This is a genomic window from Levilactobacillus muriae (assembly GCF_045862015.1).
In the GTDB taxonomy this organism is placed as follows: Bacteria; Bacillota; Bacilli; order Lactobacillales; family Lactobacillaceae; genus Levilactobacillus; species Levilactobacillus muriae.
The window spans coordinates 1-57,671 of sequence record NZ_BAAFRU010000015.1; the positions used below are offsets into that span (position 1 = coordinate 1).

General features: G+C 49.8%; 49 protein-coding genes and 1 riboswitch. Of the genes, 19 read left to right on the top strand and 30 right to left on the bottom strand.

All coding sequences use genetic code 11. The features are described 5' to 3' along the window. Positions 1-174: 174 nt before the first annotated feature. Positions 175-768, bottom strand: a complete 594-nt coding sequence (locus tag ACKTSF_RS10585; protein WP_407889254.1) for a L,D-transpeptidase — start codon at positions 766-768, stop codon at positions 175-177. A gap of 91 nt (positions 769-859) precedes the next feature. Next, positions 860-2,413: an ABC-F family ATP-binding cassette domain-containing protein gene (locus ACKTSF_RS10590; protein ID WP_407889256.1), complete on the bottom strand. Its 1,554-nt coding sequence runs from the start codon at positions 2,411-2,413 to the stop codon at positions 860-862. Positions 2,414-2,598: 185 nt separating this feature from the next. On the opposite strand from ACKTSF_RS10590, the gene ACKTSF_RS10595 reads away from it, so the two are divergent. After that, on the top strand, positions 2,599-2,982 hold the full coding sequence (locus ACKTSF_RS10595) for a VOC family protein (RefSeq protein WP_407889258.1): 384 nt from the start codon (positions 2,599-2,601) through the stop codon (positions 2,980-2,982). 258 nt (positions 2,983-3,240) lie between these two features. Beyond that, positions 3,241-3,933, top strand: coding sequence for a CPBP family intramembrane glutamic endopeptidase (locus ACKTSF_RS10600; RefSeq protein ID WP_407889260.1), 693 nt, complete (start codon positions 3,241-3,243; stop codon positions 3,931-3,933). 498 nt (positions 3,934-4,431) lie between these two features. On the opposite strand, the gene ACKTSF_RS10605 is transcribed toward ACKTSF_RS10600, so the two are convergent. From ACKTSF_RS10605 to ACKTSF_RS10635, 7 genes are all read right to left on the bottom strand, one after another. Continuing rightward, on the bottom strand, positions 4,432-5,541 hold the full coding sequence (locus ACKTSF_RS10605) for a 5-methyltetrahydropteroyltriglutamate--homocysteine S-methyltransferase (RefSeq protein WP_407889261.1): 1,110 nt from the start codon (positions 5,539-5,541) through the stop codon (positions 4,432-4,434). A gap of 21 nt (positions 5,542-5,562) precedes the next feature. Further along, complete coding sequence (locus tag ACKTSF_RS10610; RefSeq protein WP_407889263.1) at positions 5,563-6,345, bottom strand: cyclase family protein; 783 nt, start codon at positions 6,343-6,345, stop codon at positions 5,563-5,565. 46 nt (positions 6,346-6,391) lie between these two features. Next, positions 6,392-7,729, bottom strand: coding sequence for an APC family permease (locus ACKTSF_RS10615; RefSeq protein WP_407889265.1), 1,338 nt, complete (start codon positions 7,727-7,729; stop codon positions 6,392-6,394). Between the two features lie 641 nt (positions 7,730-8,370). Beyond that, positions 8,371-9,141 carry an ABC transporter ATP-binding protein gene (locus ACKTSF_RS10620; RefSeq protein WP_407889267.1) on the bottom strand — a complete coding sequence of 257 codons (771 nt, stop codon included), beginning with the start codon at positions 9,139-9,141 and terminating at the stop codon, positions 8,371-8,373. After that, positions 9,071-10,039 carry an ABC transporter permease gene (locus ACKTSF_RS10625; protein WP_407889269.1) on the bottom strand — a complete coding sequence of 323 codons (969 nt, stop codon included), beginning with the start codon at positions 10,037-10,039 and terminating at the stop codon, positions 9,071-9,073. The genes ACKTSF_RS10620 and ACKTSF_RS10625 overlap by 71 nt, the downstream gene beginning before the upstream one ends. A gap of 19 nt (positions 10,040-10,058) precedes the next feature. Further along, positions 10,059-11,030, bottom strand: coding sequence for an ABC transporter substrate binding protein (locus ACKTSF_RS10630; RefSeq protein WP_407889271.1), 972 nt, complete (start codon positions 11,028-11,030; stop codon positions 10,059-10,061). A 598-nt stretch (positions 11,031-11,628) separates the two neighbouring features. Then, entirely contained in the window at positions 11,629-12,516 is an 888-nt protein-coding gene (locus tag ACKTSF_RS10635; protein ID WP_407889273.1) for a DegV family protein, read from the bottom strand. Positions 12,517-13,838: 1,322 nt separating this feature from the next. On the opposite strand from ACKTSF_RS10635, the gene trpX reads away from it, so the two are divergent. The 4 genes from trpX to ACKTSF_RS10655 are packed head-to-tail and all read left to right on the top strand — an operon-like array spanning position 13,839 to position 16,937. Beyond that, a complete protein-coding gene (trpX, locus tag ACKTSF_RS10640) occupies positions 13,839-14,834 on the top strand; it encodes a tryptophan ABC transporter substrate-binding protein (protein WP_407889275.1) in 996 nt (331 codons plus the stop codon). Next, positions 14,834-15,733: an ABC transporter permease gene (locus tag ACKTSF_RS10645; RefSeq protein ID WP_125700463.1), complete on the top strand. Its 900-nt coding sequence runs from the start codon at positions 14,834-14,836 to the stop codon at positions 15,731-15,733. Before trpX ends, ACKTSF_RS10645 begins: the two co-directional genes overlap by 1 nt. Further along, positions 15,726-16,496 carry an ABC transporter ATP-binding protein gene (locus tag ACKTSF_RS10650; protein WP_407889277.1) on the top strand — a complete coding sequence of 257 codons (771 nt, stop codon included), beginning with the start codon at positions 15,726-15,728 and terminating at the stop codon, positions 16,494-16,496. The genes ACKTSF_RS10645 and ACKTSF_RS10650 overlap by 8 nt, the downstream gene beginning before the upstream one ends. A gap of 9 nt (positions 16,497-16,505) precedes the next feature. Continuing rightward, positions 16,506-16,937 (top strand): GNAT family N-acetyltransferase, encoded by a 432-nt coding sequence (locus ACKTSF_RS10655; protein ID WP_407889279.1) that lies wholly within the window; start codon positions 16,506-16,508, stop codon positions 16,935-16,937. A 71-nt stretch (positions 16,938-17,008) separates the two neighbouring features. On the opposite strand, the gene ACKTSF_RS10660 is transcribed toward ACKTSF_RS10655, so the two are convergent. From ACKTSF_RS10660 to ACKTSF_RS10675, 4 genes are all read right to left on the bottom strand, one after another. Beyond that, entirely contained in the window at positions 17,009-17,434 is a 426-nt protein-coding gene (locus ACKTSF_RS10660; protein WP_407889281.1) for a hypothetical protein, read from the bottom strand. Positions 17,435-17,764: 330 nt separating this feature from the next. Next, positions 17,765-18,628: an NAD(P)-dependent oxidoreductase gene (locus ACKTSF_RS10665; protein ID WP_407889283.1), complete on the bottom strand. Its 864-nt coding sequence runs from the start codon at positions 18,626-18,628 to the stop codon at positions 17,765-17,767. A 433-nt stretch (positions 18,629-19,061) separates the two neighbouring features. Next, a complete protein-coding gene (locus ACKTSF_RS10670) occupies positions 19,062-19,889 on the bottom strand; it encodes a hypothetical protein (protein WP_407889285.1) in 828 nt (275 codons plus the stop codon). Positions 19,890-20,152: 263 nt separating this feature from the next. Then, on the bottom strand, positions 20,153-20,920 hold the full coding sequence (locus tag ACKTSF_RS10675; RefSeq protein ID WP_407889360.1) for a TerC family protein: 768 nt from the start codon (positions 20,918-20,920) through the stop codon (positions 20,153-20,155). A gap of 411 nt (positions 20,921-21,331) precedes the next feature. Between ACKTSF_RS10675 and ACKTSF_RS10680 the strand changes: the two genes are divergently transcribed. Next, positions 21,332-22,651 carry a serine hydrolase domain-containing protein gene (locus ACKTSF_RS10680; RefSeq protein ID WP_407889287.1) on the top strand — a complete coding sequence of 440 codons (1,320 nt, stop codon included), beginning with the start codon at positions 21,332-21,334 and terminating at the stop codon, positions 22,649-22,651. An 812-nt stretch (positions 22,652-23,463) separates the two neighbouring features. Here the strand turns inward: ACKTSF_RS10680 and ACKTSF_RS10685 are convergent. Continuing rightward, positions 23,464-24,087 carry a glycoside hydrolase family 73 protein gene (locus ACKTSF_RS10685; RefSeq protein WP_407889289.1) on the bottom strand — a complete coding sequence of 208 codons (624 nt, stop codon included), beginning with the start codon at positions 24,085-24,087 and terminating at the stop codon, positions 23,464-23,466. A 149-nt stretch (positions 24,088-24,236) separates the two neighbouring features. Between ACKTSF_RS10685 and ACKTSF_RS10690 the strand changes: the two genes are divergently transcribed. Then, positions 24,237-25,190, top strand: a complete 954-nt coding sequence (locus ACKTSF_RS10690; protein ID WP_407889290.1) for a YdcF family protein — start codon at positions 24,237-24,239, stop codon at positions 25,188-25,190. Positions 25,191-25,295: 105 nt separating this feature from the next. Here ACKTSF_RS10690 and ACKTSF_RS10695 read toward each other — a convergent pair whose 3' ends face one another. Next, positions 25,296-26,273 carry a linear amide C-N hydrolase gene (locus tag ACKTSF_RS10695; RefSeq protein WP_407889292.1) on the bottom strand — a complete coding sequence of 326 codons (978 nt, stop codon included), beginning with the start codon at positions 26,271-26,273 and terminating at the stop codon, positions 25,296-25,298. 968 nt (positions 26,274-27,241) lie between these two features. Beyond that, complete coding sequence (locus ACKTSF_RS10700; RefSeq protein ID WP_407889294.1) at positions 27,242-27,478, bottom strand: hypothetical protein; 237 nt, start codon at positions 27,476-27,478, stop codon at positions 27,242-27,244. A 204-nt stretch (positions 27,479-27,682) separates the two neighbouring features. Here ACKTSF_RS10700 and ACKTSF_RS10705 point away from each other — a divergent pair, with 204 nt between their 5' ends. Beyond that, on the top strand, positions 27,683-30,475 hold the full coding sequence (locus ACKTSF_RS10705; RefSeq protein WP_407889296.1) for an MMPL family transporter: 2,793 nt from the start codon (positions 27,683-27,685) through the stop codon (positions 30,473-30,475). A gap of 409 nt (positions 30,476-30,884) precedes the next feature. Next, on the top strand, positions 30,885-32,993 hold the full coding sequence (locus tag ACKTSF_RS10710) for a KxYKxGKxW signal peptide domain-containing protein (protein WP_407889298.1): 2,109 nt from the start codon (positions 30,885-30,887) through the stop codon (positions 32,991-32,993). 705 nt (positions 32,994-33,698) lie between these two features. Here ACKTSF_RS10710 and ACKTSF_RS10715 read toward each other — a convergent pair. The 3 genes from ACKTSF_RS10715 to ACKTSF_RS10725 form a co-directional block, all read right to left on the bottom strand. Continuing rightward, positions 33,699-35,135 (bottom strand): MFS transporter, encoded by a 1,437-nt coding sequence (locus ACKTSF_RS10715; RefSeq protein WP_407889300.1) that lies wholly within the window; start codon positions 35,133-35,135, stop codon positions 33,699-33,701. Between the two features lie 12 nt (positions 35,136-35,147). Further along, the gene (locus ACKTSF_RS10720; RefSeq protein WP_407889302.1) at positions 35,148-35,597 is read right to left on the bottom strand and encodes a PadR family transcriptional regulator; all 450 of its coding nucleotides are present in this window, start codon (positions 35,595-35,597) and stop codon (positions 35,148-35,150) included. A 209-nt stretch (positions 35,598-35,806) separates the two neighbouring features. Then, entirely contained in the window at positions 35,807-36,277 is a 471-nt protein-coding gene (locus ACKTSF_RS10725; RefSeq protein WP_407889304.1) for a MerR family transcriptional regulator, read from the bottom strand. 203 nt (positions 36,278-36,480) lie between these two features. Here ACKTSF_RS10725 and ACKTSF_RS10730 point away from each other — a divergent pair, with 203 nt between their 5' ends. Further along, positions 36,481-36,960, top strand: a complete 480-nt coding sequence (locus tag ACKTSF_RS10730) for a C40 family peptidase (RefSeq protein WP_407889306.1) — start codon at positions 36,481-36,483, stop codon at positions 36,958-36,960. A gap of 555 nt (positions 36,961-37,515) precedes the next feature. Here ACKTSF_RS10730 and ACKTSF_RS10735 read toward each other — a convergent pair. After that, complete coding sequence (locus tag ACKTSF_RS10735) at positions 37,516-37,950, bottom strand: GNAT family N-acetyltransferase (protein ID WP_407889308.1); 435 nt, start codon at positions 37,948-37,950, stop codon at positions 37,516-37,518. 15 nt (positions 37,951-37,965) lie between these two features. Beyond that, entirely contained in the window at positions 37,966-38,631 is a 666-nt protein-coding gene (locus tag ACKTSF_RS10740; protein WP_407889310.1) for a histidine phosphatase family protein, read from the bottom strand. Between the two features lie 335 nt (positions 38,632-38,966). On the opposite strand from ACKTSF_RS10740, the gene ACKTSF_RS10745 reads away from it, so the two are divergent. Then, the gene (locus tag ACKTSF_RS10745) at positions 38,967-41,117 is read left to right on the top strand and encodes an LTA synthase family protein (protein WP_407889312.1); all 2,151 of its coding nucleotides are present in this window, start codon (positions 38,967-38,969) and stop codon (positions 41,115-41,117) included. An 86-nt stretch (positions 41,118-41,203) separates the two neighbouring features. Here the strand turns inward: ACKTSF_RS10745 and ACKTSF_RS10750 are convergent, their stop codons facing one another. Then, positions 41,204-42,199: an NAD(P)/FAD-dependent oxidoreductase gene (locus tag ACKTSF_RS10750; protein ID WP_407889314.1), complete on the bottom strand. Its 996-nt coding sequence runs from the start codon at positions 42,197-42,199 to the stop codon at positions 41,204-41,206. A 51-nt stretch (positions 42,200-42,250) separates the two neighbouring features. Here ACKTSF_RS10750 and ACKTSF_RS10755 point away from each other — a divergent pair, with 51 nt between their 5' ends. Beyond that, the gene (locus ACKTSF_RS10755; protein WP_407889316.1) at positions 42,251-43,006 is read left to right on the top strand and encodes an alpha/beta fold hydrolase; all 756 of its coding nucleotides are present in this window, start codon (positions 42,251-42,253) and stop codon (positions 43,004-43,006) included. Here ACKTSF_RS10755 and ACKTSF_RS10760 read toward each other — a convergent pair. Then, entirely contained in the window at positions 42,994-44,034 is a 1,041-nt protein-coding gene (locus ACKTSF_RS10760; RefSeq protein WP_407889318.1) for a PrsW family intramembrane metalloprotease, read from the bottom strand. The two genes, ACKTSF_RS10755 and ACKTSF_RS10760, sit on opposite strands and share 13 nt — an antisense overlap. Positions 44,035-44,211: 177 nt before the next feature. On the opposite strand from ACKTSF_RS10760, the gene ACKTSF_RS10765 reads away from it, so the two are divergent. Next, entirely contained in the window at positions 44,212-45,168 is a 957-nt protein-coding gene (locus ACKTSF_RS10765) for a nucleoside hydrolase (protein ID WP_407889320.1), read from the top strand. A 214-nt stretch (positions 45,169-45,382) separates the two neighbouring features. Here the strand turns inward: ACKTSF_RS10765 and ACKTSF_RS10770 are convergent, their stop codons facing one another. The 7 genes from ACKTSF_RS10770 to ACKTSF_RS10800 form a co-directional block, all read right to left on the bottom strand. Further along, positions 45,383-46,036, bottom strand: coding sequence for a hypothetical protein (locus ACKTSF_RS10770; RefSeq protein WP_407889321.1), 654 nt, complete (start codon positions 46,034-46,036; stop codon positions 45,383-45,385). An 81-nt stretch (positions 46,037-46,117) separates the two neighbouring features. Then, entirely contained in the window at positions 46,118-46,933 is an 816-nt protein-coding gene (locus tag ACKTSF_RS10775; RefSeq protein ID WP_407889323.1) for a Cof-type HAD-IIB family hydrolase, read from the bottom strand. A gap of 61 nt (positions 46,934-46,994) precedes the next feature. Next, positions 46,995-47,804 (bottom strand): alpha/beta hydrolase, encoded by an 810-nt coding sequence (locus tag ACKTSF_RS10780; RefSeq protein WP_407889325.1) that lies wholly within the window; start codon positions 47,802-47,804, stop codon positions 46,995-46,997. Beyond that, on the bottom strand, positions 47,785-49,077 hold the full coding sequence (locus ACKTSF_RS10785) for a PTS transporter subunit EIIC (RefSeq protein ID WP_407889327.1): 1,293 nt from the start codon (positions 49,075-49,077) through the stop codon (positions 47,785-47,787). Before ACKTSF_RS10785 ends, ACKTSF_RS10780 begins: the two co-directional genes overlap by 20 nt. Before the next feature lie 85 nt (positions 49,078-49,162). Further along, the gene (locus ACKTSF_RS10790; RefSeq protein WP_407889329.1) at positions 49,163-49,978 is read right to left on the bottom strand and encodes an HAD-IIB family hydrolase; all 816 of its coding nucleotides are present in this window, start codon (positions 49,976-49,978) and stop codon (positions 49,163-49,165) included. Between the two features lie 665 nt (positions 49,979-50,643). Next, positions 50,644-51,810: a serine hydrolase gene (locus tag ACKTSF_RS10795; protein WP_407889331.1), complete on the bottom strand. Its 1,167-nt coding sequence runs from the start codon at positions 51,808-51,810 to the stop codon at positions 50,644-50,646. Between the two features lie 311 nt (positions 51,811-52,121). Further along, entirely contained in the window at positions 52,122-53,294 is a 1,173-nt protein-coding gene (locus ACKTSF_RS10800; RefSeq protein ID WP_407889333.1) for a D-alanyl-D-alanine carboxypeptidase family protein, read from the bottom strand. A gap of 210 nt (positions 53,295-53,504) precedes the next feature. Next, a riboswitch (TPP riboswitch) is annotated at positions 53,505-53,596 on the top strand. An 84-nt stretch (positions 53,597-53,680) separates the two neighbouring features. Between ACKTSF_RS10800 and ACKTSF_RS10805 the strand changes: the two genes are divergently transcribed. The 5 genes from ACKTSF_RS10805 to ACKTSF_RS10825 all read left to right on the top strand — a co-directional run bounded on the left by ACKTSF_RS10805 (position 53,681) and on the right by ACKTSF_RS10825 (position 57,644). After that, positions 53,681-54,235: an ECF transporter S component gene (locus ACKTSF_RS10805; RefSeq protein WP_407889335.1), complete on the top strand. Its 555-nt coding sequence runs from the start codon at positions 53,681-53,683 to the stop codon at positions 54,233-54,235. 199 nt (positions 54,236-54,434) lie between these two features. After that, positions 54,435-55,871 (top strand): ABC transporter ATP-binding protein, encoded by a 1,437-nt coding sequence (locus tag ACKTSF_RS10810; RefSeq protein WP_407889337.1) that lies wholly within the window; start codon positions 54,435-54,437, stop codon positions 55,869-55,871. Next, positions 55,868-56,521 carry an energy-coupling factor transporter transmembrane component T family protein gene (locus tag ACKTSF_RS10815; protein WP_407889339.1) on the top strand — a complete coding sequence of 218 codons (654 nt, stop codon included), beginning with the start codon at positions 55,868-55,870 and terminating at the stop codon, positions 56,519-56,521. Before ACKTSF_RS10810 ends, ACKTSF_RS10815 begins: the two co-directional genes overlap by 4 nt. A 25-nt stretch (positions 56,522-56,546) precedes the next feature. Continuing rightward, positions 56,547-57,236: a thiaminase II gene (gene tenA / locus ACKTSF_RS10820; protein ID WP_407889341.1), complete on the top strand. Its 690-nt coding sequence runs from the start codon at positions 56,547-56,549 to the stop codon at positions 57,234-57,236. Between the two features lie 45 nt (positions 57,237-57,281). Continuing rightward, positions 57,282-57,644: a hypothetical protein gene (locus ACKTSF_RS10825; protein ID WP_407889343.1), complete on the top strand. Its 363-nt coding sequence runs from the start codon at positions 57,282-57,284 to the stop codon at positions 57,642-57,644. Positions 57,645-57,671 lie beyond the last annotated feature (27 nt).

The following is a 57,671-nucleotide window of genomic DNA, read 5'->3' on the forward strand; positions in this document are numbered from 1 at the left end:
AGCCAATGAGGTTGACCCATTACCGCTCAAATATTCGGTGACGACCTTAATTCTAAAATCCAAATCAAACTTAACCATAGTAAAACCCCCAAGGTTGGAATTTCTGTCCAACCTTGGGGGTTCACTTATCCCTAAAGGAAACGCAACCACATTTTTATTTGCTTAACAACTCACTTAGTGAATCACAACCTTCATCCCATAAGGTACGTTGTTGTAGACCCACTTGGCATCGGACACCGATAACCGGACACAACCGTGTGACGCGGCCGTCTTGCCCAGTTCCTTGGCTTCACTTTCAATGAAGTTGCCGTCCTTATCCGTTGGCACACTGTGGAAGAGATAAATCCCATGATCCTTCCAAGAAACCCAATATTTTGCCCCTTCACCAGAGCTCTGGTTATAGAAGAACTTGCCACGCTCGGCCTGAATGTAATACGTTCCGTGTGGGGTGCCATTTTCCTTGCCCGTTCCTGTTGAACAGTACATGGTATAGAGCACCTTATTGCCGTTTTTCACGTAGACCCGCTGCTTACTGGTATTCACATCCAGCCACGCATTCGGGTAACTCTTTAAGTTTGGATAGGCCTTATCTTCGGAAGGTGCACGCCAATCAATCGTCTTGGCTTTCGCCTTTGGTTTCACTATTGATTTGGCCGTCTGTGTGATCGCGGCTTTATCCGCCGATGTGTGTTGCATGACGCGGTTAATCCCCACCGCCGCAACAACGACCAACACGACAATAACAACTAATTGTCTGAATCGTCTCATGCTTTTCCATCCTTTTTCGCTGAATTTCAACCCACCGTTAACTGTAACGGATTTCGTGGCAAAAGGGAACGCTTTTTACCGAAACGTAATCTTAGTTTTGTGTCTTCTTCAGACTCAGCTTTTCCACGTTCAAGATCTTGTCGACCAATCCCGTGTAGAAGCTTTCCTCATGGCTGACGATGATGGCATTCCCAGGGAAGCTATTGATGGCCTCCTTCAAGGCTTGCTTGGTCTCGTCATCCAAATGGTTCGTCGGTTCATCCATGATCAGGAAGTTAGCAGGTTCAAATTCCATCATAGCCAGTTTAACCTTGGTCTGTTCGCCCCCGGAGAGCTCACCGATTGGTTTCATAGCATTGGCGGAATCCAAACCACACTTAGACAACTTGGTCCGAATGGCTTTTTGCGGTAACTTTTCATACTTCGCCTGGATAATCTGCAGGGGTGTCTGCCGATTGTTATCCCAAACGAGATCCTGGCTAAAGTAGCTGACACGTGCGGATGGTGAGAAGGACGCCTCCCCACCCTTGGCCTTGATCAGGCCCAAGATGGATTTGATCAGCGTCGACTTCCCGACCCCGTTGAACCCGGTCAGGCCAACTTTTTGGTCGGTCGTCACGGAGAAGGTCACCGGCTTTAACAGCGGCCGGTCATAACCAACGGACAGTTGATCCACGACCAAAGCATTCTGCGAACCCGTTTCCTGGTAGGGAAAATCAAAGTGCGCTTGAATATTCGTGGAAGGTGGATCAACCCGATCCAAACGGTTCAACATCTTTTCCCGTGACTTGGCCATAGTCGACTTGGACCCAGCCTTGTTCTTGCGGATAAAGCGCTCGGCCTTTTCAATCACAACCTGTTGCTTATCGAATTCACGTTGTTGGGCCTTTTCCTTCTCGGCCCGTTGCCGCATAGCCTGCTTGAAGTTTCCTCGGTACTTCGTGATCCGACCGAACGCGACATTAATGATACAGTTGGTGACGTCTTGTAAGAAGTCGTAATCATGGGAAACGATCAGTGCGGCACCCTCGAAGCCGTTCAAGTAGTCTTCCAACCAGTCGATGTGCGCCGTATCCAGGTAGTTGGTCGGTTCATCCAGTAAAATTACATCTGGCGTTTCCAACAACAATTTCGCTAGAATGATCTTTGACCGTTGGCCCCCAGACATATTGGCAACTTCGTGGTCGCGTCCCATGTCGTCCAGACCTAATCCGGAAATGACCCGTTCGATCTCTGTCTCAACGTCGTAAAAGTTTCGTGCGTCAAGCTCTTCTTGAATGCGCCCGGCCCGCTCTAAGAGCTTGTCGTCCATACTCTCGGCGTATTCCGTATACATGGTCGTCATCCGGTCGTTCATCGCATAGAGATCGGCATAAGCCGTGTGGAGAAAGTCGATCAGCGTCATGCCTTCTGGAATATCGGCGTACTGGTCCAAATAACCCACGTGGGTATTCTTCTGCCATTTGACTTCCCCAGTAAGCGGGAGTTCTTGCTCTGTAATAATCTTGATTAAGGTTGACTTACCAACCCCGTTTTGCCCGACGACACCCATGTGTTCGCCCTTCTCTAGGGTAAAACTGGCCCCTTCGTAGAGCTTCTTATCAGCGAAACTCATGCTCAGGTCGTCAACTTGTAATAATGGCACGTGTATCCTTCCCTTCTTCTCTCACGCAGAAAAAGCCCCGACAACGTCAAGGCTCCATCCTAAACCTAATATATAAGTAGTAACTTACCACGAAACGCCCGGGTTCGTCAACTTCTCCGCCTAGGGTCTTTCTTGAAAACTATGCTATAATAGTGAAAATTTACTTGCTAAGGACTGAAACTTTCATGAATATTCGTAATATTGACCATTTAACCCTGACCGTTAGTGACATTGAGCGCTCTGTCCGTTGGTACCACGAGGTTTTCGACCTGCCAGTCATTGAATTTGACGATGGTCGTCGCGGCGTTAAGCTCGGCAAACAAAAGATCAATTTCCAACAGACCGATGCCCCCCATTTGCCAGTCGCCAAACACCCCACGATTGGTGGCGCCGACTTCGCCATCATCGCGACCGACCCACTGGCAAATATCTTATCTCACCTGACTAACTACGCGGTGGAAATCGTGGATGGGCCGCTACCTAAGCAGGGCGCACTGGGCCCAATGACCTCCGTCTACGTCCGCGACCCCGACGAAAACCTCATCGAAATCGGGAAGTATGATAAATAACCTTTTATATTTTCTTAGTGCTGGGATTGTTGTAGAGCGCCGCCTCCGGCTCTTGATAGTCGCTGACCACTAAAACTGTCGGTTAATTATCAAGCTGCCGCGATGATGTGGTTTTCAGCGGTTCAACTCCCCGCCTAAAGACCGCTCTTTAACTTTAGGCGGTTTCAGGCTATTTGTGCCGCTCCACAAGACGCTGACATGGATCAATTTAGATGCACCAAACAACATTGAAATACCTAACATTGGAGGATTGCCTGAATGAATTCTTGGAATAAGGGAATCAACTGGCTACTCGACTGGGTCCTGCGTGACCTCAAGTGGCTGGGTTTCCTACTGCTCTATCTCATTGACAGTATCTTTCTCACTCTGGCAACCCAACAAGCCAGCCACGGGAATGCCACCAACCGAACGATTGGCATGATGCTGATCTATTCTGGGCTGTTGCTGGCCTTTATCACCTGGCGTTATCAGAAACAGCTGCAACAAAATAATCCGCGCCAATTTGGCCGGACCCCCTTTACTGGGAAGACCGTAAGCCAACTGATTGGTTTCTTCATCTTGATGCTGGCGATTCAGTACTCGTGGTCGCTCTTGATTGCCACGCACATTCTGCCCAGTCCCGCCAACCAGACGGCAATTAATTCTCAGGTCTCGCAACTCCCCTTCTGGAACTTGGCCTACGCAATCCTGTTGGCCCCGGTGATTGAGGAACTCATCTTCCGCGGCATCTTTCTGAATTACTTCTTCAGTAAAAATACCCGACTGATGAATTTTCTCGGCATCTTTATCTCGGGAATCATCTTTGGCTTCATGCACGTGTCCAGCTTTACCCCAACGCTGATCATGTATTCCGCGCTAGGCTGGGTGCTGGGCTATAGCTACTTGCACTTCCGCGATATTCGTTACGACATGACTCTCCACTTTTTAAATAACGCGTTATCTTTAATTTGACACAAATAAAGGACTGAGGCCAATCGCCTCAGTCCTTTATGCTCTCTAAAACTATATTGCTAAAACGTGGGACAGAAGGCAGCTCTCTGCGCTTAACCCCATAAGGAGAATCATCCAAACCCAGGATTTTTCTCCTTATGACGTTAATGCTCAGGATCTAAACGCCTTCTGTCCCACTCTGTTAATCTATGTACGGCCGCTTCCCCACGATTTCCTAGTAGTCGTGGTTCCCGCGTCCTTGACGTTTTTCTTGCACCCAGTGATGACCGTCTCGCGGGATCGGCCACCTCACGGGGTTACAAACGCTTCGCTCAACTTTACATGCGGATTCCGTCAAGCTCCCTAAAAATAGGTTACCTTAGAATCTGGCCACAGTATAGAACATTATCAGCGTGATAGAAAGCAAACTCCCACATATCGGGAAAGATGCCGTACACGGGCTAAGACAAAAGTGCCGCTTTGGTCACACCATGTCCCAAACCCTGGGACGCCGCATTATTACGACCATACCTGGTTTGCCACCGCAATGACGTGCTGTAGCTTCTGCCACTCCTCCTCTTGTGTAAGGAGATTGCCCACCGTGGAAGACGCGAAGCCACATTGCGTTGACAGGCCGAGATTGGCTAATGGCACGTGCTGGGCGGCCTCATTTAGTCGTTCCTCCAGTGATGCCGTTGGTTCCAGCTCAGGAGTCTTTGAGGTCACCAAGCCTAGAATCAAGCGTTTATCATGATCTTTTTGCCAAATGGCGTCGAGCGGTTCAAATCCACCAGCACGCTGGCTGTCATACTCCAGGAATAAGCCATCATAGTTCAACTGGCCGAGGTATTCCGCAACTACATCGTAACTGCCGGAGAAGACATAGGTTGACTTGAAATTCCCCCGACAAATATGGGTAGTCGTCGTCAAATCATCTGGTAAGTCTTTGAGGACGGCATTCACCAAGGCGACCGCATCCTTTGCTTGGCTCTCAAAGTTGGCGTGAGCCTCCGGATTATCCTCAGTCGCATTCAGCTCACTAATGAGGTACGCCCAATTAGTGTCGTCCAACTGGAGGTAGCGATTGCCCAACGCGTAGAAGTGCAAAATGGTTTCGTGATACGCCTGAGCCAAGTCGCTTAAGTAGCTGTCCCAATCCGCATAGACATCGTGCCAGTTCGCACCAAACAACAGGGTCGGCGACGGAATGGTCTGCTTGACCCTGACGCCCGCTGGCACCAACGACTGCGTATACTGAAAGTCATCGAAGAACGGATGTGCTGGGTTAAAGGCCACGCGGTCGACCAACTGCGCGGTGTGGAGTTTGTTTCCCCCACCCGCAAAGGAGATGGATTCCTTGAAGTGTTCGCTGATACCGGTCAGATGTTTCCAGAAATCCAAATGCCACCAATTCCGATTGAACTCACCATCTGTGATAGACCGTAGTCCCAAAGCTACCTGCTTAGCCACAACCTTCTGTGTCTCGGCACGCTGCACGTTCTTTAACGCGGCCGCAGTGAGTTCACCACGGTCAAATTTAGCCAACGCATCCTTTAATTCCGGTGTCCGTAACAGGCTACCCACAACATCGTAATGGGTCGGAAATTTTTCTGTTGTTATCTCAGTCATGTTGCATCCCTCACTTTCAGCCTATTTAACGTCTGGTACAACTGCGAATGCCCGCACAGGGAATCCGGGAGCCTTCTCCGCCTTAGGCACGGAGATAAAGATGTAGGCACCAGTAGCTGGAACCAAATCCAAGTTGTCCAACAATTCCACCTGATAGTGGCCGTGCGACAATACGTAGTATTCGCCGACTAGCCCACCTTCTTGGTTGACTGCCGTGTCGGTATCGAAGGTCTCGTGACCGTTGGCCGTCACGTGGCGTTGCTCATAAATGAATTTCAGCGCGTCGAGGTCCCAGCCGGGATAGTGCGCTTGGCCCTTGGCGTCGAGATTCTCAAACTTTTCCTGGCTCGGCCAGCGCTTGCCCCAATCGGTTCGCAAGGCAACGAAGGAATTGGCCGGGATCTTACCGTGCTTAGCCTCCCATGCTTTGATGTCGGCCACACTTAAGGACGCGTCGGCACTCTTCGCGACGGCGGTCGAACGATCAATCACAACCAGTGGCAAGACCAGCTCCTTTAGGTCGAAGTCTTCCACGTACTTGTCCTGATGGGCATCGAAGTGAATGGGCGGATCGATGTGGGTCCCGAATTGTCCAGGGAACGTGTATGATTTGACGAAGAAGCCATCCGCGTGGGTAAAAATTGTCTTGAATTCCGGCTTGGCAAATGATGGAAAACGCGGACTGTCTGGACCAAAGGTATGGGTCAGATCCACCCACTTAAAGTCTTTCAGAGCCGTCACCACTTGCGTAACGGGTGAGGTTGCGGGTTCAACTGTCGCACTAGCATCATTAATTCTGGTCATATAGCATTCCTCCAATGTTTTTTTCTAGTCGTTATTCACGGCTACGCTAATCCTTACTCGTAAAGTCTAATTTTGGCGTCCGGATGGTGAAAAATCTCGTCTTGACTAAGAGAATGACAATTCCCACAGCCAACCATGACGCACCCACTAATTTGGCATCAATCGATAGGTTCAGGAAGATCCAGGCACTCACACTAAAACCAATCAACGGAGACAGGCAGTGCTTCAGAAAGTCACCGACCGTGCTGTGTTTCCCGGTGATATAGAACTTCCAGATCACCGATAGATTCAGGACCATGAAGCCAAACAGAGCGCCGAAACTCACCAAATTAGATACCATATCTTGTGACAGTGCTAGCGATAATACCAGGGAAACCAGACCAACCAAGACGATGGCCACGACTGGCGTCTGATAACGCTTGTGCAGCTTGGCTAACGAACCCGGTAACACGCCGTCACGCCCCATGGCGTAGAGGATCCGGGAAACGGCGGTCTGCCCCTCCTGTCCACTGGCAAAACCGAAGGACAGGATAATCGTGATGTCGGCTAATTTGACGAGCCAAGCACCACCGACTCTGTCGAGAATGCCTAAGAAAGCCGTGTTGGGATTTAGGTTTTGATAATCTGGCGCGACGAACCCGGCCAGCGCGGTGATGAAGACGAAGAGCAGACCAATGCTGACGATGGAAAGAATAATGGCACGGCCCACGGAATGGTAGGGATTCTCGGCCTCTTCGGACAACGTGCTAACCGCATCGAACCCTAAGTAACTGACGATGACGATCCCAGTGGCTTGAAGCACCCCCTGGAAGTTAAAGTGAGCCGGATTGTAGAAGGCCACCACGTTGGGGTGAATGCTTCCCTGAATCAAGGCGGTCACCGTCCCCACCACGAATGCCAGCAAGACGAATGCCTGTAAAGCAATCAATACCCAGCTAATCTTCGTCACGATATTGACCCCTAAGATATTAATCACGGTATTAAACAACACTAACGCCACGATCCACGCCCAACCGGGAATCCCAGGAATAAGTGACTTGCCAAACGACTGCGTAATCAGGTATGTAATCGTGGGGATCAACAGGTAATCCAGGACGATGCCCCAGCCACTGATGAATCCCAAACCGGCAGTCGTTCCCTGCTGAACGTAAGTGTATACGGAACCAGAGAACGGATAGCTTCCGGCCATTGTCGCATAGCTGAATCCGGTGAAGAGCATGGCAATCATCCCCACCAGGTAGGCCAGTGAGACCATCCCATTCGCTGGGGTCAGAAACGACCCGTAGAAAGCCAATGGTGCGACGGGGATCATGAAGGTCACCCCATAAATGACTAAATCTTTCGTGGATAAACTAACTTTTAATTCTGAAGTGGTACTTTCCATAACGTCATCTTCTTATGCAATTTTTTTGTTTCGGTTAAATAATTTCTCCGTGCCGCCGGGCTAGTGGCCATGCTCAGGGGAACTCATTACTCACAAGCCGGCACGAATGCTTTGGCACAAAATCAATTCTCTCTAGAGCAGACCGTGAAGCCTCACCGATGATTGATCACTGCAGTTGGTCATCACCCGTGATTTTTCACAAGTATGACGGTACCTTGTAACTGCCGCCACTGAATCAGTGGACAAAAAAATTCGCCCCCTAAACGTTGTTGTTTAAAACAACGCTTAAGGGGCGAACTATCGCTTTACCACCCTTTGTTCGCGCCAAATGAATTGACGCCTCAACGGTACACTACTGATACCAGGGATGGTAACGGATCCTTCCGCAGGGTTAGCTTGCACTAGCACTGGCCATTTCGAAGCTCATCTTCACCACGTATTTCTCTGCCCGTTCACACCGTCGGGGGCTCTCTTAAAAGGAAACTTGATGGCTACTCTTCTTCTCGCGACATTTTTTCTGTTTGATTGGTGTTTGACTACTTTCTAAAGTCGTCATGCAACGACTCAATACATTAGATAATAATGAGTATCGTTCTCATTGTCAAGAGGCTTTTCACATTATTTTATAATTTATCTGTTCATTACTCCACAAATAGTGACAAGAGATCTTCCTGCCGCAGATTTTGTTTCTCTTCACCACGAACGTCTAATCTGATCTGCCCGTCTTGAACCATGACTAACCGATTACCATAGGTTAACGCGTCACTCATTTTGTGGGTGATCATCATCGTTGTTAATTGGTTTTCCGAAACGATGGTTTGCGTCAAGTCCATGACTTTTCGACTGGTCTGCGGATCTAGGGCCGCCGTGTGTTCATCCAACAATAGCAATTGCGGTTGGCTCAGCGTCGCCATCAGCAGGGAGAGTGCTTGACGTTGCCCACCAGATAAGTATTTCACCTGCGTCGTCAATCGGTTCTCTAAGCCCATGTCCAGTGGCCGTAGTAATGCCTGATACGCTGCGGTCTGCCCACGATGACGGTACCGATGAAGACTCATACTCCCCGTGTGCTGGGCCGCCAATGTCAAATTTTCTGCGACGCTGAGTTCCCCCGCCGTGCCCATCTTGGGATCCTGGAAGACCCGCGACAACCAGCGCGATCGATAGGCAATGGGCTTACGCGTGATCCGGTGTCCCGCCAATGTAAGCTCTCCAGCATCGGCCGTTAGCGTACCTGCAATTGTATTGAGCAATGTAGACTTTCCGGCCCCGTTATTCCCAATGACGGAGACAAAATCACCAGGTTCAATCGTGAGACTGACGTCCTTTAAGACGTGGCGTTCATTTGCCGTCCCGGGAAAGAAGACCTTCTGAAGGTGCTTGACGCTTAATACTGCTGTCTGCTGTAGCATGCGAATCGACTCCAATCTGTGTGAGATAACGCTTCAACTGTTGCTTCGTCTGATATTTGTTGCGGATCAGTGGCAGGCAGATCACAACAACTAGGATGCCTGCGGAAAGAATCTTTAAGTCGTCGACTGGGAAACCGAGGCCCATGGCGACGGTCAACAGGAACCGGTAAATAATGGCCCCGACGACCATGGCCGTCAGCCGCACCCATATTTGACGGCCACGAAGGAAGATCTCTCCCACGAGGACGGAGGCCAAGCCGATCACGATAGTGCCGATCCCCATGCCAATGTCAGCGTACCCGTTGCTCTGGGCGATCAAGGCCCCGGACAAGGCAATGCAACCGTTAGAGACCATGTAACCGATAATCACCATGCGGTCAGTGTAAATACCATTGGCTGCGCTCATTGCCGCGTTATTCCCAGTTGCCATCAGTGACAACCCGAGACGTGTCTTGAACAGCCAAACCAAGGCCACCATGACCACGCCAGTAATGATGGTGCCCACGATGATCGTCTGTAAATCAACGGACCACGTGCCTGGTAAGTAACTGGTCAACACCCGCTGATTTAACAGTGGCACGTTAGATTTGCCCATCACATGCATATTGACTGAGTATAACCCCGTCATCGTCAGAATCCCGGCAAGCAGTGATGGCATGCGGAGCTTGGTATCTAGCACGCCGGTCACCCATCCAGCAATACAGCCAGCCAGGAAGCCTAAGAGACTGGCCACTAACGCGGATTGGCCGCTAACCATCGCACTGACCGTAACGGCTGCCCCGAGTGGAAAGCTCCCCTCCGTGGTCAAATCGGGAATATCTAAAATACGAAATGTAATGAATACGCCGATAGCGAGTGGCGCCCAGAGTAGGCCCTGGCCAATACTAGTGATTAACATAACTGATCTCCCTTTCTGTCTACGGTTCTTGAATCTGACTGGTCTTTAAGCCAATGGCCTTAGCATTAGCCTTGTTGATGTACATGTGGAGCTTCTTTGAAGTTTGAACAGCCATCGTCTGGGGCTTCTTGTTGTTTTCCAATGCGGCGTAGGCCATCTTCCCAGTCTGTTTCCCGAGGTCGTAGTAGTTAATGCCGTAAGTTGCAGTCCCACCGTCTTCTGCCATTTCAATCGAGCCGGTCACAACGGGTAATTTAGCGGCCTTCGCCTTCTGGCCGATGGTCTTCATGGCACTGGCCATCAGGTTATCAGTTGGCAGGTACAAGCCAGAAATCTTGCCCTCCAAGCCAGCCAGAACACTGGTGACATCGTTGGTACTGGTGGCGCTAACGATCTTCAAACTCAGGTGATGCTTCTTAGCGTAAGCCTTGGCCAGATTAACTTGTAACACGGAATTCTCTTCGGAAGAGTTGTACATGATACCGAGGGGCTTGTTGCCCTTACTCATGCTAGCTAACAGCTTGAGTTGTAAGCCAACTGGTGTCAAATCACTCGTCCCACTGACGTTGGTCTGAGGCTTGCTGTTGGATTTGACCAACCCAGCCGCCTTTAGATCTGTGACGGCCGTGACCAGTGTTGGTGTGGTCTTGGTCTTCTTGGCCAGTGCCTGAGCAGCTGGTGTGGCGATCCCTAACAGGAGATCATTCTTTTGTTGAACCAATTGTTGGCTCATCGTATTTAAGTTTGATTGGTCCCCCTGTGCATTTAAGTAGTGGTATTTCACGGTCACTGACTTATGATGGGCCTTGAGTTCTTGCTTCAAACCGGCCTTGAATCCTTGCCGGGCTTCATCGAGAGAGCCATGTTGCACGACCTGCAGAATCCCCACGTTCAAAGTACTCTTGCTGCTGGCGTCGGACTTACTGGAACAGCCCGCCAATGTTAATCCCAATCCTAATAATGCCATGCTCGTCAGTAATAATTTTTTCATAATCGATTCCCTCCAGATATGTTGGCCAGCCGTGCTGACCGTTGTGGTTGCGCTTTTCATATGTGTTGCCATTTTGTCAGAAATGTTGGATTTGGTTGATAAATGATACTTGAATTTACCGGTGATACTGGTAAATTCTGCCCACGGATTAGATCAACTGGCTGTTTAGCTAGTAACCCTTGGACTGGCTCAGCGCGTCCGCTGTTGCCGGTCCTGGCTACTTCTGAAACGCGTTCAGTCGGGCAGGTTCCTGCCTTCACGCTCTAAACAAAAAAACACCAGATAGATTCTAAGTAGAATCTACCTGGTGTTATCGGGCCCGATAATATTTCTCCAGATAGATTATACCCGTATCTATCTGGCGCTTAAAGTCATGTTGAAAAACTTTAGCTTATCGATAGATACGAACGCAATTGAGCGGCGCGTTCGTATCCAAGGATGCTGAATACAAACGCTATCTAAAGAAGAAGCTAAAGGCAAATTGGCTATTCAAATGAGTGAGGTTATTTTGCTTCATGAGTGAAGTTCCTTTCATTTATCAATTTACAATTACTAGTTAACCATTAAAAAAAGGCGGTGTCAACCCTAAATTTCTAATCTATTTCTCATTATCGAGAATTAAGCTCTCGAAATCCTGTGACCACGCCATCCCCATTGCACCATCACCCACGTGCACGCCAAAGCTGGGACCGATCAACGCCACGTCGAATTTTACCGTGGGAAAACGTTCCTGTGCAGCCGCCAACCACCGGGGTGTTGCTTCGGGTTGGTCCGCATTTAAAATCGTCGCCTTGACCGGATACGTCGCGGCGAGGTCCACCGCGAGATCGTCGAGGAAGTCCCCGCGGGCCCCACGCCACCGTAAGGTACTGCCGGCATATCGCATTTTACCGGATGGTTCAAAACTTAAGATTGGCTTCCCCGCATGCAGGGGCGTGCTCCCAGGACCAGTCGGGTTGACTTCTCCCGTCCGTAACAGTGGCTTGATTGAATCCACCACGAAAACACTGTGAATCGTCTGCCGCAGCAAGGTCATCTGAGTGAAAATTTCTTCAACTGTCGCCCCGCGATTAATCAATTCCGCCGCCAGTCGGACCTGATCGCCCATAACTGTTAAGATACCACGTGAATCCCATGGCCACACGTGAATTGCATCGATGCTTTCGGCAAATGCCGCCAATGTATTCACGAAACCGGAGATTCCCAGCGATGGCCCCACGATGATCACGTCGGTATAGCCCTGCTTGACCAAGTCATCGCAGGCTGCTTGAATTGTCTTCATCGAAAGCTGGGGCGCGGTTGGCACGACTTTTTTAGTCTTTGCCAGCCGCATTAGCCGGTAATAATCCGCCGTTGAAAGGTCCTGGTATTCGTGATACTGACGATTTCCAAACATTATTGGCGCTGGCAACAAGGTGATGTGACGCTGGTCGGCCTCGGTAAAGTCGATGCCGGCTGAAGTATCCGTCATAATTGCAATTTTCATGGTTTCTAGCAACCTCCTTGAGGTTCTAACATCTTTTTATGATTTAGTTACTGGATTGACTATAAGCTGATAATTTCCGCCTGCGATTGTCAGGGATGGCGCTGTCACAGCCGCGCCATCCCTGGCCGCCTCCGGATACGCTAGTTTTTTTCACTTTAATTTTTTCAATCATATGAAGCCGCCACTAACCCTACCATCGCCAAATATTAGAAATAATCCTTTGCCACACCATCGCGGTAGTTTCACTCTCGAATTCTGCCAATGATGTTGTTACCAGAATTTTCATTCTTGCGAAGATAAGTCGTTAACGACCTCGGATTAGCCAACGTCAAGCATCACAATTTCTAAAATTTGCTACTCGTCGCGTAATCGTTAAAGTCCAGTATACCAAAAATTAAAAATTATGGTTGACGGTTTTTCAGCAATGCCGTACACTAAATCTATTCGAGAAACGGAAAGAAGGAAAGTTTAGATGCAAATGTCTAGCATTCAACTTAATGGACGTTGGCAAAGCCGGTAATCAAGTCGTCATCGCTGTAGATGCGACTTGAGCTCCCAGAGCGATTTTCGCATCTGCGCCGGCTAACTTTCTGATGCAATAGCCCGCACGGATGTCTTCTATCCGGCAATGCGGGCCTTTTTCTTGGGCACCCAGCCGGACTGGGTGCTCTTTTTTTTGATAAGAGTGCGGAAGAAGGCGGTTAGACTCTGAGCATTAACGTCAATAAGGGCAAAAGCCCGGGCCTGGCTTTTTCCTTATTGGGGTTAAGCGCAGGAGTCTGCCTTCTGGAACACGTTTCCGCTATGTTGCATTAGAGCAAAGCCTCGAACAGCAATCACCACTAAGTACAACCCCGGGCCTGGCTTTTATCGTTATTGGGGTTAAGCGCAGGAACCTGCCTTGTGGAGCACGTTTCGGTTAAGAGTGCGGAAGCAAGCGATTAGCTAGCGAGCATTAACGTCATAAGGCAAACAATCCCGGGTCTGGATTGTTTGTCTTATGGGGTTAAGCACAGCTGGCTGCTTGCTGGAGCACGTTTCCGCTATGTCGCATTAGAGAGAGCAGGTTCAAACCAATCCAAGCACAGGCCCCACCTGCCCCAAACAAGCCCGGCCCACCACAGCTTACATAAATCAACAGTCGACCCACAGCAGCCCTACGTAATTTGACCAACACAGGCAAAAAACTTTCGTTGTCAGACTATCTCTGCCAAGATGAAAGTTAATGCTATTTTTCACCAAAGAATTAGCCAGATTTTACTAGTCAAATCAAAAGCACCTGAAACCAGCACTTACTATAGAGAATTGAGGTTGATTGCACCATGAAACGACTATACGGACTCATCACCATCCTCGTAGTTTTTCTTGGCTTCGCCTTTGTTAGCGAAAGCCACAAGGAAGCCGCGACGACACAAAAAGTACCGACCGTGGGGATTCTTCAATTACTGTCTCACCCGGCACTGGATGCTATTCATAAGGGAATCATCCACGGACTGGCTGAAGAAGGCTACCACGTGGGTAAGAACGTCAAGATTGATTTTCAAAATGCCGAAAACGACCAGAGCAATCTGAAAACCATGAGTGCGCGCTTCGTCAACGAAGATGCTGACGCCATGATTGGGATTGCCACACCGGCCGCCCAGGCGTTGGCTAATGCCAGTTCTACCACACCCGTCGTCTTGGGGGCCATCACCGATCCCGAGGGTGCCCACCTGGTCAAGAACAACACCCATCCCGGCAACAACGTCACCGGGGTCTCCGATCAAGCCCCACTGGCGGCCCAACTCAAATTGATTCAGAAGATTATGCCAAATATGAAGACGTTGGGGATCATTTACACCTCGTCCGATGACTCGGCCACGGCACAGTATCATCAATTTGCCGCGCTGTGTAAGAAGGAACACGTCACTCTGAAGGCTTATTCCATCGCCAACACCAACGACTTGAATCAGGTCAGCCAAGAAATGGTCAGCCAAGTCGACGCCGTTTACGTGCCGACCGACAACACCGTGGCTAGCGCCATGCAAACGCTGGTTGCCACGGCTACTGCTAAAAAGGTTCCCGTCTTTCCTGCCGTCGACACCATGGTCAAGGCTGGCGGACTCGCCACGCTGAGTATCAACCAATACAAATTGGGCGTGACGACTGGTAAGATGACTGCCGCCATTCTAAAAGGCAAGAAGCCCGCCGATACGCCAATTCACTTCGTACGTAAGGGTGAAATGACCATCAACCTGAAGACCGCGAAGAAGCTGGGGATTACCCTGCCAGACTCGGTCGTTAAGGAAGCTAAACAACATGGGGAGGTATACCGCTAATGAGTTTAATTGTATCCGCTATTGGACAGGGCCTGCTATGGGCCGTCCTGGGTGTCGGGTTATTCCTCACCTTTAGAATTCTTGATTTTGCCGATATGACCGTTGAAGGGACGTTCCCACTGGGAGCAGCCACCGCGGTCGCTGCCATCAGTAACGGGATGAATCCCCTGTTGGCAACGCTACTGGCCTTCGCCATTGGCGCCATTGCCGGCCTGATTACCGGGCTGCTCTACACCAAGGGGCACATTCCCATATTGCTGGCTGGTATCCTGGTTATGACCGCCTGCTACTCTGTCAACTTACGGATCATGGGTCGGGCCAACGTGTCACTGCTGGGGAAATCCACGTTATTTAAGAATCACTTTCTAGCCTCTCTGCCACAATACTTTGACAGTGTCTTTTTGGGCACACTGGTCATGGTGGTCATCACGGGACTCGTGATTTACTTTCTACAAACACAACTGGGTCAAGGCTTCATCGCGACTGGAGATAACCAGACGATGGCCCGTTCACTCGGCATCAATACTGATAACATGAAAATCATGGGCCTGATGGTCTCCAACGGCTTGATTGCCTTCGGTGGCGCGCTGGTCGCTCAGAACAATGGGTACGCCGACGTAAACATGGGGATCGGCATCATCGTGATCGCCCTGGCCTCCATCATCATTGGGGAAGTAGCCTTCGGTGATTTAACGCTGAATCAACGGCTAGTCGCGGTCTCCCTCGGGAGTATTCTCTACCGTTTCGTCCTGCTGATCGTCCTCAAATTGGGCTTCAGCGCCAACGACCTCAATCTGTTATCTTCGATCATCCTGGCACTCTGCATGATGTTGCCGGTCTTCAAGAAGACGTTTAACTTCAAGCATATTTTGAAACGGGGGTTGGATACCAATGACTAAGCCATTACTCGAATTGAAAAATGTTGTCCTAAAGGTCAATCGCAACACGCCCGAAGAAATTATGATTCTCGATCACCTCAACCTGACCATCAACGCTGGCGACTTTATTACGGTGCTGGGATCGAATGGTGCCGGTAAATCTACCTTATTCAACGCCATCGGTGGCGACCTCAGTATTGACAGCGGCCAGATTCTACTGAACGGCAAGGACATTTCCCATGAATCCGTGGAGAAACGGACCCGCTTTCTAGCCCGGGTCTTCCAAGATCCCAAACTCGGAACGGCACCACGAATGAATGTCGCAGAAAATCTGCTGTTGGCCGAACGGCGTGGAAAACGACGGACGTTAGCGCCCCGACACCTGAACAAGCAACTCGACCGCTACAAGAAGATCACGGCCACCATGCACAACGGTTTGGATGAACGGCTGACTACGGCGACCGGGAACCTCTCCGGTGGCCAACGTCAGGCGCTGAGCTTCCTGATGGCTACGTTGAATCGCCCAGAGATCCTACTGCTGGATGAACACACGGCGGCACTAGATCCGCAGACCAGCCAGGACCTGATGCACCTCACCAACGCGCGGGTTCAAGAACAGCAGCTGACTTGTCTGATGATCACCCATCACTTGGAAGATGCCCTGACTTACGGTAATCGGCTGATCGTCCTGCATCATGGTCAGGTGACGTTTGACGTCGCCGGTGCCGAAAAGGACGCCCTGACCACGGAGAAGCTCTACAGCTTCTTCGCTGAGATTGAATAGGAGGCACACATGGAACTTGTGATTTCAAATGCCCCCTTCAACCGTGCCGCCGCTCTGTCTTTGCGCCAAGCCATCTTCGTTACTGAACGGGGCATCCCCCGCGATGTCGAGTTTGACGATCGTGATACCATCGACCGGGTCTACGTGACGCTGTACCAAGACGCTACCCACCCGGTCGCCACACTGCGGTTGGAACCCCAATCGTCCACAGAGATGCGATTCGGTCGGGTCTGTACCCGCCAAGATTTACGGGGTCAGGGGTTAGGCACCCGACTATTAACGGCGGCTGAAGACTGGTCGCGTGAGCACGGCTTCACGACCGGTGTCATCCACGGCGAAGTCAGTGCGCAGCCTTTTTACGAACGGTGCGGCTATGTTGTGAATGAGGGCCCATTCGATGAGGATGGCGCGCCCGTCGTTGTTCTGCATAAACAATTATAATTTAAAACACAATGGCGCCAATGAACTCCTATTCTCAGGAAATTCATTGGCGCCATTTTTAGCTATTATTTTTAGTGTTTCCGGGCCTGCCACCACTGCTTCATCCACAGGAAGGTCCAAACAATCGGTCCCGCAAGAATCAGGAAGAACCGCATGACCAGACTCATTCCCCAGCGAAGTAACCAACCTTCTTTGGCGTCGGCGTCTCCAATACGTGCAAATCCCATGTGACCCGTGTTGCCGTAATTGGACCCTATCTTCATGGCCTCCTGATCGGCACTCATCGGATTTTTAAGCTTCTTGCCAATGTCGACCGACCCATTGAGTCGTTGTCGTGCGCGGTCATACAGGAGAGGGAAGAAGACCAGATAGCTCAAGACGAGATACAGGTTCCACCACGAAAGGGCCAGCGACCACCCGCCCGTCTGAGTGTTCAAATTGTGAATGAAGAAAATAAATGCAAACGGGAAGATTCCCAACAGATACTTTTTAACCAATACGACCACCCCTGCCCCGTCTTAAACGCCAATGATGATTACGCTAAAATGTCATCCCACGCCATTGGCTTTCCGTCACTTCATAGCGCCTAATCCGTTGCATTTAAGACTCACTTCAATCCAGTATTTTCTCACGAACCATGCGTTTTAAGCTTATCATTTACACACTTAATTGGCAATCCGATTAAACCATTTGCTAGGAATTCGATCCCGCTAAAAAGCAAATCTTCTAGTCTAAGAAAGACTTGCCTTTTTGATCGAAATTCAACCCACACCGCTAGACTAAAAAAGCGCAACGAGACCGAGCTCGTTGCACCAGCATTTCAATTGCTAATGTTCATAAGTCTTAATCAAGCCCTGGGTTCCGTCGTCGCCAAGGCCGAAGTCATCCACCATTGCCTCGTAGAGTAACTTGGCTTGCTTAGTCGCCGGTAAATTCAACCCCATTCGATCCGCCTCTTGTAGCGCGATTCGCAAATCCTTGAGGAAGTGCTTGGCGAAGAATCCCGGCGTATAGTCCCCCTTCAAAATACGGGGCACGTAATTGTCCATGCTCCAGTTGTCGGCACCACCACTGCTCAACGTCGCCAAGACCTGAGGCAAGTCCAGTTCCGCTGCCTTGGCGTAAACCAACATTTCCGTCAGGCCAGTCATCGTTCCGGCAATCATGATTTGGTTGGCCATCTTGGCATGTTGGCCCTTACCAGCGCCACCGAAGTAGTTCACGCGCTGGCCCAGCTGTTCAAAGACTGGCAACACTTGATCATAAGCTGCGCGATCACCGCCGACCATCACCGTCAGGGTAGCGTTCTTGGCGCCGACATCCCCACCAGAGACCGGTGCGTCCAATGCCTGGACACCCCGATCATGGGCCAACTTAGTTAATTTCACCGCTAATGCGGGGGTACTCGTGGTCATATCCACCACAATACTACCGGCTTGAATCCCACCGAAGATGCCCTGATCACCCGTATAAACTTCCACAACATCACTGGGATAGCCGACCATCGTCAGTACCAATGACGCTTGTTCGGCAACAGCTTGTGGTGTTGCTGCCCAGGTCGCCCCAGCATCCAGAACTGTCTGAGCGTGAGCCTTAGTACGATTGTAAACGACCACTGATTGGCCGGCCTTCAATAGGTTCAATACGATACCAGTGCCCATGACGCCAGTGCCAATAAATCCAATTTGCATAAGTAGTGCCCCCTCGATCCATTTGAGGTCTATGGTACCACGTTGACGGTCAGGCAGGGTAAGAAACGGTCAGCCACTCGCCAGTCAATTCTAACCGAGAATCCTACGAAGATTGGCAACTCAGGTCAGCACTAAAGCTCATCTCCCAATCCGACCGCAACGTTCACAATCCCTCCAGGCCAACGGTTACAATCAATTCACCGTTTAAGTCACCCTATTGTCTACTTAACGGCTAACACGATTTCGCCTTTTTCCAGCAAAAAACTTGAGACAAAATGACCAGATTTTACATTGGTATTAGTATCGGGCGAATTTGACGAAAGGACAGCCGCACATGAAAAAACGTCACCCACCAGTAATACCCACTAGGTGACGCCTGATTTCACCTGAGACTATGCTCGCCACAGCGGTAGTTTTCAGCCTACACCCCCGCCTAGTTGCCGTATTCAACTTCACCATAGTGGTAAGCATTGCCATTGACGGTGTAATTGGTCCAGCTGGCAATCGAATCGAACGTATCATCGATGGGATTGATACCCAGACTGCCCGTCGTCTTCTTGTTCGTAATCGTCAACCGGTAGTGATTTCGACTAAGCTTCTTATTCGGCAGACCCTTCAACGCCTTATTGTAATCGATCTTGGTCGTGTTTCCCTTTACCGTGACCTTCGACACCTTCACGGAGCGGGTTGGCTTATAGACCTGGGTCGTACCAGCCCAGCGCGAGCCGAATAGGTAATAGTCTTTAGCCATCGCCGCCTTACTGTAATATTGCAGATAGTTGTCCAACGTCAGATAGAATCCGGCCGTTGGTTCAGCCTTGGTGTTCGTACTGTTGGCCGTGTATCCCTTTCCTGCCAGAAAAATCTGCGTACGGATCGGTGCCTTTAAGCTCACCCTTTTAAAATTAGCCTTACTGAGCGGAATCGTGGCCATATCCTTATATTTCAATGTCTTGGCACGCTTGTAGTTGACCACACCATACGTCAACAGCGCAGTCGTCTTCACCCCGCCATGACCGTCATCGGACGACATATTCGCCTCCACGTTCAATAACGTATTCTTCTTCACCTTAACCTGTTTGTACTTACCGTTAGTCTTCTTGTAAATGCCCACATACATGGCTTTCTTGGTGCGTACGTAGCCTACGTTTCCGGATAAATATTTACTGCTAGTCGTTGCAGCGTTGGCCGTTGTTGCGCCAATCCCAACGGCAGCGAAACCAGCCACTGCGGCCAGCCACCATTTCATATGTACTTTCATGTCATTTTCTCCTTACGAATCCACAATCCACCTTGTGAAGCTACCCCTTGTTCGTCGTTCCGACGGTCTTCTTGGCCCTCACATCACCTTTTTTTTACGCACAACCTCCCCTATCCAAAATCAGTATACACTGTGAGACTTAAAAGCACGTGTCAAACACTTTACAAAAACTGATGTGTGCTCTCCCAAACAGCCAATGCCTATCTATCCCCGTTCTGACGGGATAAAAAAGAACCCGAGAGGTCATCCCAGGTTCAGATCTATTAAGATTCAGTTGAGTCAGAGGGTTTCTCAGCATCCTTGGTCTTCGCTTGTGGCTGCCGCCGTTTACGGATCGCATGAATGATCAGGGTCAAGATGATGGCCCCAATCACGATAATTCCGAATACGGTTGCCGGAATTTCGATATCGATGGCTGGGATCGAGATGAACAGCTTAACGGCAATCAGGCCAATCAAGATGTACGCCATCGGTTCCAACTCTGGAATCCGCCGCATGAGTTTCATGATCACCTCGGCGACCCCCCGCATGGCGAGAATCCCAATCAGGCCCCCGATCAAGACGATGACCGGATTATTGGAGATTGCCAGGGAAGCCAACACGGAGTCCACGGAAAAGATGATGTCCATCATTTCAATCTGCATCACAACAGACCAGAACAACGGTAGGAGTCGTTTCTTTTTGTCTTTAACCAATTTACGCGTGTGCTTGACCCGCGTCTTACTGAAGTATTGGAAGACTAAGAAGACCAGATAGAGTGCCCCAACAACCTTGATTTCCCAGAAATTAATGAGGTATACGCCCAGTCCAATGATGATAAACCGGAAGATGTACGCTCCCCAGATTCCATAGAACAGGGACTCCTCCTGTTGTTTACGGGTGGGTAACGATTGTGTCTGCGCGGCCAGAACCACGGCGTTATCGACGGACAACAGGCACTCAATGAGTACCAGTGAAAAGATAATCAGCCAGTCATTACCAGAAGTAATCACGGTTTCCCAGTTATGAAGATCAAAGAATGGGCCATACATTTGGCCTAAAAAGTGTAACAACGCTAGCTTCAGCTCCTTAGCTTAAAAGTTATTAAGATTATTTCTGCTGGCAAGCCATTAATGGCCACAACTATCATTGCCATTTAAACACCAGTCAGTTGATCAAAAACAAGTAAACCCATGGATTGTCAACCACCATTGGCGCATCAAAACCCGTCAACGACTGGCACTGACACCATTTATAAACTTATTTTTATCTGGATAAGTTTACCACACTCCCCCTTAACTTGCGACTCGTTTATCCACCATGCCCCACAACTAATTAAAGTGTTGGTTAGGCCACTTAACTCGTTCATCAAATAAACGATTGAAAATATGACCAAGGCGCGTTAATATGAGACTGGCTTTTGGGGAAACTTAGACCGACTTTTAGGGAATGGATGATAAATTTTGAAGAAAATAGTGACAATTTTGGGTGTAACTCTCGCGTGTGCGTTTGCTGGCAGCCTGCCGACGCTTTCTGCCAACGCTAGTAGCTACATGGGAATCAAGAGTACCACGAATACCAGTTACAACGCACGTTTTGTCAATCAAGGTAGTCGCAATGATGGTATCTACTATTACGCCCCTTACTATACCCAGCGGTCGGCTAAGACCCGTGACGCTAGTGGTAAGAACTGGCAACACCGGTTCGTAAAGGTCAGCCAAGTGGCGACGCTCTCGAACGGCGTGCAGTTTGCCAAGTTCTCCTGGTACGGTAAAACCATCGGCTGGGTCGATGTGAAGGCATTACAGAAGTTCAGCCGCAGCCAGAACGCACAAGCACTGCTGAACAACGCCCACTTCCAGGGCCGCGCCATGTTGTTCAATAACTATTCGAGTGGTGCCAGTAATGTCAGCGTCGGGTATGCCGATGCCGCCACGAAAACGCTGAATTCAGCCAACACGATTTACCCCATCGCCTCGCTACAAAAGGTGATGACTGGCGCGCTCATCGTACAGCTCGCCGGACAAGGCAAGCTGTCGTTGAACAACAAACTCAGCAAGTACTATCCGGGTGTCAAGAATAGCAGCCAAATCACGCTTCGCCAACTGCTCAATCAACGGTCGGGAATCGACATGGATGAGTCAACACCTAGCAGTGTCCTCACCTCACAATCCGCTGAGATCAACTACACGTTGAATCAGCTCAAAGTTGGCAGTAACGGCAGCTTTAACTACACCAACGCCAACTTTACCCTACTCGCTGGTGTCGCCTCGAAGGTGACCGGTCAGACTTACGATCAGCTGGTTCAAAAACGGATTATCGCCCCACTCGGCTTGAAGAACACCTATTCATGGAATAACCTGCCCCGCAGCGGCTCCATCGCTAACGGTTACAGTTATGCCAACGGTAAGAGTAACAATTCTAACAACGCCTCACAGAAATTAGTATCCTCCCTGTTAGGTGCTGGTAACTACTATTCAACGCCGGCCGACTACTACAAGATTCAGCAGGGCTTGCGGAATGGTAAGATCCTGACGACTAATCAATATTACGACCTCTCAAACGACTACAAGTTGAACTATGCCGGTGGATTGTATCACTATAGCAATAGTATCAAACGTGTTCGTGGCACTCTCAGCGGCGCGGGTTACGAAACCGAGCTGTACGGATCGGAAGGTAACAAATCCGGTGTCATCCTCTTTGCCAATCAGGCGCCAACCACGCCGATGGACACTCTGGCCAAGACACTCTACGATCTCGCGCGGTACTACAACGAGAACTAACGGGTCATCCGCCCCATTTATGAGGGGGACGCGTTAGGTGTCGCTTGCTTGAAGGATTTTACTTCATTTGGCAGACAAGGTTAAACGGGGCAGTACCAGCGCAATGCCGGTACTGCCTCGTTTTGACGTTATAGCTAAAACTTGTCGCCTGCGGCTGTCAGGGTTCCGCCTGCTGTGGGGACCGGTGAAATCCTGAGAAGCGGTATTTCACCTCGACTTGAAGCCTCGCTAAAGTTCGCGAGTCTTCAAGCTCGTCCCATGGCGTAAGTACGGGAAGGCCCACCACCCGTACTTACGCCATCGTCACGGCTGGCTACACCCTGACCTCCTCCAGCTAAACTAGTTGTTAACTTTGACGCAATCAAGTCACAGAATTACAATAAAAAAATGAGAAAGCAACTGTACGATTTACCAGTGCCAGCTCATTTGTTTTCATCATCTGAAGGTTGAAAGATCTAAAATATCCATTATGACTGTTGCAACAACGATACCGAGACTAAAATTAGGCATCGTTGTCTAACGTTGCCAGTCCAGCGATTGTCACGGCAATGTCAGATTAAAGAACAAATCATAACCGGAGGCGGCCAGAGATGGAGGTAGCTGTGTCGACGGTGTTAGCTGAGCATCAGCTTACACCGTGGGACGCGTTTGGAGACTGACGGTTTATGTCAGGCTTCAAATCGAGCCGGAGGACCGCTTCTTAGGCCGCAGGCGGTCCCCACAGCAGCCGGAATCTCTGGCAGCCGCAGGTGGTAATTTCCAACTAATTTAGCGGTGACCAGTCTTTCTATATGCAAGAGTAATGTTCACATTTAAGTGTCATAGTCGTTCAAATTATAAGTTGCAATCAAATTCGTCAGTTTCTTCGCGTAGCTTGGGTCGGTGGCGTACCCGTTATTCTGTAATAACTTAGCCGCCGTCTTGTAATCGGTCACCGTTTGCTTAAAGTAGCTGCGTTTGAGCAACGCATCGTGGTCTAGAATCGCTGATGTCAGGTTCGGATAATCGCGGAAGTTAGCGCGTACCGAAATCTTCTTGCCATTCACGTATTCATTCGTCCAAAATGACTTTGAGTTCCCTTCGTAGCTGCCCTTTACACCAAACGGATTGTTGGCCTGCTTGAACAGACCCGATGTTCCCCAACTAGATTCAAGAATCGCTTGGGCAATCACGATACTGGGTAAGACTTGGCCATTTTGCCGGTAAACTCTGACTGCTGGTTTCGCCATCTTCGCGATAAACTTCTTCTGTGCGGCCGTCTCGTTATCCGTTGTGCCAGTCGCAGTCTGAGAGATACGCTGTGACTGAATCTCAGTCTTAATCTTACCGCGTACTAACAGTCCGCCGCCTAGAACCAACAAGACCATGACGAAGATCCAGGTGGCGGTTGCGGGATTATGATTTGATTTTCTTTTCGTTCTTCGACGCTTAGGCACCCGGATTCCTCCAATCTCAGTTATAATGTTCTCAATTATAACGAGTTTTTCGATGGATGGAATTAATTATCCAAACCCTCAACAAAACTTAAACTTTACCCAGAAAGGAGATTTCCATGCTACTGAGTGCCAGTGCTGCCATAATTTTTTTGATCATTTTAGTCACGCTTTGGGATCCACACGGTCTGACCAGTGCGGTAATCACCGTTCTGGGTGGTGGCTTAATCACGCTATTTGCCACCCTATCTCACCAGCCCTGGGCCGTCCCACTGGCGGACCTGGGTAAACTGATTATCTTGGGCATCGCAGTGTGGGGCCTCTTCACTCTATTTTTAATCATTGGCACCCCCACCTTGGTTGTCAGGAAACGGGAACGACTCACGTTTGGCCTCATCGCCGGAATCTGGATCTGGCTAATTCTGGGTAGCATGTGGCTGTACGCCGTGAGTCACGGCACGTTCACCGATACCGTTTGGCCGTGGCTAAGTTTCATCCCCGTCTTCAGCCTCTATCTGGGCATCCTCTTTGGGGCCAGTGCTGTGGGCTACCTGCGCGTCATCTGCTTTCGCGCTAGTCACGCCGACACCCTCGTGATCCTTGGAGCGGGCCTGTTAAATGGCGACCAGATTGGCCGCGTACTAGGCGCACGGCTCGATTCCGCCCTGGCCTTTGCTAGTCGGCAGGACCACCCGGTGGCTCTGATCGTCAGCGGTGGTCAAGGAACAGATGAAACAATTAGCGAGGCCGCGGCCATGGCTGGCTACCTCGAGCATCATGGCTATTCAGCTGATCTCATTATCCAAGAGACTGCGGCCACAAACACGCGAACCAATCTGATTAACAGTCAAAGGCTCTGGTGGCGACTGCCCAACCAAGGCGGCCGAGTGGTTCTGATTACCAACGGCTACCACCTCTTTCGCACCCGCTTGCTTGCGCAACACTTCCGCCTACACGTGGGGGGTTACCCGGCACCAACTCGGCTAGGCTACCTGCCAATTGGGTGGGCCCGTGAGTTTTTAGCGTTGATCATGCTACATCCCCGGCTCCACCGGGGCTTACTGATCGGTATGATTACAATGAATTTATTGTGGATGCTGGTGTAATGCAAAAGGTGCGCTGGCAGAGGTCAGCGCACCTTTTGTATGCTCAAATTAATATGACCGAAACGTGTTCCACGAGGCAGCTAACCGCCTCCGTGTCTCGCTCTTCTAATTTAAAGCTGTCACACTAAGTTGGTCAGCAACCTTGTAAAACTTTGGTGCCGTCCAGTTCAGCATTTCTGGTGTTAATTTTAGTTGGACCACATCCAAGCGATTGTACGGCTGGAAATAATACGTCAGTGACTCACTACAGGTCGCCGCACGGTAGACGGAATAGGTCGGCCGATAACGGTGGCTCTTAGGCACCGCCACGCTATCCAACAGGTGCCACGCACTAATGATGCCCGCGTTCTCATCGGCTGGCAGATCGGCGCGCTCCTTGTAATATGCCGCTCTGACAAACCGTCCACCGGGCGTAAACGATCCACTGGGCACTGGCTTGCCAGAAAAGCGCCCCGTCGTGACGTGTGGTGCATTTAAGGGCACGGTTCCTGCTTCGAAATCATCAGTGTAGTTGACGTATTGCCCAAGACGTTCGAGCTGCAATTCGAAGTCCTTGCTGTTGGTGACCACGCCTAAGGGATTCTCGCGGACCCGCATGGGAAAGTGTGTCGGCTCAATGACCACAGTTCGGCCAGTGCGATCGACCACGGCAAAGTGCAGCTCGGAATCACCGATATTATTAACGGCATACGCGCCACTCATCAGTTGGATTTCCGCCAAATGTGATTCGATATCAGCTACTGAGGCGAAGTTTGCTAGCAGATAAAAGGAGAATTCGTACGGTGCCAAGTGGACTTGTCCCGGCGTTGGTTTTTCGACCAGCTGGGATCCATTGGCGAACGTGAGCTTCTGTACACTCAATCCCATCTCGTTGACGCCATCGGACACGTCGATTTCGTTATGGTGAGCGCCCCCACCGCCAATCAAGGCGTAGCGGTTGGTGTGCCAGTGATTGTCAAAGACACTTTGCCACTGGAAGCCACGGGGAACGAACAGTGGCTGGACATAGAGTGCATGCCAGTCCATGGTCCGCGCGAGAATGTGGCTGCCGTCCTTGGCAATTTGTAAGATACTGGTACACATGGCAAATGCCCTCCTCTTCCTTAATCAATGGGTTATGTTAACTGAAGATTGAAAGATCTAAAATATCCATTATGACTGTTGCAACAACGATAGTGGGCCTAAAATTAGGCAACGTTGTCTAAACCTGCCGGCTTACCGTTCACCAAATTTAGGCTGGAACGCTGTGGGTAGGACGCTGCCAGCCTGAGAGGCGGTCTGTCAGCTCGCTTTGAACCGCCCAACCCGCGTTTCAAAGGCGCCATTTTCCAAGTTAGCCCACTTGGAAAATCCCACGGCTGAGCCTAAATTTGGCTCACTCACGCCTACGTAGACAACACCCAACCATCGTGGACTAACGTTGCCAGTCCAGCGGTTGTCACGGCAATGTCAGGTTAAAGAATAAATCATAACCGGAGGCGGCCAGAGATGGAGGTAGCTGTGTCAACGGTGTTAGCTGGGAACCAGCTTACACCGTGGGACGTGTTTGGAGACTGACGGGTTTTGTCAGGCTTCAAACCGAGCCGGAGGACCGCTCCTCAGGCCGCAGGCGGTCCCCACAGACGCCGGAATCTCTGGCAGCCGCAGGTGGTAATTTCCAACTAATTTTGTGGATTAAATCTCTGTTAGCTAGGCCTTTCTAGGTGCACTTGGACTTTCAACCTTTAGTTATGTTAATTTAAAATGGGTCATGATCGCTGCTAACAGTGCCTTACCGGGTGGTGAAAATCGGCTGAATCATGGGCCACGCAATCATGACACTTACTAGCGGTCACACTGCATTCAAGGAGAAATTTCATGAATACTAGCCAATGGTTTCCCGGACATATGACGAAAGAAATTCAGCAGCCGTTAACCACCATCTGTGCGCGTTTTCTCAGCGTCCTAGCCCATTTCCCACCGACCCCATAAGCGCAATCAGAGCCAACAAATCGTCCTAAACAAGATTAATCTAGTTAATTAAGTTTACGTGAAAACGCCCGGAACGGCAATCAAAGTGGCTTGGCCGCATCGTCCAAAAACGCTTGAAAACGCTGATCAATTTCCTTTTGGCGGTCAGTAACACCCTTCCCAGGTTCAGCCACATTCGCTGTGATCTCCAAGTAAGCAAACATAATCTGGCTGGCATCGAGGTGATATTGTGTCGCCAGCTTGAGGGCCAAGTCAAAGCGGTCCGGCGTCAGCATCGCTGCATAGGGACTCTGGTAGGTCTGATGGTGTTTCGTCATAGGTTCACGTTCTTTCTTTTAGTTAGTCATGAGGTCTTCTACTTTACCGCAATGGTTGCGGGAGTCAACCATAAGGCTTTCTTAAACTTTGTTAAATAACACCGAAAACGGCCCGATTTCGCCCCAATATGGTAAAATTAAACATGAACTGCACCCTGCTTGCACGGCGGGAAATTGATTAGATAGAGAGGACTCAGACTACATATGCAAGAACGGATAAGAAAGCTTCACCACAACCGGATTTTTGCACTCGTATTCTGGTTAGTCGTGGTCTTTGCGGCCATCGTCACCTTACCAAATGTCAAGACCATCATTCAATATGACGGTCAACCACAATTGGCGAATACGAGTCAACCCGTTAAGGCGACCCAACTCAAGAACACTTGGGGGCGGAACCTAAACGGCACTTACACCGTCAACGCGGTCTTTAACAACCCTGACGGCGCCCTTACTAATAAGCAACTCGCCTCGGTCAACAAGACCGTTTCCGAATTGCAGAAGCGTTCCAGTTATTATGGGGTTCAAAAGATCACCACAATGACGAACACGCCGACGAGTAAACCCCAACTGCTTTCCAAGGATAAATCCACGGAAATCGTTCAGTTAGAGGTCAGCCATAACCAAGGAACCGTTCGCCAGATGGCATCACAACTCAAATCGCAGATCTCGACCATTGGACTAAATACCTACGTGACGAGTCCCGAGATTATCAGTGATGCTGCCAACGAACACATTACGTCATTCACGCTGATCGTCATTCTGATGACCTTACTGATTGCCTTGATTGCTATGGGAATTCTATTTGCGTCGATTATCGCGCCAATTATTACATTTTTAGCTATTTTAATTAGTTATATTACGACGCTATCCCTGGCAACCAATCTGGCTTACCACTGGAATTTCGCTTATTCCGAATACACGCCGATCTTCCTCCTACTGGGTATCAGCTTATTCACGTTGCTGACCAGCTTCTGGTTCTTCCGTGAATTGCGGAATCTGACCGATGACGGTGTCGATAATCAAGCCGCAACGACCCAAGTCGTCAACGACCTGGGCTACCGCATCCTCATCAGCACGTTGAGCTTAACGATTGCCTTTGGGAGTCTGATGCTCTTCGACTTCTCCACGATTCGTGCCTACGGTCTGCTGGGCATTGGCTTTGCCATCACTGGAATTGCCAGTGTCAGCCTCGTTCCCGTCTTCACGGGGATGTTGGGGAACAGCCTCTTCTGGCCAAAGAAGACGCGACCACGCCTCAAGGACCACAAACTTTGGTTCCACTTAACGAAGTTTGGCCTCTGGCAACCCTGGATCGCCGTTGCGGTCGTTCTATACTTGATCGTTCCCGTAACGTTTGCGAACCGGACACACCTCAACTACAACAGTGCTCAAGATATTCCAAATAATCAAGCCGTGCAGGGTGCTCGGGTATTAAGCGCGCACTTCGGACAAGGGAAGGCAACGCCAGTAACGTTGTACCTCTCAACTAATCAACGTCTCGACAACCAAAACCAACTCTATCAACTGGATAACCTGACTAAGAAGCTTCGTGCCCAACCGGGCGTTGCTGCGGTTACCTCGGTTACCCAACCTGGTGGTCAGCCGATCACGCAGTACTATATTTCTAATCAATTAAGTGCGATTAACGAAAATATCACCGGCGTTGTCGGACAACTCGGCACGGTCAGAAACGACCTGCAATCTGACAGCACCAATTTGAAACAAAAATCACTAAATGCTGAGGTCAAGCGGTTGAATAAACTGACCACTCAAACTAACACGCTGATGAGTGATAGTAGCACCTTACAGACGTCACTCCAAACTGCCCTGAGTCGATCAACGGCTGCTGGGACGACGAGTACGTCAAAGCGGATCACACGTTACATTAATCAACTCAACGCGGTCAATACCACGTTGAACACTGCCGTCAATGACTTGACGACTCTCTCCAACTCCGTCAGCACAGCCAACACCGATGCCAGCGCCGCTCACTCGAACCTGAGTAACTACGCTGAATCGATCAAGGCCGTGAGCGACAGTTTGAAGACATCCAAGAAACAAGTCGCTAGCATGCAAAAGTCGATGAATCAGATTTACCTCTACCTCAGCGGGTTACAAACCTCTGAAGCGGCGAAGTCCCTCTACCTGTCCCCTACGCAGATTGCCAGTGGTGATTTCCAACAATCACTCGCAAACTACACGAACGCTAAGGTACAATCGACTTACCTGACGATTACACTAAAGGATGCGCCAAACGCCAAGAACACCACCAAGACGTTGCAACAACTGAAGCAGGTTACTCAGAGTCAACTTCGCGGCACGGTTCTCAAAGATGCCACGTTAACCTTTAGCGGGCAACCAGTCGTCACGAGTACGATTCAAACGCAATATCAACACGATCTGCCTCGCGTCTTACTGCTGGTCTTTGGTATTACGTTACTATTGTTAATCCTGTTCAGTCGGTCGATCTTGCAAGCCAGCTACTGGTTCTTAACCTTCCTAGCTTCCGCATTCGCCGGTTACCAGTTAACGCAAGTCCTCATGGGCTGGCTAACCGGTAACAGTGAGTTCAACTGGCAAGTCCCATTGCTGACCTTTATCCCACTGACAGTCCTCGCCGTCGTCGAGCTCACGCAACTTGCTCTGAGTTATCGCTTAAACGATGGTCCCTTGTTGGATTGGTTATTACCAGGGATTCATGAAGTCGGTCAGACGATGCGGCACTCGCTGTTCATCATCATTGCCGGCGTCCTCGGTCTCCTAGCCGCCGAATCACAAACCTTGACGGCTGTGGCCCTGATTACCGTCTTCACGGCTATCATCTTCAACCTCGTCTTGCCACTGATGGCGGCTTCCTTCGGTAAACTCTCAATTGTCATTCCGGCGCAAAAGCCAATGCAATTCAGAAGAAAGAAGCGAACCACGCGCAAGTCACGGACCAAGACAAAAGCCAAGGTTGCACCTAAGAACTCTGATTCAGATAAGACTGAAAAATAGAAATAGCTGTAAACAAAAGGCCTTCGCAATTGCGAAGGCCTTTTTGCTGGATCAACGATCGGCAACCACCACCCATTTGGCTTCCTCACATTAATTCAGTTATGACGGTAAATAACCTTACTGCTGCAATCGCGATGACCACTCATCAAAGCTATTGATGTCGAGTCAGAGGTGTAGTTCCGGCCTCCTTCCAGAAAATTAAGTGAATTTGTAATCGCCCATTTTTCATTTACACGCCATCCCTTAAATGCGAAAAACCATCATCGATTATAATAATTTAACGTTACATTTGTTCAGTTAAGGTGTACACTGACCCCAAGAGGTTGTCCACATTCACTAATCTGTGGTATAAATATTGACTGACCACTCGGATTTGAAATGTACCACTGCCAACTAGGGGGTAATTATCATGCGGAAACAAATCATTACGGATACAAAGGAACACTATAAGAGCTACAAGGCAGGCAAGCACTGGGTCTTCGCCTGTATGACGGCCGCAACTTTGGGCCTCGGTCTGACCGGCATGAGCGTCAACGCTACGGCCGATACTGCTGAGGACAATCCAGTGACGCCGGCGACGACCGCTACGACCACGACACCTACGACCACCGGCAATACCCAAACCTTGCAGAAGACAGAGGGTGGCGCTGCGAACACTACAGATGCCGATACGGAGAACGGCGGTGCTCTCGATGTCAATAAGGACAGTGGCAATGCTGGTGATGCTACCATTAATCAAAACACTGATGTCAAAAATGCCGGTAGCTCTAAAAATACTGCTCTTAATGATGACGCGCAAAATAATAACGATGCCACTATTAACCAGAAGCCTGAGGGAACTGGTACCAACGGCACAGATGTAAACAAAGACGCTGACTCTGATTCAGGCACCAATAATGGCGGTACCCTCAACACTAGCAACAGTGATGGGGCCACTACTACTCATAACACGTCGGACACGACTACTCTCAACACACAAAGTACGAATAAACTTAACCGCAACAGCTTACTTAGAGAAGCGCCTACACCAACTTATAATGACCAAGATATTCAGGGCGTCGACGCGACCGTTTGGTTACCAGATGCTGGTCTACGAGGTTTGGTCGAGTATGACACGCAAAGGGATATGCGCGGTGTGACCATCACGGATGCTAACCTCTACCAGTACGTTGATCACCTGTTGACAGTCGAAAACTATGGCTACACGGGCCCAACGCCTACCACTTTTAAGGGGCTACAATATTTCAAGAATATCACGATGTTTGATTTCACCGGCGACATGGCACCGGAAAACTGGATCAACTTTTCTTTTGCACCCAACCTCTCACAATTCATGCTGTCTAGTAAGGATTCTGCCGAGCCGAGTATGGATGCCACAACCTTCATTAATTCTATCTTAGGCGAAAATGAAGCGCTGCAATATCTATTGATTAGAAACTACAACTTAACAGGTAATTTACCGGATATGTCTAATTTCCAAAATCTAACCAATCTCAACCTGTCCTCTAACAACTTAACCGGTAGTTTAGACAATATCGGTACCTTGCAGCCCAATACCAGCTTAAACCTGGCGGACAATCAGCTGTCTGGTCCACTGACGCTCGCCAATTTTAAGAATTTGCAGGCACTGTATATCAGCAATAACAATCTCTCAGGTGATTTCCCCGTTCTGGACGCCGCAGCTAACAGCATTATTTTAGATGCGCAAAAGAACCACTTCACCTCTGGCCTCCAAGATCCCACGAGCAATCAAGTCACAATGAATCAAATCGTTACGGGTGGAACTTACACGATCACCCCTAAGAACCGGACGTTCGATCCAATTACCCACTATGTTTCTGGCGTTCTCGGTGCGGATGGTGCAACCATCGATATGAGTGACCCCATGACTATTTACGGGTGGAGCAATCGTGCTGGCAGCCTCTTTACGGTGACAAAAGATACCACGAACAAGATTGGTTTCAACCTCACCGCAAACCAGGACGTTCCGGACGGCACCTATACCGTTTGGGTCTTGAATTCTAAAACCAGTCAATTCGCCCTTTCACTGACCTTTACCATCGTCAACGGTACGGACCCCGTTGTGACACCACCAATCACTGGCAACAATGGCAGTACCACTACCGCACCAACTAATAATGGTGAGGGAACGACCGAAGCACCGATCACTGGTGGTGATGGCGCAACCATCGATGGTACTGCACCCGCAAAGGTTGTTAAAAAGACGGCGCAAAAAACAACACCAGCAACCAAGAAGACTAACCCAGTTGTCACAAAGGGTGCTGCCGCGGCAGTGACCACGACGCGCCATGCAACTCGCCCAACTGCCCTGGCCAGTGCAAAGTCTAACCGCAATACGGTTGTTGCCCTCAGTAAGACGGCAAGCAACCATCATAGCACGGCAACCACGACCTTACCACAAACGAACGAAAAGCGTGGCGTCAGTGCAGTCGCTGTCGGCGTTGCACTCGCCATCAGCATCTTAGGGCTTGGCGTCGGGCTGCGGCGTCACGAGTAACAAAAAGATCCCCATCACTTACACCATTATTGCACTTCCCAAATACTCATTATGACTGTTGTTGCAACGATACTGAGACTAAAATTAGGCAACATCGTTCAGGTATCGCCTTACCGGCCGGCAGATATGGGCTGGAACGGTGCGAACACAACTTGAAGCCTCGAAAGGACCGAGTCTCCAAGCTTGGTTTTCTACTAAGCCAGTGGGGAAATCGCCCCCTGACTAAGTAGAACGACGCGCCTGAGCCCATATATGCCGACCTCTCGGCTGACGTGGCTGATCTGAGGCAACCTGAATTATGCCTATAGAAACGTTATTGTTTTATGCTTAAACCCTAACACCCATATGGAATTCAGTGCTCGAAATTGACGTGCACAATCAGAGCCGGAGACGGTCAGGGATGGAGCTAGCCGTGTCGACGATGTTGGTCGGTGATTTTCCCGGCCTTACATCGTGGGACGACCTGAGAGACGCCTACACTTGGCGGCTTTCAGGCGAGCTGGAAGCCCGTCTTTTGGCTGGAGGCGTTCCCCACAGCAAGCGAAATTCCTGGCCGCCGGGGTGCGACCCTTGGCACTAATTTAGCGGTGACAATGGTCGCAAGAGTAAAGTTGAGCATTTTGGCTTTCAGCCTTAAATTATTGCATTAAAAATATGGCAGGCACCGTCAAGTTTGACGGGTGCCTGCCATATTTATTTTGATTTTCAAGCTCTGGCTCGCCGACTGAATACCCGCCAGCCCGTAATCACACTTGCAACCAAGCAGATCGCCAACGAAACCATAAAGGCCACGTGCATCCCGCTAATAAAGATTTCTGGATGCGCCGGTAGATACGCCGTAACCTTGTGCCCCGCATAATGACCCATTGCGGAGAATAGAACGGTCGTGGCAATGGAAATACCGACGACCATCCCCATCTCACGAGCCAAGGCATTGACCCCACCGGCCACGCCGAGATCCTTCATCGGCACGGAGCTCATAACAATGGTATTGTTGGGGGCCATGAAGACCCCATTTCCAAAGCCGACCAGACCGATGAAGAACATGAAGACCCACAGCGGCGTCGCCAGGTTAGCTAGCATATAGCCGATCTGACTAATCGAGATCAATACGAGTCCGACAAACGTCAGGATTTCCGGCCCAATTCGATCAGAAATACTCCCGGCAATCGGTGCGACCACGACCTGCACGATCGGAAATGTCATCAGCGCATAACCAGCAAAATTGGCCGCCATGCCCCGGGCATTTTCTAAGTAAAATGGTGAGATAACGTTGAAGAAGAAGTTGGCCACAAAAATCAGAAAGGCACAGAGAAGACTGATGGTGAACCGTTTGTTTTTAAAAAGCTGTAACGCGAGAATGGGATTATCAATCCGTAGTTCGAGCCGCACGAAGAAGATGGTGGCGACAGTAGCGACCGCAAACAACCCCAAGATTAATGGTTTGGTAAATCCGACTTCCTGGCCGACAAAGACCCCTGCAAACAGGGTGACCACGATCAGGGCGAACAGACCCGCTCCCAATTTATCAATAGCCTGTTTACTAACTAAAATATCCTTGGGCAAGATGCGGTATCCCATTAACAACGCGACGATACCAATTGGCACGTTAATCCAGAAGATGTAGCCCCAGTCAAAGTGTGCCAAAATTAGACCGCCCACACCAGGACCGGCAATACTGCCAAGGGCCACGAAGGACCCAATCATCCCGAGTGCCCGTCCCCGCTCGTTGAAAGGAAAGACTTCGGTAATAATGCCACTATTGGTCGCCATGGTCATCGCCGCTCCAACGGCTTGAATGGTTCGTGCCACCAATAGAAAGCTTAACCCCACGCTGAACCCACAGAGCAGTGATCCCACGGTAAATAGGACAGAACCAATCTTAAAGATTCTAATTTTCCCATGGGTATCCCCGAGCTTACCGAAGAGTAACAGCAGTGCACAGATGACAATTAGGTAAATAGAGACGACCCATTCCGCTTGATTCATCGGGATAGCGATGTCTTTACTGATAACTGGCAAGGCAATATTCACGATGCTACCGTCTAAAGTTGACATGAAGGTAAATAGGCAGATAGCCACCAGAATCCACCACCGATGTTTCTGAATTACTGGATCAACCGCAAAAACTTTTACTTTCATGTTCATTCTCCCTTACGTATCTGTCACATCTTGTGGAACCATCCGTGGATGATCCAAAACGTAGTCCCGCGAATGCTGCAGGTCATCGAGTTGGTCGTGACAAAACTTCTGGAAGTCAGTCAGGATCGCTCGTTGTTCCACCGCCGATAAGAGATGTAAGAAGTTACATTTGATCTGAAATAATAATTGTGACTGCTTATTCACGGCCACCGGCGCCATCACTAATACCACAAATTGGCGTTTGCCAGCTGTCGTAATCGCCGCAATCTTTTTGGAACGCTGACCGCCATCAACTGTAGTCACCGTAATCTCGTTAGCCGCAGCCAATTGTGCTAACAGCGGATACAGCACACCATAGCTAATAGTCTGCTCTGTCCCCACGATCGTAGCCAGTGCCTTGCGTAGCTCATACCCTGACATCTCATGATCCATCAGCTGACCTAATACAAATAATTTATACATGTCACGCAACCCTTCTAACGACTTTTTATCATAATGTATCCGTACGATATGTACAAGCTTTACTTCCGCTAACGGCTCAGTTCAGTGCCTAGATGAACGATCACTGCTTCTGCCGTGACTACCTGATCAGGATGGGCGCGCTGTCCATGCACTAAAACACCGCGTCCCCTTAAATTTATCGGGACGCGGTGTTTGTTGGCTATTTATTTTTACAATTGAATTTCATCGGTGAGCCGTTGGGCCTCAGCGTTCGGTAATAATTTATAATGAACCGGACCATCTTCAGGCAGCAACGCCATTAAAGTCTGGCTGTCATCGAAGGCGCCCAGATTAATGGCCATTTCATCATCCACCTTGGCGAACCCTTGCATCCCCGTGGAAATGAAACGATGGATGTATTTGACGTTATCCTCACGAGCCTGAGCTTGCTTGGATGCGCCGTCAAGAGTGTACCCGGCATCTAAGAAATATTTCATCATCGACACTTTGATAAAGGTTTTGAACGTGTAGACCCGAGCTTGCTGCCCATCCTCACGATCCCGCGAAACAATCAATTCCTTCTTCTCCCAATAACGCAACTGTCGCGCGGAAACGCCGGTCATGGATGATAATTCCCCGATTCGAAAGACCAACCGATGAAAATCAAAGGCCTCTCGTACTTGATCTGTAAATTCCGCCATCTTGCGTGACTTCCTCCCTGTGTTAACTTACTTACCAATACTGTTAGATTTTAACAAGTTTCGCCCCTAAATTGCAACTATATTGCGAAAAGTAATGATTTGTTTAAGACATTTAACGGGTTTGCAAAGGGCTTGTTACATATTTGTCACATTACATTGGTACGCTAGTAACTGTAGAAATTCATGAGGAGTTGTCAGTAGGAATGAAGAAAGCTGTTAAAATATTAGTCGCATTTGCATTAGTTATTGTTGGGATCTTCGCTGTTTCGATGAGTACGTCAACGACGGCATCCGCCGCTACTAACTCATCATTCAAGTCCGTTTACAAGGTTGCCAAGTCACATTTAGGTGCCAGTTATGTTTACGGTGCTACTGGTCCTTCTGCATTTGATTGTTCAGGGTTTACCGGTTACATCTACAAAAAGGGTGCTAAGACTACGTTGCCTCGGACTGCGCAAGCCCAATACAACAAGTACCAACACGTTAGTTACAAAAACATCCAAAAAGGCGACTTGGTCTTCTTCGGTTACAGCGCTGGTTCTATCTCCCATGTTGGGATGTACATCGGTGGTGGCAAGATGATTGATGCCCAAAACCGTGGTGTTGTTCGTGAAGCCGTTCACGCCCCATGGTGGCACGCTGTTGGTTACGCCCGCGTCGCTACCGCAACTGACGCTGACTAGTTCTACTGAACCTCATGAATTCAATTGAACGTTACTAAATGATCACACGTTACGCACCGGCAATTGGCTGGTGGTAACGTGTTTTTTTATGGAAACTAAAGGTTGAAAGCCAAAATGCTCGCCCTACTCTTGCGACTGTAGGAATTGTCACCGCTAAATTAGTGGCAATGGTCGCACTCCGGCGGTCAGGGATTCCGCTTACTGTGGGGACCGCCTGCGGTTATGATTTATTCTCTAACATGACATTGCCGTGACAATCGCCGGACTGGCAACGTTAGTCCACGATGGTTGCCCACTGTCTACGTAGGCGTGAGTGAACCAAATTTAAGCTCAGCCGTGGGATTTTCCAAGTGGGCTAACTTGGAAAATGGCGACTTTGAAACGCGGGTTGGGCGGTTCAAAGCGAGCTGACAGACTGCTTCTCAGGCTGGCGGCGTCCTACCCCACCGCGTTCCAACCTAAATTTGGTGAGCGGTAAGATCTAACTCGCGTTTAGCAAAACGGGACAAGTTGCAATTGCGTCATTGCCGCTTGTCCCGTTTTGCTATGATAATATTACGCGATTGTATACCGCATGGTTCGATGGGGAATTCCCGCTTCTTCAAACACATCGCCGATAACCGTGAACCCCAGTTCCTTGTAAAAATCCAGGGCCGTCTGTTGGGCATCCAATTCCACCCGCGTCACATCGGACCTCTTGGCATCCTGAATGATCTGCTTGATCAATCCCCCGGCATATCCGTGGTGTCGCGCATCCTTTTCAGTGGCGACCCGCTGAATCTTCACGCGATTGCCTGCCAACATATCAATCCGGGCCGTTACGACGGCCTGATCGTCCACGTAGCCCACGTAGTGCATCTTATCTTCGTCAGTGCCGTCCAGCTCCAATTGCGGATCAATCCCCTGTTCAGCAATGAACACGTCCTTACGAATCTGTAGTGCGTCCTGATAGACGGGGTTCAACTTGCCCCAAGCCATTCTAATTTCCATCAAACCATCCTCATTCTAATCTTTTTGGTTGTAACCCAGCACCTGAATGTCATCCGGTGTCAGTAATAATTTCGTTAAACTCCCGTTAGCGGGCCGAACGCTCAGATCGTACTTGCCCTGACCGTAACGTTCCATCAGACTCAGCAAGGTATTGCCGTGACTGATCATCAACACCTTATCACCATCCTTCAGAATAGGATTGGCGCGAATCATGTCAAAGGCCTGATCCACCCGCGCCCAATACTCGGCATTGTTCTCAGCCTGGCGAAAGGGGTCAGCTTCCTTCAAGAAGTCCTTGGCCTTGCCAATGGAGTATTTCTCTTCGATGGCCTTAAATGACGGCACCCCATGCGGCGCTCCCGCCACGTACCAGGCTTGCGCCATGTCGGTGCCCTCGTAGTAACCGTAGAACTCTTCCCGGAAATACGGTGCCGTGATTAACTTAGGCACTGGTTGCGACTGATTGGCGGCTAGAATGGTCTCTGCAGTCTGTTGGGCCCGCGTCGTGTCGCTACAATACGCCGCCGCAAACTGCACGTCCTTCAGCCGTTCACCAGCCGCCTTGGCGTCAGCAATTCCGGCATCGGTCAACGGTGAATTACTCCAGCCCTGTAATTTATTGTAGATGTTAAAATAAGTCTGACCGTGCCGTACCACATACAACGTGATCTGCTTGTCCATAACGTCTTCACACCTTTCTTTTCGTTGGTTACCGCTAGATATGGGCCTCCGGGTATGAGAAAACCTCGGACCAATCAACTAGTCAAATTATCTTCACCTGTATGCCTATATCAGCTAAAGCCATGACGGTCTTACCTCGTTCTCAATCTTACCTCTAGTGTACCAAATAACCTTGCCGACGGACCATGATTTTCTAAGCCGGCTTAAAGTTTTCCTAAACTTGCGGCGAAAAACCCTATTGAACCAAGGGATTTGCTAGGATAAGGAAAATGCCTTCGTTAGGGGTGACGGTTATTGCCCGTTAACTATGGTAGAATAAGACTACTTATTTACACATGAAGGAGCGAAATAACTTGGAACGTTTCAAAAGAATCTGGGCCAGAACGGGAACGCGGATGGGCTTTACGACCCTGCTCGTCGTGCTCTTTTGGCTAAAGACATTGGTCGCCTATTTCGTCGACTTCAAACTGGGGCTCAGCGACCCCTTCCAGTTCATCATCGTCCTCTTGAATCCGATTGCGACGACCATTCTACTCTTTGGACTGGCGCTATACCTGAAACGGGCGCGATTCTTCTACCCGTTTATTTTTCTGATCGACATTCTCAACTCCCTGCTACTCTACATCAACGTCATTTACTTTCGGGAATTTACCGACTTCATGACGGTCAGCACCATGTTGGGCTATTCAAAGGTCGACCAAGGACTCTCCGGGAGCTCGTTGGCCCTGACCTCACCCCACGATATTCTCTATTGGCTAGACCTCGTCATTGTCATTGTCTTAATGCTGACACGACGAATCTACATTGATCCCCGTCCCGTCAATAAGCGTGTGGCCTTCGCCGTGACGTCTGCTGGTCTGCTCGCCTTTTCCGTCAATCTGACGCTGGGTGAAATGGATCGGCCACAACTTCTGACGCGAACCTTTGATCGGACTTACGTGGTGAAATACTTAGGACTGGACGCCTTCACCGTTTACGATGGGATCAAGTCCGGCCACACCAGTGAGCTGCGGTCACACGCAAAGAAGTCTGAGCTCAGTGGCATTCTGAAATACATCCATGCCAACTACGCGGCACCCGACAAGAACCTCTATGGGGTCGCCAAGAAGAAAAACGTCATCATCATTCACTTGGAAAGTTTCCAGCAATTCTTGATCAACAAGAAGGTCAACGGTCAAGAGGTCACGCCATTCCTGAACAAGCTCTACAAGAGTAAGTCCACTTACAGCTTTGACAACTTCTTCCACGAAGTCGGCCAAGGGAAGACTTCCGATGCCGAAACGATGCTGGAAACCGGGACGTACGGGCTTTCTCAAGGATCCCTGTTCACCCAGCTGGGTAATGACAACACCTTCCAGGCCGCACCAGCCATTTTTGATCAAGCTGGCTACACGACCGCCGTTTTCCACGGAAACGTGGGGAGCTTCTGGAATCGGAACAACACCTATAAGAACCTTGGTTACCAGTACTTCTTCGATGCCAGTTACTACGATACCTCTGGTGACAAGTCACTGGGGTACGGCTTAAAAGATAAGTTACTCTTCAATGATTCCGTAAAATATCTGCAGCACCTCCAGCAGCCATTTTACGTGAAGTACCTGACTGTCTCGAATCACTTCCCGTTCTCCTTGGATAGCGAGGATAGCACTTTCAAGACGCCAAACACGGGTGACAAGACTGTCGATAACTACTTCAAGACGGCAAACTACCTCGATCAATCCGTTAAAGAATTCTATCACTACCTCGACAAGTCGGGTTTGGCGAAGAATTCACTGGTCATGATCTACGGGGACCACTACGGGATCTCCAACTCATCCAACAAGAGCCTGGCTAAGTTGCTCGGCGTCAATCCAGATGACTGGAATGACTATGACAATGCACAGCTCCAACGCGTACCGTTGATGTTCAACATGCCTGGCTACAAGAAGGGTAAGATTGAGCACACTTACGGGGGCGAAGTTGACGTGCTGCCGACTCTGCTCCACCTGATGGGAATGAATAGTAAGAAATACCTACAGTTTGGAACCGACTTGTTCTCTAAGGAACACAACCAGGTTGTGGCCTTCCGTAACCGGGATTGGGAAAGTCCGGGCTACACGTCCGTCGACGGTACTATTTACAGCAATAAAACCCAGCAGGAAATTCACCCCACTGGGAAGCTGAAAGCCAAGATTGAAAAGATGCAGGAACATGTCAGTGAGGGCCTGAGTTTCTCAGACTCGTTGAATACCAAGAACCTGTTACGTTTCTATCATCCTAAGGGCTTCACGGCGGTCGATCCGAGCGACTATAACTACTCAGATGGCTTGCAGAAGGCCGAGAAGCTGGAGAAGAAACTTGGCTTGAAGTCAACCAGTCTCTTCTCACGCAACGGTGATAAGACGACACAAGGCCTCTACAAGACCGATGCGCCAGAACTCAACCATAAGGAAACCGATTCCAACCGGATCAAGATTACGAACCAAGATGATACGAGTGGAAAATAAGTCAGCATCCTACGCAAAATAAAGAAGCTATCCGTTCAATCTTAACGATGAACGGATAGCTTCTTTGCATTTAATGAACTGAAATTCTAAGGTTTAGGGGTAATCGATGTACTGTGAACTGGGCCACGGCGATCGGGAAAGTACGTGCTCATGATGGCTTGCACGGCAATTGGTGCTTCGCCGTAACCAATGGCGATCAACGGTTCCTTACCGGGGTAGGTTGCCCCATCTCCAATCGCGTATATGCCAGGAACACTGGTCGTCATCTGTCGGTCAACGGCAATCAAGCGGCGCTCTTCCGCCATGTCCACGTCCCAAGCGGCCAAGGCCGAGTGGTCGGCAGTAAAACCATAACTGACAATCAAGTCATCGATGACTTGATGAACCATATCGGTATCCGCACCGACCGGTTTTAGCGTGACATCCAGTGCTCCCTCGGCTGTTGCCTGGAGGTCGCGAATCAGGTACGGCGTCGCTACGTTAACGGTCGACTCGTGAAGCAAGTCCACCATATGCGCCAACCCACGAAATTGGGCACGGCGATGAAGCAACGTCACGGAGGCGGCGACGGGCTCTAGCATCAAAGCCTGATCAATAGCGGCATCACCACCCCCAGCCACCATCACGCGGTGGTCGCGAAATTTTTCCAAGTCACGGACACTGTAAAAAAGCTGCTTGCCGGCAAAATCTTCGGCGTTGGCCACGTTTAATTTGCGTGGCTTAAATGCCCCATTTCCAACAGCAACAATCACCGACCGTGTCTGACTCGTCCCCTTCGGCGTGGTGATTAAGAAGCCATCCGCATCAGGTGTCACGTTGATCACCGACTCGCCTGTCTTAATGGTCAATGGAAATTGCTTGAGCTGCTCACGTTGACCGGCAATCAGGTCACGCCCGGTGATGCCCGGGAAACCCGCAACATCGAGAATCGTCTTCTCTGGGTAGAGCGCGTTAACCTGTCCGCCCAGTTCAGCTAGGCTCTCAATGACCTGGGTCTTGGCATTATGCATCCCGGCATAAAAGGCGGCAAACATGCCCACCGGGCCACCACCAACAATGGTAATATCATAGGATTCTGTCATTATTTTGAACTCCATTTCTTTAACTCAAAAACACCTAGGGAGGTGACTGACATGAAACATTTGCGCGGACTGACAATTCTACTGACGGCGCTCGTCACACTGGGGGCACTCGCCTTGGGATGGCACGCGCGTCAAGCCACGCTGGTAACAACCCGCGTGCCACAGACCCGCACAGCCACACTCTTTTTACCGGGAAACAGTGGCGGCTGGCTCTCCATGCGCGACATGGTACTCAGCCTCAACCGCCCCCAACTCGGTCATTTCAGTCTAACCGCCCGGGTCACCGATAATGGTCGCGTTAGCTGGCAGCAACACCGCCGCGTGACCGCTAATCCACTGGTGCCCGTTCTCTTTCAGGACAACACCCACGCCGCAAAGGAAGCCCATCAACTCGTGGCTGTGCTGAATCAGTTACATGCGCGCTACGGGATTACCCACGTCAACTTTGTCGGCCACTCCTCGGGCGGAACAATTGCTTACGACTATCTGAACCAGAACCAACACGCACCGGTCACGGTCAGTCGGCTGGTCTGCATCGGTGCCGACTTCCCTGGCTGTGCTCCCTTGCGCACCCACTACCCGCAGCTACACATCTTGAATCTCGCTGGCAACATTGGCCTGACCGGTAACGACAGTGAAGTTCCAGTCGATACGACGACCCCACTTCGGCACTTAGTTGCGGGCCACGTTGGCAGTTACCGTTTTGAGGAGTTGCGCGGCCCCGTGTGGGATATGCAACATTCCCTACTTCACGAGAATCCGGCAATTGATCGGAAAATCATTGAATTTCTCTATCAGCCGAGCTGACTATTTTTCAAAATTCGTTGACCCTGAAGCGTTCTGACCTCTCGCAAGCCGGCATTGATCAACACGAAAATCGCCAGCCAACCGATGGCAATCAGCGCCCACTGCTGAAGGTAAAGGATATCCAGCACGTCAAACGGCGCGTTCCAGTCCCACCCGGCATGGAGTAAAATCGCTAATAAGTAGAACCGCAGAAATTTTGGCGCCACAATATTGCTCCCAGTCACGGGTTGATGGCGGTCCTTGGCAAGCATGATAGCTGCACCCATGATGGCGGACCAGATGGTATGTGTCCCAATGGCCTGCCAGCTGCGCATCAGTAAGGTTACCAAACCATATTGGCCAGTGTACCCTGCCGTTTCAAAGACGGCAAACCCAGCACCAATGGCCGCCCCCAGCAGCAGTCCGTTAAAGATATAGTTCAGTCGAAATCGGTTGATGAAGAATGCGATCACTAACATTTTGGCGGTCTCTTCAATGAAGCCCACAATCAATGCAGACTCCCACGACACACCGTTTCCGGACGGAATCAGCGAGTAGAGAATCATCGTGGCCACCAGCGATAGAATACCACCGACCAGAAAGACTGCCATAAGTTGATAGACGGAAATGTTGCGGAAAACGTTAATTTCAAAAAACATGACCATGAGCGAAAATGGTACGGTCAACGAGCCAATAAAAATCATGCCGGGAACGGCGTTGTTGCTCCGAAAACCTAAGAATAGCAACGCTAACAAGACAAAGCTGGCACCCAGCAAGGCAAATACCCGGGAAAACAACCACGGTTTCACCGGTGCCGTTGAAACGGCCTCCAGCGATGGCGTGGTTTCTTTGGTTCCCACGATAAAGAGTGACTCAGCATCATCTAAATTATGGTGCTTAAAAACCGCCGAAAACATTGAAAATAAATGAATTTCAACGACTTTATTCTCACCAGTCCACTCATTCATTTCTTTCGTTGCATCATCTAGTAAATGATTATGATACTCAAAATGCCGTTTTGTCGGCTTCACTGACTCCTTATTTGCCATTGCCCAATCCCCCTTGACTGGCTCATCATTATGTTTGAACCTGGTTCTTAGTTTACCGTGAATGTTGCCATGCTTCAACTTGATTCCGAGACCGCTTGCTAAATGTAAACCGTTACATTATAGTTGTAGTAGGCGCTCAGCCAATTAAATATAGATCAAAGGGGAGACAATTATATCATGGCAAAACGTAAAATGATTTTAGACTTAGATACTGGTATCGATGATTCCTTAGCAATTGCTTACGCATTAGGTGCCCCAGATGTGGACTTGATCGGGATCATTGGTTCTTACGGTAACGTCGTTGTTGAAGCAGGTGGCCAAAACTCCTTAAAGATTTTGGAACTCCTCGGCCACACCGACATCCCCGTTTACCTAGGCGAAAGTCATTCCTCAACCAGTGATCACTTTGATCGGATGCAAGTTAGTGCCGACATCCACGGTGAAAATGGGATCGGCCAAGTCGACTTACCAGCACCTAAGCGCGCTATCGAAAAGGAATCCGGTGTGGACTTCTTAATCGAAGCTGCTCACAAGTATGGTAAAGATTTGACGTTAGTTCCAACTGGCCCAATGACCAACTTGGCTGCTGCTTTGAAGAAAGCCCCAGAAATTGCGACGGAAATTGGCAACATGACCTTCATGGGTGGTGCCTTAACGGTTCCTGGTAACGTAACGGCCTACGCAGAAGCCAACATCAACCAAGATGCTGAAGCTGCTAACGCTGTCTTGACCAGCCCAATGCATTCAACCATGGTCGGTCTGGACGTGACGCTGCGGACCCTCTTAACTAAGAAGGAAACCCAACAATGGCGCGACTTAGGCACCGAAGCTGGCGAAAAATTTGCCGACATCGTGGATTACTACATTCAAGCCTACGTCGACGTTAACGACAACTTAGGCGGCTGTGCTTTGCATGACCCACTGGCCGTTGGGGTTGCTTTGGATCCTAGCTTCGTGACCACGATTGATCTGAACATGGTCGTTAACTATAACAAAGAAACTTACGGCCGGACCATCGGTGACGATAACCGTTTGAACGAACCAACTAACGTGAAGGTTTCCGTTGCGGTTGATAAAGACCGTTACCTGAAGACCTTTATGGACTACTTGACGACTCTGTTCAAGCAAAACTAAATGTAAGTGATCTGAATAGAGTGGACAAAAGGCGGATATTAGCCTTAAGCGCCGTCAGCTACCTTCTGCCGCACGTTTCAGCAATATAGCTCTAAAGAGCAAAAATCGAGCCTGGGGTCTTGTCCCCGGCTCTTTTTGCGCTAACGACCTTTTCAGGGCAACAAAAAAAAGAGCGGCAAAGCCAATTGGGTTTTGTCGCTCGCTGGAATCAGGTTTATTTCGTCTTGTAGTTAAAATTATTGGTCATGGTCTTGACACCAGTATTTGCATACTGATTCGCGTACTTCTTTTGATTAGTTGCGTCTAAGCTTTCAAAGGCCTTCATATATTGCTTGTACAGAACTGGCTTAACGTACTTCTTACCGTAGGCCGCGGCTGGGCTCGTCTTGGTCTTGGTGTACGTGTAAGTCTTTCCGGTCGTTGCTAAGCGTCGGTTAGCCTTCGTCCCGGCAATCTTAGCGGTAAACTTCGTGCTCGACTTCTTCGTTAACTTAAAGGTGTAGGTCTTCTTAGTCAAAGAAGTTGTGGTCTTATTGTTATCAGCGGTCTTAAATTGGATTAACTTGTACTTCGTCGTCAACGTCTGCCGATTCTTACTCAGCTTGGTTGAAGTTGGCACGCCGTACTTCACGTTTGGCGTGGATCCAAAGTCACCAAAAATCAGCATCGTGCCGGTCTTGCCGCCTGACTTATAGGTCTTAAAGTAAAAGGCCGTCTTTGACTTGGCGTTCTTGTAATAACGCTTTAAATCGGTATTGTTGATTGTTGGCTTCTTGGCAGCACTAGCAGAAACGCTCGGTGCAACAACCCCACCCAGGGTCCCCAATGCCATCACTGTTAGTCCTAACTTAACCATTAAACGTTTCATGACAATAGTCCTCCTTAAAATTCATCCACTACACCTTTTATAGTGCCATTATTCTTTTGCAATTGCAAGAAGTCTCATCCGTTAGTCTAAGATCTCTGCAAAACGTTGTTTCAGATACTCCGCAACACCGGCTTCATTGTTCGTCGTTGGTGTTTGATGATCGGCAGCCGCCTTGATTTCCGGTTGGCCATTCAACATGGCAACCCCATCGCCAGCAGCCTTAATCATCCCTAAATCATTTTCAGCATCTCCGAACGCCATCAGGTCATCGAAGTCCCAACCGAAGTGCGTCAACAGCTGACCCAGGCCAACTGCCTTGTCCATATCGGCGGCTAAGAATTCAAGAATCTTTGGCTGTGACCGCACCACATGATACAAGTCGTGTAATTCCGGCGTCAATTTGGCAACGACTTGGTCCACAACGTCTGCATCCGTTGCCATAACTGCCTTGCTGAAGAGGTGTTCAGGCAAGTCGGCGAACGCCGTTGGAATAAAGTCCATGGGCGCCTTCAACATGTGTTGGTAGACAGACGGTGTCAGATCCGACACGGGATAGACTTGGTCGAAATCCAAGATATCGAGTGGGTACCCGTTCTCTTTAGCAAAAGCGTGAAGTGGTTGGAAATCGTGCTTACTTAGCCCACTTTGAGCCAAGGCTTCTTTTGTTGTGTTTTGAATAACCAGCGCCCCGTTGAAAGTAATCGTGTAATCTTCAGCAGTCGTTAGTCCGAGCTGCTCGAGGTAACCCCAAATCGCATTGATTGGGCGGCCGGTGCATAGTACCACTTTAATGCCAGCGGTATGGAGCTTGCGTAAAACTGCAGCGTTCTCCTCGCTGATGGTCTTATCGGTGTTCAGTAGCGTCTCGTCTAAGTCGAGTGCAATCATTTTTGTCATTCGTTTTCGTCCTCCATATACCTTCCATTTTACACGTAACCGGTTACGAATTAAACCCGGTCTACTTTAAAAGGTCTTGGCGAATCAAAGTAACAATTTGCTGGTTCTCCGGAAGATCGGCGTGATTAGCATTTGCACCGGTCACCGTCATTTGCGTAAAGCTTTTAACTTGGCCCTGAAAAATCAGTTTGCCGCGGTTCACACTATCAAATGGCACGATACCATCGCCAGAATACCCCTCACTCCCGGCAATCGAATAAACGGTCAGGGACTTGGGCAACGCCTTGCGATGATGACTCAGCTGTTTAAAGAGAGCTGTATCCACGTTTGGATCAGATTCCTCTAAATTAAATGGTGCCGCAATCGTCATTAACCGGTCAGCGTGGGCCTTGGTCTGAGCGACGTCATCTTCTAAGAAAATCGTCAGCACCAGTCCACCGTTAGAGTGCCCCATCGCCGAGAAATGATTGAAATGATACGTCTGTTGCAAGGCCTTAAAAGCAATTGTGAACCACTTAGCTTGTTTTTGAATCGTCGCATAGCCGTCACGATGATTCTCAAACCCCACGACGACAATGGGCTGCGTATCGGTCGGACGAATACTGCCAGTATACTTTAGCGTCCCATCGGTCATGACCTCGACTCGTAATAGGCTATGTTGGTGTGGCGTCTCCCGATTGAGCTCTGCAACTAACGCATTGAACCGATTCTGTGTGGCACTCGACCCGGGCACAAGAAAGACCGGTGCCATGGCACTCCGATAGTTTGCCTGAACATCAGCCCGTTGTTGGGACCGCCATAGAAGTCCTGGAACACAGAGCGCGACCAAGACCAAGAGTATGACCCCTAAGCTACGAAATCTTCGGTTCATGACTGACCGCCTCCTCCGCAATTCCCGCCCACTTCACGAACGGGTAATAGATGGCTGTACTTATGGCAAGCTCCGCTACAGTCAAAGCTAAGGCGGACCAGCTGCCGCCAGTTCCCAGAAATGCCTGTAAGATTCCCGGTGTCCCATTCGCCAACGGATAAGCCACTGCAGGCACCCAGTGTAGCACCAAGAATGCCCAACTCAGTGTGATACTGACTACTGGTGCCAAGATAAACGGCAAGAATAATATAGGACTGAAAATAACGGGTAGGCCCATCATCAGGGGTGCGTTAAAGTTCCCTAACGTTGGCACTAAGCAGTACCAACCCATTCGTCGTTGTGCCGAATTGTGCCGTACCAAAAAGATAGCCAGTAGAAGCGCCAGGACCATCCCTGGTCCCCCACTCGTCGCGTAGACGTCAACTACCGTATGCAATGTAATCGGATGTGGCACCTGCCAGCCACTGTGATTCAAGACTGCAGCAAGGTTCTGAGCCGTCTCGACCGACTGTCCACCGACACTGGCGATTGGCCCTAAAATCCCTAGCCATTGGCAGATCCCTGTAAGTAGTCCAAACCCTAGCAACGTTCCCAGCGTGTGTGGTAACTGAAACGGCCACCGTGCCAATGCTAACAAAGCTGCATTTAAACTGACCGTCTGGGTGCTGACCCAGATAAATCCGAGTCCCGTCAGCACAATTAGCCAGAGACTGACGACACCCACCGTCTGTTCTAGGTGCTTGTGCTCTGGATCCTGATGGTTGATCAGCCACCGATACCCATTGCCTACCAGCAAACCAACCAAGACGCCAACTAAGATGCCAGAGAGGCCAAGATTTGTGGAGAGCCACTGCACTGAGTGGGTGTTCAACACAGATTGGCGATTCACGTTCAGCGACTTCAAGGCAATAATGGCGATTACCCCGGCCATCAATCGATCGGCAATCAATGGTGTAGTGGGCGCAACCAGATAAAAGCTCACCGCAAAGGCCATTAAAATTGCGGCTAAGCCTAACGTTCCCGCACTCAGAAGTCCCAGATATTGGCGGAAAAGTTTCAGTTGAAACGCCCACTTCGCCACGTGAAGCGTTTGGTAATAATACCCACTGTGCTGTAACCAGGTCTGATTGATAAAGTCAGCTAACGTTCCCACTAAGATCACGGGAAAGATCAGTCGCAGTGCCCGGTAAATGGCACTGATCTGCCGGTTACGTCGAAATTTAATTTCAAATCCAATGAGGTCACGACCAACTCTACCGGTCCGTCCAGCCATTAGGACCACCCCCTCAATACTATTGATTGTACGGCAATTGGTGGCAGTCTTAACACGGACGACACTCAGTTAGTCTGGCGGTCGCCTAAACTAGCCACTGGTCAATTTGATGACTCACGGCACCGTTCTGATTCGTCGTGGGTAAGCGATGAATACTTCCCGTGAGAATAGCCGGATCGGCATTTGCCACGGCGAATCCTTGTCCCACCACTTCCAGCATGGCATGGTCGTTTCCCGAATCGCCAAACGCCGCCATTTGCTCTGGCAGCACGCCCAATATTTGGCCTAATGCCAATAATGCTGCGGCCTTACTGACCAGGGGTAACGTCACATTCATGCCACCCAAACCGCTACTGGTTCCCACCAGGTGATTCTGAAAGTGTTGATTAAAAGCGGTCACTTGTGCAACAACATCTGTCTTGAACCACGTCACGTCAATCTTCAGCATGGCATCTGTCACTTGAACCAAATCTGTGACGCTCGTCAGGCTGGGATAAAAGACCTGGGACTCGTGGAATCGTTGACTCGTCGCCGGCAATTCGGTGTACGCCCGATCACGACCACACACGATAACAAAACAGTCGGCCATGACCGGTGCCGTCTTCAACCAGGCCACTGCGGCTCGCCAGTCCTGAGCCGCAATGGCCTGAGACTGCAGTTGCTCACCAGTCCCAGTCACCGTTAACGCCCCATCTTCAACGATATAGGTCAATGCCGCACGGTTGACCAGCGGTGCAAATAACGCCTGAACGTGATCTAATGGATCTCCCGTCGTGACCACAAACCGCATTTCTCGGCGAGCTAGTGCTGCCAGTTGGGCATCAAATCGATGCTGATCGTAGTGACCACTTTCGTCTAAAAACGTGCCATCTAAATCCGTTGCGATAACCTTTGGTCGCATCCATTCCCATCCTTTCTCGAGATAACATACCCCCATCATACCTGGCCGAACTGCCCAGCACAACGCATTTCGCTTATAAATAAAATCATAAATCAAACACCGTCATAGCAGGCATACCGACAGGCTAAATGGCTTAATTCGGCATTCATTTCGGTAGTGATTCATCTGTCAAAATGACTATCGGATCTCACGATAGTTGTCTAACTGAAGGTTGAAAGGTCCAAAACACTCATTATGACTGTTGCAACAACGATACGGAGCCTAAATTTGACTCACTCACGCCTACGTAAACAGTGACCAATTATCGTGGATTAACGTTGCCAATTCGGCGATTGCCACCGCGATCTCAGATTAAAGAACAAATCGTAACCGGAGGCGGCCAGAGATGTAGGTAGCTGTGTCGACGGTGTTAGCTGGGAACCAGATTACAGCGTGGGACGCGTTTGGAGACTGACGGTTTATGTCAGGCTTCAAACCGAGCCGGAGGACCGCTTCTCAGGCCGCAGGCGGTCCCCACAGCAGCCGGAATCTCTGGCAGCCGCAGGTGGCAATTTCCAACTAATAGCTGGGACCTTTCTTGGTGAATTGGGGCTTTCAACCTTTAGTCGCCCAATAAAAAAAGATTGCTCTGGAATTCTCCAGAGCAATCGGAAAAAATTTAAAAATTAAGCATTCATACCTAAGCTATAAGCGTAGTTCATCAATGACTGGGTTTCCGTAAATTCGTTCTCATCGTGCAGAACAACCGTGATCACCCGATGCTTGCCGGCTTTTTGACCCGTTCCAACAAAGCAGTAACCAGCTAATGGCGTGTAACCAGTCTTCAAGCCGTCCACGTTCAGGCTCGCTTGATAATACTTACGGCCCTTTAACATGTTGTTGTAGTTATAGCACAATTGCCCGTTGACCGTCTTGGAACCCACTGACCCATCCGTTAAGACACGTGGGTAATCCTTGATGAGATGCTGCGCAATCAGTGCGACATCTTTGGCAGAAACCATATTGGCGTTGGCTGATCCGTAGTTGTAGCCAAATGCCTTTAAATCACTGTTCTCTAAGCCAGAGGCGGACACAAAGCTAGCCTTGTCCAAGTTCCAGGACTGTGCTTGGGCATTCATCTTCTTGATGAATTTGGCATTGCTACCAGAGACCCATTGGCCCAAAGCAATAGCAGCGTTATTAGACGAATCCAACAGTGCGGCGTCATATAATTCCTTGACCGTATACTTGTGGTTGCTATAGAACTTGAAGCCCCCACAACTTGCACTATTTCCCATCGCCACTAACCCACTGTTGCTGGTCTTCACGATATCGGTCCACTTGCCAGATCCATTGTTGACCTTGTCCAAGACCAGGTACAACGTCATCAGCTTGGAAACGGAAGCGATTGGGCGTGCCGTGTTGGCACTCTTGGACCAAACAGCTTTACCCGTCGTATAGTCCAAAGCCACGGCATTCTTCGCGTACTTCAGTCCAAAAGGTGCTGTTCCTTTCGTCAGGTAACCATGCCAGATCCAGCCCTTAACGGAACCACTCTTGTTCGCAACATAATAATAGATTCCCTTGGTATTGCTATGCTTGAGTGTGGCCTGTTGCGTCACATACCAGGTCGTATTGGGATAGCCCTTCATCGTCGCAATCCGTTTGTTATGTGCCTTATTATAAATGGCACCCGACGTACTCTTCTTGTGATATGCGGCCTTCGTGACTTTCTTCGTTGACACTGTGGTGTAGGTGGCAGCATTAGCGGTCACCTGAACACTTGCGGTGGCCCCTAATGTCACCGTAAACAACAGGGCCAGCATGAACCCTTTGAACTTTGTCATTCTCATTGGTATGTATTCCCCTTTTCTAAACGTTTCCGAAACTCTAACAGTCAGCCTACCATGGTAAATGGACCTTCGACAAGGGTTTACACGACTTTGTAACCTAGTTGTTGAGACCGTAATTTTACCGTAATCCATCGCTTGCCGGCTGAACTAATTGCTGGCTTCATCGTTGGGGGGAGTACCATTACTACCCTCGTCGACCGACTGGCCTTTAGACATCTTGGTAAGGCAAAAAGTATTCAGCCAGGATCCACCGATTCCCACTGAACACTTTCGACCCTTATTGGTTTAAATTTTCTAGGTCAGCCTATCATCTAATTATTCATGCGACTCATACCATAAGCGTGGTTCATGAGTGACCTAGTTTCCGTGAACTCATTCTCATCGTGTAAGACAACCGTGATCACCCGGTGCTTCCCAGACTTTTGACCGGTGCCGACGAAACAATAGCCAGCTAACGGCGTGTACCCCGTCTTTAAGCCGTCAACTTTCAAAGAGGCCCTGTAATATTTTCGTCCCTTCAGCAGGTTGTTATAGTTATGACAAACCTGTCCGTTAATCGTTATTGAACCAATCTTACCATCCTTCAAGACTCGTGGATATTTGGTGATCAAGTACCGGGCAATCAAGGCCACGTCCTTGGCCGAAACCTCGTTGGCGTTAGCCTTGCCATACGCGTAACCGTACTGTCGCAGGTCACTATTTTCCAACCCTGATGCTGAAACGAAGTGGGCTTTCCCCATCTTCCACGCTTTGGCCTGCGCATTCATTTTCCGAATGAACTTACCGTTACTACCGCCGACCCATTGCCCCAACGCAATAGCCGAATTGTTAGAGGAATCCAGGAACGCCGCGTAGTAGAGCTGGCGTACCGTGTACTTGTGGTTCAGCTTAAAGTGAAAGCCCCCATAGTCGGCGCTACGACTCATCGAAACCAGCCCACGACTGGTAATCTTGATTTTATGATTCCAGTTACGCGACTTGCCATCAATTTTCTTCAGCGTCAGGTACAACGTCATCAGTTTAGAAACCGAGGCGATTGGGCGTGCCGTGTTAGCATGCTTAGCCCAAACGACCTTCCCCGTCTTTGCGTCCATGGCAACGGCGGCCTTGGCCTTGGTCAAGACGAACGGTGCTTTGCCCGCCTTTAGGTAACCCCGCCAGATCCAACCCTTGACGCTGTTTTGGCTATTCTTGATGTAGAGGTAAACACCCCTAGTCTTCCCGTGCTTCATCGTCGCCTGCTTCGTGGCATACCACGTGGTGTGGGGGTGCGCAGTTAGGTTAATAACCTTACGGGTGTGCTTCTTGTTAAAGATGGCCCCTTTAGTACTCTTTTTGTGATAGGCCGTCTTCTTAATTGATTTCGTATTAACGGTCTTATACCCCGTCGCAGCATTCACCGACACAACCGGACCGACCACACCGCCCACCGTAATGGCAACGGTAAAAGCGATGAGACCGCGTTTCATATATCCTTTACGCATAACTTGAATCCTTCCAATCCGACAATAATTAAGACAACTAACGATTAGAATAGCACTCTTCCCCAGCAACCAAAAGCACTTTTGGGGATAGTGGCGCGACTGTAACGTAGTTGTAAAAATAATTTCGCCGCTGAACAGCTCATGCCATAGAAACGATTTTTACCGGCTGTGGTTGCAATTCCCGGATAAACTCGTTAAGCTAAGATTAATCAAATACGACTGGGGTGCCATCGCGGCTGAGATCAAACCCATTGAACCTGCTCTGGCTAATACCAGCGAAGGGAACGCGTAATCAATAGCTATCAATGACCCCACTAATGCACTTAGTGGGGATTTTTTTAGCATTGGTGGCCCCTCAGCGTCTAAATTTTAGGAGGCGGATGTTTATGAAACGTTGGCATATTAGAGATATTATTTTAGTGACGATTATTGCAATTTTTATGGGTGTTATCTTCTGGGCAATTGGTCCGGTCTACACGATTTTAGCGGCGGCTTTAGCGCCATTTGGGTTACAACCTCTAGCAAATGAACTGTTGTTGGGTATCTGGGTAATGGCGGGTCCTCTCGCTGGTTTTGTCATTCGGATTCCCGGTGCGGCAACCTTGGGCGAACTGCTGGGTGCCGTGGTGGAAATGTTCCTTGGCGGCATCTGGGGAGCTAGCACGTTAATTTCAGGTGTACTCCAAGGTTTTGGTTCCGAACTCGGTTTCATCTTCACCGGCTACAAACGTTACGGCTGGTTCACGTTGGCCATGAGCACGTTGACCACGACCATTGTTACCTTTGCGTGGGACCTGATTCGTAACGGGTATGCGGCTTACCACCTGCCATTCCTGTTACTCCTGTTCTGCGTGCGGTTGCTGTCCGTCTTCATCTTCGGTGGCGTGCTGACCAAGCTGATCAACAATCTCCTGGTCCGTGCCCACGTCTTGAAGGCCTAAATCTCAGTTGCCGCCTTACCTGACACTGTGATTTGTGCAATGAAAAGCAAGACTTTGCCATCCCTTATTCAAGTCAACTGTGTCCTACGATACAATCACATAGACTATTTAAAGCTTGGAAGGGCCGTGTTCAACTGGCCCTTCCAGCTTCACCACAGACATTAATTTTCAACTTATAATCAGCAGCTCATTTTCAAGTATGACAAGTAGTATTGGGGGAATTTATTTGGCTACCGTCACGGTACAATCACTCACTTACACCTATCCGAAGCAAGATCAGCCGGTGCTGAATCACCTTTCTGGCACCTTTCCCGCTGGTAAATTTTCACTACTGACCGGCGTATCCGGCGGCGGCAAATCCACGCTACTCAAGTTGATTGCCGGACTGCTGCCCAACGCCGACACTGCCATTACCTTTAATGGCCACCCACTCAGCGCTGTCGCACCGACGCAGCGGGCCGCCACCGTCGCCATGCTCTTTCAGGAGCCCAGTACGCAGTTCACCATGGATACCGTCCAGAACGAGCTGCGCTTTGCCCTTGAAAATCAACAGGTACCGGCCGAACAGATTGCGCAACGCAGCGATGCCGCCCTGACCTTCGTGGGAATTCTAGACTTAAAATTTCGCAAGCTCATGCAACTCTCCGGTGGTGAGCAACAGAAGGTGGCACTGGCCATCATCGTTGCTATGAACAGCGATGTCATTCTTTTAGATGAACCATTTGCCAGTATTGATCCACCAACTCGCCTGATCCTGTTGGAAAAATTGGTGGCGCTCTGCACCGACCGTGGCAAGACAATTGTCCTGGCCGATCACGATCTCAGCGGCTATCAGCAGTGGGTCGACCACCTCGCCGTCTTGGCCGATGGTCAACTCGAGTTGCTCTCAGCGGATGAGACCCAGCAACGCTTTGCAGCCTTTACGCCACAACAGCTGCGACTGTCACACGTCCAGTTGCCAACTGAACAACTCACAATCTGCCTGCATGGCAGCCAACTGGGCTTAGCTCACAGTGACCGCCAGCTCCTGACGCCCCAAGATTTAACCTTTTACGCGCACCGGACGACACTAATCACCGGACCCAACGGTAGTGGTAAATCTACGCTGTTCAAGGCTCTCGTGCGTTTGGGACACTATCAGGGCCACATTGCTTACCGCGACACTGACATCAAGAAAATCCGGAAACGGCACTACGCTCGGCAAGTTGCTCTGATGTTTCAGTCAGCCACCGCGCAATTTCTCAACGTCACCGTCGCCGAGGAACTGGCCCTTTCACAGAAATACGGCAATAGCACCTACTTCACGTCATCACGGATCCACTCCCTACTGCGCGATCTCAGTCTAGAGGGTCGCGACAATCAGGTACTCTATTCTCTGAGTAGCGGCCAGCAGAAAAAGTTGCAGCTTCTGTGCATGCTCATGATGGCACCGGACGTTCTGTTGCTCGATGAACCTTTGAAAGGCTTGGACTACGCCTCAATTCAAACAGTCATGACCATCTTGACCACGGTTCAACGCGACCTCGGCCTCACCCTGATTTTGATCAGTCATCAACTCAGTGGGCTGGATGACTTGGTCGATCTGCACTTACAATTGGCCGATAAACAGCTGACCTATCAGGGGGTGAGTGCATGAACCCCTCACTAAAGTTGGCGTTGATCGTCCTGATTGCACTAGAAGTTTCCTTCGTTCAGGTGTGGACAGTCAACGTTGTTCTGATTGTTGTAAGCCTCCTGCTCATGCTGATCAATCAGGTACCCTGGCGCCGACTCTTCTTATTGACGATTGTGCCGCTATTCTTCGCCAGCGCCCTCGTTTGGTCGCTGATGCTTCGCGGGGATGCTTCCACGCACTTTCTCATCGTGATTTTCACACGGATGTTCGTCTACGTCTACATGGGTGGCTGGTTCACGTTGACCACCAAGCCGCTATGGCTGACTCGCTCGCTGGAGCAAAACGCCAAACTGCCTAGCAAATTTGCTTATGGTTTTCTGGCAGCTTTCAACCTGATGCCCAAGATTCAGGCCGAAGTCTCCACCGTTCGGGCCGCGGCCCTGATGCGCGGAGAAGTCCTACACGTCTGGTCGCCCCGCTTGTACTTCAAAGTCATTCTGGCCGCGATGAACTGGTCGGATCAACTGGCCGCGGCCATGACCTCCCACGGTTTCGTGGAAGGTGCACCACGGACGCACTCACTGACCGTGCCCCTCGTGACTCGCGACTGGTGGTTCTTCGGAGGTAGCCTGGTCTTGGTCCAGGTCGGCCTGTTCGTTGGCCTACCCTAACCGTTAATTTTAAAGGAGTTTTGTTATGTTTACCGATCAAGCACATGCCGCCACACTAGCTTCGTGGACGGCTTCCAAGCACCACCCCTTCATCACCCAGCTGTGTGCAGGTACCCTGCCACGTGAGACTTTCCGCTACTATCTGATTCAGGATCACTACTACTTGCAGGAGTTTGGCAGAATTCACGATTTAGCTGGCGACCAGAGTACCGATCCACGCGTTGCCAAACAGCTTCACGCCGGTGCTGAACACTTACGTCAGGGTGAAATTGCCGTGCGTCAAGCCTTCTTTGACCGCCTCAACATCACGACAGCAGAGGTCGCCGCAACCCCCGTGGCCCCGACCGGCTACGCCTATACCAGCCACCTCTATCGTGCATTGGCCACAACTGGTCCCGCTGGTGCAGTGGCGGGTCTTCTGCCCTGCTACTGGCTCTACGCCGAAATTGGTAAGGAGCTGGCTCAAGCGGGATCACCCGTCCCCATTTATCAGGACTGGCTGGATACCTATGATGCCGACGACTATACCGGGATGATGTCAGACCAACTGGCACTCGCTAACCATGTCGCGACACCAGCCAATATCGCCACGTTGCTCGACATCTTTGAAAAAAGCAGTTGGTACGAACTGAACTTCTGGCAAATGGCTCTTGACCACGAAAATTGGAATATCCCCACTTACACACAGTCGTCAGATTTTTCAGCTGAAAATTAATGCGGTATACTAGAGCCACCGTAAGAGAGAAAGGTGGTGTCGTCGATGAAGAGAATTCGCCAATTAACATTCTTGCAGTCTTTCGGTTACTTGGCCTTAGCGTTGGGACTCATCATTGAGGTCTACGCGCTGTTCAGTGGCCTGGGAACCCGGTTGTCCGGTGACGACATGTTCGGGGGCGCAGTGGTTCTAGCCTTAGCCACTGCCTTCATCCACAGTAAGAATCTACCAGTCAACTTATTCTTGATTGCACTGAGCACATTAGGGTTTGCATACTTCACGTTTATCCACACTCACGCGTGGTTCTGGACGATTGTCTTAGCCCTATTGGCCGCAGCGTTCATGGTTGCCTTCTTTGGCCTACGCGGTGAAGTTCGCCGCAACCAGAGCGAGTGGTTTCACTTCTAAGGATGAACCGGTGACTTGTCATCTGTA

Bases quoted from the DNA above. Each gene is read 5' to 3' on its own strand.
- ACKTSF_RS10765 (WP_407889320.1), top strand. From the start codon at position 44,212: ATGGCAAAACGTAAAATGATTTTAGACTTAGATACTGGTATCGATGAT.
- ACKTSF_RS10795 (WP_407889331.1), bottom strand. From the start codon at position 51,810: ATGAGAATGACAAAGTTCAAAGGGTTCATGCTGGCCCTGTTGTTTACG.
- ACKTSF_RS10755 (WP_407889316.1), top strand. From the start codon at position 42,251: ATGAAACATTTGCGCGGACTGACAATTCTACTGACGGCGCTCGTCACA.
- ACKTSF_RS10715 (WP_407889300.1), bottom strand. From the start codon at position 35,135: ATGAAAGTAAAAGTTTTTGCGGTTGATCCAGTAATTCAGAAACATCGG.
- ACKTSF_RS10705 (WP_407889296.1), top strand. From the start codon at position 27,683: ATGCAAGAACGGATAAGAAAGCTTCACCACAACCGGATTTTTGCACTC.
- ACKTSF_RS10650 (WP_407889277.1), top strand. From the start codon at position 15,726: ATGACTAAGCCATTACTCGAATTGAAAAATGTTGTCCTAAAGGTCAAT.
- ACKTSF_RS10595 (WP_407889258.1), top strand. From the start codon at position 2,599: ATGAATATTCGTAATATTGACCATTTAACCCTGACCGTTAGTGACATT.
- ACKTSF_RS10610 (WP_407889263.1), bottom strand. From the start codon at position 6,345: ATGACCAGAATTAATGATGCTAGTGCGACAGTTGAACCCGCAACCTCA.
- ACKTSF_RS10630 (WP_407889271.1), bottom strand. From the start codon at position 11,030: ATGAAAAAATTATTACTGACGAGCATGGCATTATTAGGATTGGGATTA.
- ACKTSF_RS10825 (WP_407889343.1), top strand. From the start codon at position 57,282: ATGAAGAGAATTCGCCAATTAACATTCTTGCAGTCTTTCGGTTACTTG.
- ACKTSF_RS10815 (WP_407889339.1), top strand. From the start codon at position 55,868: ATGAACCCCTCACTAAAGTTGGCGTTGATCGTCCTGATTGCACTAGAA.
- ACKTSF_RS10710 (WP_407889298.1), top strand. From the start codon at position 30,885: ATGCGGAAACAAATCATTACGGATACAAAGGAACACTATAAGAGCTAC.
- ACKTSF_RS10605 (WP_407889261.1), bottom strand. From the start codon at position 5,541: ATGACTGAGATAACAACAGAAAAATTTCCGACCCATTACGATGTTGTG.
- ACKTSF_RS10615 (WP_407889265.1), bottom strand. From the start codon at position 7,729: ATGGAAAGTACCACTTCAGAATTAAAAGTTAGTTTATCCACGAAAGAT.
- ACKTSF_RS10785 (WP_407889327.1), bottom strand. From the start codon at position 49,077: ATGGCTGGACGGACCGGTAGAGTTGGTCGTGACCTCATTGGATTTGAA.
- ACKTSF_RS10770 (WP_407889321.1), bottom strand. From the start codon at position 46,036: ATGAAACGTTTAATGGTTAAGTTAGGACTAACAGTGATGGCATTGGGG.
- ACKTSF_RS10760 (WP_407889318.1), bottom strand. From the start codon at position 44,034: ATGGCAAATAAGGAGTCAGTGAAGCCGACAAAACGGCATTTTGAGTAT.
- ACKTSF_RS10720 (WP_407889302.1), bottom strand. From the start codon at position 35,597: ATGTATAAATTATTTGTATTAGGTCAGCTGATGGATCATGAGATGTCA.
- ACKTSF_RS10620 (WP_407889267.1), bottom strand. From the start codon at position 9,141: ATGCTACAGCAGACAGCAGTATTAAGCGTCAAGCACCTTCAGAAGGTC.
- ACKTSF_RS10665 (WP_407889283.1), bottom strand. From the start codon at position 18,628: ATGCAAATTGGATTTATTGGCACTGGCGTCATGGGCACTGGTATCGTA.
- ACKTSF_RS10700 (WP_407889294.1), bottom strand. From the start codon at position 27,478: ATGACGAAACACCATCAGACCTACCAGAGTCCCTATGCAGCGATGCTG.
- ACKTSF_RS10600 (WP_407889260.1), top strand. From the start codon at position 3,241: ATGAATTCTTGGAATAAGGGAATCAACTGGCTACTCGACTGGGTCCTG.
- ACKTSF_RS10750 (WP_407889314.1), bottom strand. From the start codon at position 42,199: ATGACAGAATCCTATGATATTACCATTGTTGGTGGTGGCCCGGTGGGC.
- ACKTSF_RS10800 (WP_407889333.1), bottom strand. From the start codon at position 53,294: ATGCGTAAAGGATATATGAAACGCGGTCTCATCGCTTTTACCGTTGCC.
- ACKTSF_RS10740 (WP_407889310.1), bottom strand. From the start codon at position 38,631: ATGGACAAGCAGATCACGTTGTATGTGGTACGGCACGGTCAGACTTAT.
- ACKTSF_RS10780 (WP_407889325.1), bottom strand. From the start codon at position 47,804: ATGAACCGAAGATTTCGTAGCTTAGGGGTCATACTCTTGGTCTTGGTC.
- ACKTSF_RS10675 (WP_407889360.1), bottom strand. From the start codon at position 20,920: ATGTATGGCCCATTCTTTGATCTTCATAACTGGGAAACCGTGATTACT.
- ACKTSF_RS10775 (WP_407889323.1), bottom strand. From the start codon at position 46,933: ATGACAAAAATGATTGCACTCGACTTAGACGAGACGCTACTGAACACC.
- ACKTSF_RS10725 (WP_407889304.1), bottom strand. From the start codon at position 36,277: ATGGCGGAATTTACAGATCAAGTACGAGAGGCCTTTGATTTTCATCGG.
- ACKTSF_RS10655 (WP_407889279.1), top strand. From the start codon at position 16,506: ATGGAACTTGTGATTTCAAATGCCCCCTTCAACCGTGCCGCCGCTCTG.
- ACKTSF_RS10625 (WP_407889269.1), bottom strand. From the start codon at position 10,039: ATGTTAATCACTAGTATTGGCCAGGGCCTACTCTGGGCGCCACTCGCT.
- ACKTSF_RS10810 (WP_407889337.1), top strand. From the start codon at position 54,435: ATGACAAGTAGTATTGGGGGAATTTATTTGGCTACCGTCACGGTACAA.
- ACKTSF_RS10805 (WP_407889335.1), top strand. From the start codon at position 53,681: ATGAAACGTTGGCATATTAGAGATATTATTTTAGTGACGATTATTGCA.
- ACKTSF_RS10695 (WP_407889292.1), bottom strand. From the start codon at position 26,273: ATGTGTACCAGTATCTTACAAATTGCCAAGGACGGCAGCCACATTCTC.
- ACKTSF_RS10645 (WP_125700463.1), top strand. From the start codon at position 14,834: ATGAGTTTAATTGTATCCGCTATTGGACAGGGCCTGCTATGGGCCGTC.
- ACKTSF_RS10735 (WP_407889308.1), bottom strand. From the start codon at position 37,950: ATGGAAATTAGAATGGCTTGGGGCAAGTTGAACCCCGTCTATCAGGAC.
- ACKTSF_RS10670 (WP_407889285.1), bottom strand. From the start codon at position 19,889: ATGAAAGTACATATGAAATGGTGGCTGGCCGCAGTGGCTGGTTTCGCT.
- ACKTSF_RS10730 (WP_407889306.1), top strand. From the start codon at position 36,481: ATGAAGAAAGCTGTTAAAATATTAGTCGCATTTGCATTAGTTATTGTT.
- ACKTSF_RS10790 (WP_407889329.1), bottom strand. From the start codon at position 49,978: ATGCGACCAAAGGTTATCGCAACGGATTTAGATGGCACGTTTTTAGAC.
- trpX (WP_407889275.1), top strand. From the start codon at position 13,839: ATGAAACGACTATACGGACTCATCACCATCCTCGTAGTTTTTCTTGGC.
- ACKTSF_RS10745 (WP_407889312.1), top strand. From the start codon at position 38,967: ATGAAGGAGCGAAATAACTTGGAACGTTTCAAAAGAATCTGGGCCAGA.
- ACKTSF_RS10635 (WP_407889273.1), bottom strand. From the start codon at position 12,516: ATGAAAATTGCAATTATGACGGATACTTCAGCCGGCATCGACTTTACC.
- ACKTSF_RS10585 (WP_407889254.1), bottom strand. From the start codon at position 768: ATGAGACGATTCAGACAATTAGTTGTTATTGTCGTGTTGGTCGTTGTT.
- tenA (WP_407889341.1), top strand. From the start codon at position 56,547: ATGTTTACCGATCAAGCACATGCCGCCACACTAGCTTCGTGGACGGCT.